This window comes from Flavobacterium sp. FlaQc-47 (genome assembly GCF_044006475.1).
In the GTDB taxonomy this organism is placed as follows: domain Bacteria; phylum Bacteroidota; class Bacteroidia; order Flavobacteriales; family Flavobacteriaceae; genus Flavobacterium.
Window position 1 is genome coordinate 634,387 of the sequence record NZ_JBIPCQ010000004.1, and the last position, 57,671, is coordinate 692,057.

Sequence of the window (57,671 nt, forward strand, 5' to 3'; positions counted from 1 at the left end):
TTTTTGCCAGACACGGACTTACTTTTAAAACCAAAACAGTTCGTCAGTTTTTTGATAATATTCAATGGTATATTCCCGTTTCTGATAATGTTACTAGTGAATTGACCACAGTCGAAAAAGAAAACATCGTTTTATTGAAACGCTTTGAAAAATATGCTGAGGATAATTATGATTCTTTTGGAAGATAGATTTAATTTTTTGCCACACATTTCACGAATTTTTACGAATTAATTATTTACGTTTTTGAATTTGTAAAATTCGTGGCAAACTTTTTTATCGCGGATTTTCTTCGTAATATCTTGCTTCAATTCGTTTAATGTCTTTAATCGAATTTTTAGCCCAGTCTAAACGTTTTTCAAGAATTTCTTCATTAGATAAATGCCAGTCGATATCAGAATTTTGTAATCTGTTTGTTAAGTTTTGGATGATGATTGCAGCAGAAACTGAGATATTTAAACTTTCTGTAAAACCAACCATTGGAATTTTAAGAAAACCATCGGCTTTTTCCAGAATTTCTTCTGACAATCCGTCTCTTTCGGTTCCAAAGAATAACGCGCTTGGTTTTGTAATATCAAAATCTTCCAGCAAACAATCATTTTCGTGTGGCGTTGTGGCAATAATTTGATAACCCTGCTCTTTTAAGGTCGAAATACAATTAGTAACAGAATCAAACTGATTGATATCTACCCATTTTTGGGCCCCCATTGCAATTTCCTTATCGATTTTTTTTCCGTAACGCTGTTCGATGACATTTAGTTCCTGAATGCCAAAAACCTCACAACTACGCATTACAGCACTAGTATTATGCATTTGAAAAACATCTTCTACAACAATCGTAAAATGTTTAGTTCGGTTTCCCAATACTTTTAAAAATTTTTCTTTACGGTTATCCGTCAATATATTTTCAAGGAAAGCGAGGTAATCTAAATCAATCATTTTGTTTGTATTTGTCGCAAAAATACATTTTAAATAAAATAGAAAGAAATAATCATAAGCATTTTCAATATTCTAAATTTCGACAAGCGCATTGTTTAATTTTTCATGTAACAAACTGACTTTTTTAAAATCTATTTGTAGAGATTCTTCTTTAAAAGAATCACCTTTAAAAACTGCATTTTTATTTTTAGAATGTTTATTTAAACGCTCGTACATTTTCTCCAGTTCATCATTATGATAATCAACATTAATAAAGGATATGAATTTTTCAATTACATTTTTCATTCCTTCATTGTAATTGAGTTTTGTCACATTTTGATCCCTTTCGTAAAAGTTCAAAAAGCCTTGAAAATATTTCTCTAAAACCAAACCTCCGTATTGCTGAAAACTAATTTCATCAATTTCTTTAGCAGAAATTCCAAAAACATGAGATGGTAATGCATTAGGAACCATATGCATTCCTGTCCTTTTTTGATGTGATTTTAAAACCTCAATTGGATTTCTGTAAAGCAAAGCAAAAGGAATTTCAGGAAAAACTGATCTCAAAAAATCCGCATTAAAAATATGCCAGGCATCGAGCTTTATAATTAGATTGTTTTGCTCTGGAAATCTTTTTTGTCCTAATAATGCAATGACAGCTTTTAAAAGAGCTGCTTTTTTTTCTAAATTAAACGTATCACTTCTTAGAATTTCGTCAATAATTGGCGCTTCAGATATCATAATATTTTCAGAAGAAGTGGCTAACGACTGACTTAACATCGTAGAACCACATCGCGAAACATGAAACACTAACGATTTTAATTCTGTCGGGACTATTTCTTTAGACCAATCTATCAAATTTTCAATAGTACTAACTATTTTAAAAGATTGCGAATTATAAGCATGACTTTTACATTTTGAAATTGTTTCCTCAAAAAAAGGTTCAGCATATTTTATATCTGCCAGGTAAATCCATTCAAAATAAACGTCGTTATCTTTTTCGATTAATTTATAAGGAATCAAATTTGAAAGCGGATGATTTATGTTTTCCATTTTTGTATAATTATTTTTCTAATAAATCTGCAATCAGTTTGGTATTAACAGCCGATGGATTTCTTGAAAGTTCGTCAATAATTTGCTGCTTCACCTCATCTGAATACTGGTTTTTCTTTGACGAATAATGAATATCAAAACCCATTTCTGTAAATAACGTATCAGACCAATCATTTCTAATGCAATCAAGTGTAAGATGAATTCGCGGTTCTGAACTTTTATTTTCTACACTATGCAAAAGCTGAAAATTAGCATACCAGCATTCTCCCATTTTCATAGGAACACGTTTTTTATCGACATAAAAAAACACTTCATCGTTTGTGATAATAGGAATATGAATCCTGAAAAAACCATCTTCATACGAAGTATCATTATCAACATGTTCTTTTATTTCGCTTTCCGGTCCTAATCGAAGTAATCGAACTGCTTCTTTTTCACATTGAAACCAGTCCATAATTTCTTTGAAATAATGACAGCGATCCAGCAATTCTGTATTTTTATATTCTACATCCGGAAAAGATGTAATGTCATTTACCAATCCAGATTGCGATCTTAAGGAAACGCTTGTCCAATTTCCTTCATAGCGACCTGTATTAAAATGTGGCGTCCATAAATCGTTTTCGCATAGTGCGAGTTCTTTTTGTAATTTATCGATTGAAAACAAAATTGGAAGTTTACAGGAAGATGGATTCATGTTTTAAAAAAATTAAATTATTTAAAATTAGATAAATTAGTAATGATAAAATCATAGAGTTTATTAGTCGAAAAAATCTCCGTTTCTAAATCGGTTTTCAGTACTAAATCTGCTTTTACGGGAACCTCGAAAACATCACTTATTCCAGTAAAGCTATTTATTTTATTACTGTCATTATCCGGAAGTAACGCTTTTTTATACAAACCTTTTGGATCTCTTTGTATTAGGTTATTTATTGAACAATCCAAAAATACGGTTCTGACAAATTCATGTTTTCGCAATTCATTCCGTAAACTTTCGTATGGATTGATTACTGACATTAAAACAATCTTGGTATCGCTTTCAATAAAATTTCGTCCTACGTTAAAAAGTCGTCTGACATTTTCGCATCTGTCTTCTTTTGAAAATCCTAAATCTTTACAAATCGTTTTACGGTAAACATCACCGTCAACTATTTCTGCCGTGTGTCCGTTTTCAACTAACAAGTGCCGAACATTTTGAGCCAATGTCGTTTTCCCTGAACCGGATAAACCCGTAAATTGTATTAAAATCATTGAAAAATTTCTTTTGTTTTAAATCTCCTTAAAAATAAATAATTTGTAAGGATGAAACAACAAGTATAAATACCTTTTATTGTTTGATTAAAAACCGAAAAGAAGTAAGTAAATCAGTATTTTTATCTTTTAATTAAAAATCATGAAAAAGAAATTAGTTGTTTTAACCGGAGCCGGAATTAGTGCTGAAAGTGGTATTAAAACTTTTCGCGACAGCGATGGTTTATGGGAAGGTCATGATGTTATGGAAGTTGCAACCCCTGAAGGCTGGCGAAAAAATCAGGAATTGGTTTTGGATTTTTACAACAAAAGACGCCAACAGCTTAAAGAGGTAAAACCCAATTTAGGTCATTATATTTTAGCGGAACTAGAACAGGATTTTGATGTTCATATTATTACTCAAAATGTTGATGACCTGCACGAACGCGCAGGAAGTACAAAAGTTTTGCATTTGCACGGCGAATTATTAAAAGTAAGAAGTACCCGAAATCGCGATTTAATTCTGGATTGGCAAGGTGATTTATTTACGGGCGATCTTGATGAAAACGGGCATCAGCTACGACCACATATTGTATGGTTTGGCGAAGATGTTCCGGCACTTGAGGAAGCGATTGCCATTACAGAAACTGCTGATTATTTTGCGGTAATTGGTACTTCATTGCAAGTGTATCCCGCGGCAGGATTAATCTCGTACACCTATAGTATTACTCCCGTTTTTTATATTGATCCAAAACCAATTGCAATCCCAAATATTCAGAATAAAGTTGAAGTTATTGCTAAAGTTGCCTCTGAAGGTGTAGCGGAATTGAGAGAACGATTAAAATCAATTTAACAGATTAAAAATTAAACATGAATTTCACGAATTAGCACTAATTATATTGATTTAAAAATGAATTGAATTTCGTTTTTAGATTTTTTCTTAAAACAAAAAATTTATTTATAGTTTACTTAGATCTATAAATCCATATTCGTGAAAATTGGTAAAATTAGTGTTCCTTTTATATGTTTTTTTAGTCCTTTTCATCTGACTATTGACTACTTGATAACTTTTAATCCGCAAATTCTGTTTATATTTGTGCCTTTCGAAAAAACAACATAACAATGACTACTTTAAACGAATTGAATGCTATATCACCAATCGACGGACGATATAGAAGTAAAACCCTTTCACTAGCTCCATTTTTCTCTGAAGAAGCTTTAATCAAATACCGTGTATTAGTTGAAATTGAATACTTTATTGCCTTGTGCGAAGTACCTTTGCCACAACTTGCAGGCGTAAACTCAAGCTTATTTGACAGTTTACGTGATATTTATAAAAATTTCTCTACTGAAGATGCTCTTTGGATAAAAGAAACAGAGAAAGTAACCAATCACGATGTAAAAGCGGTTGAATACTTTATCAAAGATGCTTTTGAAAAACTAGGTTTATCTCAATACAAAGAGTTCATTCACTTTGGTTTAACTTCTCAGGATATCAATAATACGGCGATTCCGCTTTCTACAAAAGACGCGTTTGAGCAAGTTTATTTACCTTTGTTAATTGGTTTAATCTCTAAATTAAAAGAATTAAGCACAGAATGGAAGGATATCCCAATGTTAGCTCGTACGCACGGACAACCTGCTTCTCCAACCCGTTTGGGTAAAGAGATTCTGGTATTTGTAGAACGTCTTGAAGAGCAAATGCGTTTGTTGTTTAATATTCCGTTTGCTGCAAAGTTTGGTGGTGCAACAGGAAATTATAATGCACATCACGTTGCGTATCCGCAAATTGACTGGAAAAAATTTGGTAATAAATTTGTTGAAACTGATCTGGGTTTACACCATTCTTTTCCAACAACTCAAATTGAACATTATGATCATTTTGCCGCATTTTTTGATGCTTTAAAAAGAATCAACACTATCATTATCGATCTAGATCGTGATATCTGGACGTATGTTTCAATGGATTATTTTAAACAAAGAATCAAAGAGGGAGAAATTGGATCATCGGCAATGCCGCATAAAGTGAATCCTATTGATTTTGAAAACTCAGAAGGAAACTTAGGAATCGCCAATGCTATTTTTGAACATTTGGCTGCTAAATTGCCTGTTTCAAGATTACAGCGTGATTTAACTGATAGTACTGTTTTACGTAATATTGGTGTGCCAATTGGTCATACCATTATTGCTTTTGAAGCGTCATTAAAAGGTTTGAACAAATTGCTTTTGAACGAAGCTAAATTTGCTGAAGATTTAGAGAAAAACTGGGCTGTTGTGGCCGAGGCGATTCAGACTATTTTACGTCGTGAGGCATATCCAAATCCTTATGAAGCCTTGAAAGGTTTAACGAGAACAAATGAAGCTATCGACAAAAAAGCAATTCACAATTTTATTGCGACTTTAGAAGTTTCTGACTCCGTTAGGGCAGAATTAATGGCAATAACACCTAGTAATTACGTAGGAATCTAAAGAAAACTCAAAATATTTTCTCAAAAAAAGCTATCTTTATCGAGATAGCTTTTTTTATTTACAAATCTTGTCACGACATAGCCCAGAGTAAAATGGAAAGACTTTTGCGAAAAAAACTATATTTTTTTGCCGGGACAGAGCGACCAACGGAAGCTCCTGAAACGGCTTTAAAAATATGTTTTTTGAGTAAAAGCTTGAAATGGAAAGCTGGATTAGCTCCTGAACAAAAAATACCACTTTATGATTGCCTTAAGCGCCGCTGCCGAAACTACACACCATTTACAACCTCTTATTAGCGACTTGGGATTAATCCTGATGACCGCCGGTATCGCTGTATTGATATTTAAAAAAATGAAGCAGCCTCTGGTTTTAGGGTATTTAATTGCAGGATTTTTAGCCGGAAATCACTTTGACTTTTTTCCATCGATTACAGATATGAAAAGTGTTGAAGTCTGGGCAGAAATTGGGGTTATCTTTTTATTATTTAGTCTGGGACTCGAATTTAGCTTTAAGAAACTAATGAAAGTGGGCGGAACATCCTCGATAACTGCCATCACGCAAATTTTATTCATGACGCTCATTGGCTATTGTGTCGGGCAATGGATGGGCTGGGGCAAAATGGACAGTATTTTTCTTGGCGCAACACTGTCGATTTCCTCTACAACTATTATTATTCGGGCGTTTGATGAACTGGGAGTTAAGGGAAAAAAGTTTGCCGGAATTGTATTTGGTGCCTTAATTGTTGAAGATATTGTCGCCATTTTAATGTTGGTATTATTATCGACAATTGCCGTTAGCGATCAGGTTTCGGGTGGAGAATTATTACAATCGGTTTTAAAATTAATATTCTTTTTAATTATATGGTTTTTGGGCGGAATATTTATTATTCCGACGATCCTAAAGAAAGCAAAACACCTTTTAACAGATGAAATGCTGCTTATTATTTCATTAGCGCTTTGTTTAATGATGGTGATGTTTGCCGCAAATGTGGGCTTCTCCCCTGCTCTTGGAGCTTTTATTATGGGTTCTATTATTGCAGAAACTACTCAGGCAGAAAAAATCGAACATTTGATTCAGCCAGTAAAAGATTTATTTGGCGCTGTTTTCTTTGTATCGGTAGGAATGTTAATTAATCCGGAAACTTTGGTAACCTATATGTTGCCGGTTGCGCTTATCACGCTGTTAACTATTTTTGGGAAAGCATTTAGTTCGTCTATTGGGGCTTTATTGTCCGGACAACCGCTTAAACAATCCGTTCAGACTGGTATGAGTCTGGCACAAATTGGGGAATTTTCGTTTATTATTGCCACTCTGGGTATGACCCTTAAAGTGACAAGTGATTTTTTATATCCTATAATTGTTGCCGTTTCTGCCATTACGACTTTTACAACTCCTTTTTTAATTAAATATTCTGATCCTTTTTCCGGATATTTAGAACGAAAATTACCTAAAAAATGGATTAAAAATATTAACCGTTACAGCGTCAACGCACAAGCTATAAAGTCTGTTAGTACATGGCAAATTGTACTTCGCGCTTCTGTAACTCAAATCATATTACATACTATAATCATTACGGCGATTATCTTATTGTCGTCAAAATTTGTTGCTCCCTTAGTCGCTGATACACGTTTTGGCAATACACTTGCAGCATTAATTACCCTGATTGCCATCGCTCCATTTTTATGGGCACTTTCGCTGCGACGCTTAAAAGTTAATGAAGTTGAAACTTTATGGGAAGAACGAAAATATCGTGGCGCACTTTTAATGATTATTTTGATCAGAATGAGTCTTGGTCTATTTTTCGTTGGATTTTTACTTAATATTTTCTTTTCGCCTTTAGTGGCATTTGTTGCATTAATAATTGCTATTGGTGCTTATCAATTATTTCCTAAAAAACTAAACGATCAATATCATAAAATTGAAAATCACTTTTTGAAGAATCTTAATGATCGTGAAAATAAAAAAATTGACCGACGTTATGCCAATTTAATGCCCTGGGACGGTCACATGTCTATTTTTGATATTGGAAAAGAATCTAATCTTGCAGGTAAAACTTTAGAAGAATTGCGTATTAGGGAAAATATGGGAATTAATATTGCTTTTATCAGACGTGGTGAAATCACAATCCCAATTCCCACTAAAAACGAGCGTTTATTTCCCGGTGATGAAATTTGCGTAATTGGTACTGATGAACAAATTACTCAGTTTACGACTTATTTGCAAAATGAAGTTGAAGCGGCTAAAAATGTTCAGGAATCTGATGTTGTACTTCGCCAAATGGAAATTGTCAATGAGGATTTTATCCAAAAAAGCATTGGACAATTTAGAGGAAAAACTGGCGGACTTGTTGTGGGAATTGAAAGAAACGGTAACCGAATTTTAAATCCGGAATCGAATTTGACCTTAGAAAAAAATGATATTATCTGGGTCGTTGGAGATAAAAAACGAATGAACGAACTCATGAAGAAAAGCGTTCACGTCGAGTTATAGATAAAGTTACTAAGATGCTAAGGCACTAAGTCTCTAAGATTCCACAGAGAAAAACTCTTAGTCACTTAGAAACTTAGCATCTTAGAAGCTTAAAAAAAACTTATTTATTAGGTTGCGGTGTCATGCGCAAATAAGGTTTTATTGGAGTGTGTCCTTTTGGGAATTTTGCCGGAATATCACTATCCAAAACAGCTGGCGTAATTACTACATCTTCGCCATCTTTCCAGTTTGCAGGAGTGGCCACGCTATAATTTGCTGTTAATTGCAAACTATCAATAACACGAAGTAATTCTTCAAAATTTCTTCCTGTCGAAGCTGGATAGGTCAACGTTAATTTGATCTTTTTATCCGGTCCAATTACAAAAACGGAACGTACGGTGAATTTTTCACTCGCATTGGGATGTAACATATCGTACAAATTTGCTATTGTTTTATCTTCATCAGCAATTATAGGAAAGTTGACTGTTGTATTTTGAGTTTCGTTAATGTCCTTAATCCACAATTTATGCGATTCCAGACCATCAACACTTAACGCTATAACCTTTGTATTTCTCTTCGTAAATTCAGGAACATAATTAGCAACTGTTCCTAATTCAGTAGTACAAACCGGTGTAAAATCTGCGGGATGCGAGAATAAAACTCCCCAGGAATCTCCTAACCATTCATGAAAATTGATTGGTCCTTCGGTTGTTTCTGCATGAAAATCTGGAGCGATATCTCCTAATCTTAATGTTGACATAATTTATATTTTTTTAGTTCATCTAAAATTAGTCAAAAAAAGCACAAGGAAAACAACGAATTTTTAAAAATAAGTTAAAGTTCTATATTTTCTATCTAGTTAGTATTTTAAACTAAATAAAACTGACTACAAAATACCAAATGGCAAGAGTTATAAAGGAAATCGGGATTCCGAAACCAATCATCATACTGCTTAATTTTGGCTTTAAGCCATAAGTCGACGCTAAAATTGCCCCTGTAATCATAGGTGCCATAGCCATTTCCATAATGGTAATTTTTATGGCTTCAGCATGCTGGTTGAAAACAAAAACATACAAAATAAAAATTATAAATGGAGTAACAATAAGTCTGAAGAAAAGTCCAAGTCCAAGAAATCGCCAATGCTGACTTTTACGATCAAACGTAAGCTGCAATCCTACTGAAAGCAACGCTAATGGTGTAACTAAACTGCCAATTTTCAACAAAACAGCCTGAAGGTTCCCATCTAAATCGTATTGAAAAATATTCATTGAACACGCTACAACAAAAGTAATGAAGGGCGGAAAAAAGATTATTTTTTTGAAAATACTAAAACCATCGGCATTTCCTTTTGAATAAAAAGCAGCAACAAAAACGCCTAAAGTTGAAACTACAACAAATGTTCCGGGCTGATCGACAAGAATTGCGGTTTCTAAACCTTTTTTACCAAACAAAGCTTCAATTATAGGATATCCCAGAAAGGACGAATTACTTAATCCCGCTGTCAATATTAAACAGCCAATAAGTTTATTGGACCAACCGAATCTTTTTCCTAAAAAATGAAAAAAGATAAATGCCAGTAAAAAACTTATCCATCCTGATAATATCGGGAACAACAATTCATTACTCCATTTTATCTTAGGAATGTGGTATAAAGTGATTGCAGGTAAACATACATAAATAACAATTTTATTTAAAACCTTATAGATATGGGTTGGAAATTGCCTTATATGCTGCAAAATCAAACCTAAAGCAAGAAAGGAAAATATAAGAATAAAATTGTTCATGGCGTTAAAAGCTTCAAAAATACAGTTTTAATAAATACGAGATTTTAATTTTAGCTTCCGTAATCTTTTTTTAATTTTCGCATTAACATTCTCACACCATTGACAGTAGCCTCATTAAAGGAATTAGTAAAGATGATATAACCAATAAACTTTTTTCTGTCTATCGCTGCAATGGTATAATAGGTTCCTGCAGTTCCTGAATGCGTTGAGAAATCCTGATTGTTCTCGTAACTGTTAAACCATCCTAAAGAATAAGATTCAATTCCTTTATGAACAAAATGATACGTGCTCGCTTTTAAATAATTGTCCTGCCCCTGAAGCCCTTTAATATTAAGCTGAATAAATTTAATATAATCTGTAAGTTTGATATTAATATCGCCGGCAGGTTCTGTATAATCTAAATGATAATCTGTGTTTGAAGGAACAGGAACCAATTTATTATTTTCAAATGAATGCCCCCAGGTATCTTTGGCAATTTGATTTTCTGGCCAGGATAATTTAACATCCAGTTTTAAATCTTTATTAAAGACATGATCTATTAACTGCTCCCAACTTTTTCCGGTAGCTTTTTCGAGCATCATAGTCGCTAAAGTATAACCCGCATTAGAATATACATATGTATGTGCTGAATTGATTTCGACTGGATCTAATGTCAATATAAATCTCCCAAACTGATTTCTTTTCTCTCGGGGATTTCCTTTAAAATCAGGAACTGCAGGATCATTTTCTCCCTGAAACGGCTGAATTCGGGCTTGATGAGATAATAGTTTTTCAAGCGTAATATCATAATATTCTGGTTTTGCTGTTTTCTTAAAATCCGGAAACAGATCAAAGAATTGAGTATTCCACTTCAGCTTTCCTTTTTCCACATATTTCGCAATGATAAAAGCGGTCATTGCTTTGGTATTTGAACCAATATGAAATCGATCGTTTAAAGTAGCCACATCTTTCAAATCAATGGAATGCAATCCCAATGTATTTATTTCTAAAATTTTATCTCCGGAAATTACAGCATAACTCAGTTCCGGAATGGCACTGGATACACGAATTGAATCTGCATATTGAATATGATTTTGTCCGTAAACAAAAGTTGACATGCAACAGAAAAAGATAAATCCTATTTTAAATCTCATATTAATAAATTTGAATGTGATTATAAACCAATACAAATCTAATATTTATAAAAAATGAGTCCTATTTGAAATCATTTTATTTTTAATGTTCTCCTTATGATTGACACAAAAATTAATTTTTAGTTAAAAACTTTTTTTATTTGGGGAAACCTAACTACATTTGTAACATATTTTATTACAGTATGATTTCAGGTAAATTTGCCATAACGATTCACATTCTTACTTTGCTCACTAAGTATCCTAATGATTATTTATCATCAGAATATATAGCGGGAAGTATTAATTTAAATGCTGTTTTGGTGCGAAAAGAAATTGCGAATTTAAAAGCACATCATATTGTAGAAAGTAAGGAAGGCAAAAATGGCGGAACGAAACTATCTGTTGATCCTACGAAAATTTCATTGAAGGAAATATTTGAGATGACTTTTGAATCGATTAATTTAGGTTACGCTAAAAATCAGCCTAACCCGGATTGTCCGGTTGGAAAAAAAATCAATCAGAATTTAAGCGCATTATATACTGACATGAATCAAAAAGTTAGTTTACAATTAGAAGGAATTTCGTTAGAAGATTTTTCAAATCAATTTTAAACTATTTTTTTACACAAAACTGTAACATTTTTTATTACTAATTAAATTTATATATTATGAAAATCGCAATTATTGGAGCAACAGGATTTGTTGGCTCAGCAATTCTAAACGAATTAGCAAACAGAAATCACGATATTACTGCTATTGCAAGAAATCCTAAAGACACGACAAATGTTACCTGGAAAAGTACTGACATTTTTAATGTCGATGCTTTAGCCGAAGCATTAAAAGGAAACGATGCTGTTATCAATGCTTACAATCCGGGATGGGCAAACCCAAATATTTATGATGATTTTATTGCGGGATCAAAAGCAATTCAGGAAGCAGTAAAAAAATCAGGTGTTCAACGTTTTATCACGATTGGTGGTGGCGGAAGTTTATTTGTAGCTCCGGATTTACAAGCGGTTGATACTCCGGATTTCCCAAAAGAATATTATGCAGGTGCAACTGCCGCAAGAGATTATCTGAATATTATTAAGGAAGAAAAAGATTTAGACTGGGCTTTTTTTAGTCCTGCTTTTGAAATGCACGCTGGAATTACAACCGGAAGAACTGGAAAATACCGTTTAGGATTAGATAATCCGGTTTTTAATGATGAACAAAGAAGTATTCTATCTGTTGAAGATTTAGCCGTTGTTATTGCTGATGAAACTGAAACACCAAAACATCATAAAGTTCGTTTTACAGCTGGGTACTAATATTTTTTTTTAGCCACGAATTGCACTAATTTTCACTAATTTTTTGGATTATAGTAAGTTTCTGCCTGTCATCCTGACGCAGGAAGGATGATAAAAATGCGTTAAATAATTCGTGAAGATTAGTGTAATTCGTGGCAAACTTACTTTTTGAAACTGTTTTTGTTTTCTTTACTTTTACAGTATCAAAAAATATACTTTGTCAAGTCCAAAAAAACAATCAGGCAGCTTACAGGAAAAAGCAGGAATTTCACCTCCGGAAATTACCAATGTTGCTGCAATTCATCAAATTAAGAAAAACAGGAAACAACAACCTTCTTCTAATGAATTGATTGATGGAATTTTAAATGGAAACATAACGGCGCTTAGTCGTGCCATTACTTTAGTCGAGAGTACAAATCCTGAACATACCGCTAAGGCAAATGAAGTTATTAATGGATGTTTACCTCACGCCAATAAATCAATCAGAATAGGAATTACGGGTGTTCCCGGAGTTGGTAAAAGTACTTTTATTGAAGCTTTTGGAAGTTTCCTTACTCAGTTAGGCAAAAAAGTAGCTGTTTTGGCTGTTGATCCAAGCAGTTCACTTTCACATGGAAGTATTTTGGGTGATAAAACCCGAATGGAAGAATTGGTAAAGGATGAAAATGCTTTTATACGACCGAGTGCTTCGGGAGATACTTTGGGCGGTGTTGCCAGAAAAACCCGTGAATCAATTATTTTATGTGAAGCAGCCGGTTTTGATACTATAATTATAGAAACTGTAGGCGTTGGACAAAGCGAAACTGCCGTTCACAGTATGGTTGACTTTTTTTTATTACTGAAAATTTCCGGTGCGGGAGATGAGCTTCAAGGCATCAAACGCGGAATTATGGAAATGGCCGATGCTATTGTCATCAATAAAGCTGATGGCGATAATATTAAAAAAGCCAATCAGGCAAAACTGGAATTTAACCGGGCTTTGCATTTATTCCCTCCAAAAAAATCAAACTGGCAACCAAAAGTTACGACTTGCAGCGCGATAACAGGAGAAGGAATTTTAGAAATCTGGACTACTATTTTAAGTTATTTCGAGCAGACAAATGAATCTGGTTTCTTTCCTGAAAAACGAAAAGAACAGAATCAGTTTTGGATGATGGAAACGATCAATGATCAATTAAAGCTTAACTTTTATAATCAGCCGGAAATTATTTCGCAATTAGAACAAAACAAAAAAGCAGTGCAAAACGATGAAATTTCACCTTTTGCAGCTGCTCAGCATTTATTAAAATTGTATTTTAATAAAGGCTCAAAGTAGCAAAGGTTCAAAGCGACAAAGGTTTTACCCTCTGTTTCTTTGAACCTTTGTCCCTTTGCTACTTTGTTCCTCTAAACTATTTCTTTCTCAATTTGTATTTGTTTTCTTTGTATAAATTCCCTGCTGTAATTACATGTGCCAAAGCATCTTTTGCTAATTCTTCATTTAATTTTACCGGAATTAAGGTTGTATCATTTTTGATTTCGAATTGCAACGGTTTCAAATTCGGCTGCATAATCACCACCTGATTTTCGACTCTGAATGCATTAATATCATTAAACTGCATAATTGATCTTCCTTGTGTTTTTGGATCTAACTTATTTAAATTTCTTCCCACCATTGGTGTTTCAAACGAAAGTCCCAAATAACTCAATAACGTTGGCGGAATATCAATTTGACTTGCCAATTTACTGTAAACTGATCCTTTTTGAACTCCTGGCCCCATGATTAAAGCCGGAATGTGAAATTTATTAATGGGTACTAAATTCTTTCCGTATGTTCTGGTGTTATGATCGGCGATTACGATGAAAATGGTGTTTTTGAAGTAAGGTTCTTTTTTAGCCATTTCGAAGAATTTCCCAATAGAGAAATCAGCGTATTTCATTGCATTATTTACCGTTGCAGGTTTTGCATCATAAGGTTTGATTCTTCCCGCAGGATATTCAAAAGGTTCATGATTTGAAGTCGAGAACATTAAAGAAAAGAACGGTTTATCTCCTTTTGCTTTAAAATAATTGTTGGCTTTGGTCACTAAATCTTCATCAGAATAACCCCAGGTTCCTTTAAAAGCATATTTGTTTCCATCAGAATCAAAATCTTCCTGATCTACAATATCTTCAAAACCATTTCCGTTGAAAAACGAAGCCATATTGTCAAAATTCGCCATTCCGCCATAAATGAAACTGGTATCATATCCTTTTTGTTTTAAGGCTTCTGCTAAAGTAAAAAATCCTTGTTGAGAGTTTCCTAACTTCACTACACTTTCTGATGGCGAAGGCAAAAATCCAGTTACAACCGCTTCGATTCCGCGAACGCTTCTTGTTCCCGTGCAATACAAATTGGTAAACAATAAACCTTCTTTCGATAATTTATCAAATTCTGGCGTTAACGGTTTTCCACCTAAAATTCCAACATATTCTGCTCCCAAACTTTCCTGTAAAAAGATCACCAAATTGTATGGTTTCTTCAAGATTGTATCTGGTTTTTGAACATGTAAAAACGGAATTTCGGCATCTGTAAAATCATTTGGTCCGGCAATCATGTATTTTTTTACACGTGCAATTGCTTCGGCTTCATCCATTTTACCGTACATCTTGGTGTTTCCTTCATTTTTTATCGAATAAGCTGCAAAAGCTACGGTATAAAATGAATTTAATCCCAGAGTATTTGTCAATTGATCTGTTGAAAAAACTGCGTTACTGGCATTGATAGGACGTTTTGAAGTAAGACTTGAACGTGCTCCAAAGAACAATAAAAAAGCCACTAATGGAAAAACCATTAGTTTGAATTTGTATTCTGTACTTGTAGTGTAGAAATATTTTTTTCCTTTTTTAAACGCCAAATAAATTACAACTCCCAGAATTATAAAAGTTATAATAATAGAGGTGAGATAACTTTTAAGAAGCATTCCAACGACTTCTTTAGGATAAATCAGGTAATCTAAGAAAATTTTATTGGGGCGTGTGTCGTATTGCTTTACGAAATCAGGTGAAGCTAATTCTACAAAAAGAATGAGAAACAGAAATAAAAAGCTGTAAATTACTAAAAAATTATTGGTGAATTTCAGTGCTTTATTTGGTAGAAACGTAATTAAAACGGCTGGAAGAAATGATAAATAACATAATAATATTAAATCCATTCGAAGTCCGATTGGAAAAATATACCAAAAATTTGGTGTTTCTACTACCCTGTCTTTAAATATAAAAAATAAAAAGATTCGGCTTAACGTAGTAATTAGCAATCCAATTGCTATGAAATTAAAAATAGGTTTTAAAAAACTTAATTTTTTCATCAGAAAGATTTAAATATTTTTTTGTTGACAAATACCGTCCAGAAACACTATTGTGCAATCTATAAAGACACACAGCTTTGTGTTTACTCTTCGTAACGTTTTATTTCTCTGTCATAAAACTCATTCGCCTGAACAATTAAGCCTTCCATTTCAACATTTAATTCTGCTTCGTCAAGATCTTCCGCCTCTTCCATAAACTCTACCTCATCATCTTTTAAGTTGATTATAAATCTAGGATAATCAAGGTGAATGATGAAAATATCATCTGCAAAATCAGTATTATCTCCAAGTAAAAATTTAGGTAATTCCATTTTTTATTTTTTGTATTTGTTATTATTTTTTTACCACTTCCAAGAACTATCAGAGTAGTATATCTTTTATTTTATCAGGTTTCAAATTTAAGTATTTGAAAATGAATTTTTGATTAATTGTTTGATTAAGTAATGAAAGTAAATGTAGCGGAATATTGCATTGTGGTTAATCCTACTTAAAGCCCGTTCCGTACTTATTGGTCTTATTGAAACTCTTTTGTTTATTGCTTTAACTTCACTGCTGTTTCTTTTTAGACGGCAAAGATAATCAGAAGCTTTGGATTCTTTCATATTATTAAAAACATAAGCAAACATTAAGTGTATTTTGCGCTAACCCTAATATTATATAACAATTTTTAAAAATTATATAACGACCTCCTTCGACCTTGAAACTATTTTTACACTATTAAAAATCATAAAAAAATTGTCATGAGAAAATTACAAATGTTATGCCTATCTGCCGTTGCCTTATTATTCGCCAATACTACTTTCGCTCAAGACAGTGAAGTTAAAAATTATGATCAGGGCTTTAGATTAGGATTTGGTTTAAATGGAGGAATTCCAACTGATAATGACTACAGCTGGTCACTTGGTGGAGATGTTCGTTTACAATATGATTTAACTAAAAGAACATCGTTGACGTTAACTACAGGTTTTACAAACTTGTTTATGAAAGATAAAGATGGAGTTGAAGCAAAAGATCTTGGATTTATTCCGGCAAAAGCAGGTTTTAAAGCCTTTATCTGGGAAGATCAATTTTATGTTTTAGGTGAAGTTGGTGCTGGATTTGCCGTTACAAACGGTTACGACCAAACCACTTTTTTATGGGCGCCAGGAATTGGATACGCCAACAAATACATTGATATTAGTGTCCGTTATGAGGACTATAACAAATTCAAAACTAATCAGGTGGCATTACGTCTAGCCTATGGTTTTGACTTATAAAAGTACAGGTTTATTTTATTTTTTTGTTTTTGGTATAAACCCGAGAGATCGCATAGTCTCTCGGGTTTAGTTGTTTTATAACGTTATGTATGTTTCAGTTTGCTCTTTGATAACCTTCATACTGCTTTTCATGAATTCCATTAATACTATCCATCTCTTTTTGTCCCTTAAACCAAGACGGATCATTTGTTTTTAATGTATGATTATAAATCATCTCCAGGTCATTCATATATTTATATTTGATATAAATCACCCCATTTTTCACAGTGTATTCTTGTCTTTCTCGTCCCAAAACATATTTTATATTCTTATAAAAATTTGGTGGAGTTTCATTTCGTTCTGCAATTTTATAAAAGTCATTTTGAGAAATTATTATTTGGCGAGTATATTCTTTTTAAGTACAGGACGAAGTTCTACATATCTATTTTGCCAATAATAGTACAACGCGAATAAAACAATCAGAGTTGCTAATATTAGATATATCTTTTTTTTTTCATTTTCCTTATTTATATCAATTCTGAAATTCCCTAGGTTTGAAGTTCATTACAAAAAAAGTCATTTAGTGGAACTTGCTTTTAATGTATCCAAATAGGCATCTATTATTTTTTTCTGCGAATCTACATACTCCTTTTCATAAATAAGATTAATACTGTCCGTCTCTTTTTCTTGTTTAAAAAACTTTACGGAAGTAGTTCTAGTGGTATAATTCCACATAAGATTCATGTCGTTCAAGTAATGATAACGAACATAAATAATTCCGTTTTTTTCAATATAAGACTGACCTGAACGTGTTAAAACCCACCTTATATTCTTAAAATAATTTGGAGAAACCTCATTTGGTTTGGCAAATTTGTACAGATCATTGTCAAAAAATGTTATTCGACGGGTATAGTTTTCTTCTGCCAAAATTACAGGACGAAGTTCAACATACCTATTTTGTCAATAAAAATAAGTGGCAAACAAAAGAATTAAAGTTATTATTCCCATAAATATTTTCTTTTTCATTATTCCATTTTAGCGCTTTAATAGTATCATTTAATTCTTTTTCAATTTTTTATTTTTGTTAAATATTTCTTCTTTTGTTTGATCCAAGTTAGATCATTAGTTTTAAGTGTATGATTATAAATCATTTCCAAATCATTCATATATTTATATCTAATGTAAATCACTCCACCTTTTACAATATAATCTTCTACCTGATGGTCTATGACAAATCTAATATTTTTATAAAAATTCGGGGGAGTCTCATCTCTTTCAGCGATTTTATAGAAGTCATTTTGAAAAATTACTATTTTGCGATTAAACACTTTAACTCTTTGCACATCATCATTCAAGATTACAGGTCGAAGTTCAACATACCTATTTTGCCAATAGTAATAAACAGAAAATAGAACTAATAAAATTGCTAATAGTAAGTATAACTTTTTTATCATTTTTGAGTATATTAAGTTTTTATATAGGTTTATAAACAAAGCAAATTATCGAATAACTTTATTTTTTATTTTCTTAATAGTGCTTAGGAGTACTATCCCTTTTTCTCTCTTACTCAAAATAAATTAAACCAGTAACTATTTAGAATTCCTAATGTAGAATGTACCTGTTTTTCATTTTTTTTCCTGTCGATTTTTCAATCATGTCTAGATTATGCCTATCTTCTTTTATTTTTTGCATCAGCCAAATTGAATCACTTGTTCTATTTGTAAAATTCCAAATGAGGTCTAAGTCGTTCATGGTCTTATATCGAATAAAAACAATACCATCTTCCATATTATAATCACGCTCCATATGATCTAAAACAAAACGAATGTTCTCGTAGAAATTTTCAGGAGCTTCATCTCGTTCTAAAATTTTATAATTTTCACTCTCAAAAATTGTAGGTCTCTGAACAATATAATTTGTAACTACAGCCTGAAGCTCTACATATCTATTTTCGCAATAATAGACAGTAAATAAAACAACTGTAGTTACTAATATTAAGTATATCTTTTTTTTCATTTATTTCTTTGATAACCTTCGTACTGTTTTTCATGAATTCCATTAATACTATCCATCTCTCTTTGTCCCTTAAACCAAGAAGTATCATTAGTTTTAAGCGTATGATTATAAATCATCTCCAGGTCATTCATATATTTATATTTGATATAAATCACCCCATTTTTCACAGTGTATTCTTGTCTTTCTCGTCCCAAAACATATTTTATATTCTTATAAAAATTTGGTGGAGTTTCATTTCGTTCTGCAATTCTATAAAAGTCATTCTGAAAAATTATTATTTGACGAGTATATTCTTTTTTAAGTACAGGACGAAGTTCTACATACCTATTTTCCCAATAATAGTAAAACGCGAATAAAGCAATTAGCGTTGCTAATGTTATATATATCTTTTTTTTCATTTCTCTATTTCAATTTAAAATTTAATCCTCCCAAAAATCGTAATTGACAGGTTTTATTAAAACTTTGTTTCCATTGGCTTCTCATCTCAAAAGGTCTTGCCCCACAGTATTTCTCTACTAATAATGCATCTGAATCACCAACATTTCCGAAACCTTTAATATAAGCTGAAGCTCCTTTATGCCAATCGTATCTATCCCACCAATTATGAATTATTGTACCTGACAGTACAAAACTATCTTTAACCTTGGTAATTGTGAAATCACACTTTGATGTTATAGTACTTGTACCGCACATATAATACAATTCACCAAAAATACCTCCAGAGAATGAATGTTGTAATTCGTTGGTATATTTACTAAAATCTCCTTCCTTATTTAATTTTTTATCGAAATTTTCAAGTTCAAGTCTATTTTCAAAACGCTCAATATTCAAATCTTCCGCGGCAATAACTTCTCTTTGCTTTCTCAACCAGTTAAAATCGATATTTTTTGTAAAACCCGTTCCGTCTAACCACCATTGCAAATTATCGGCTGCCATATTATAATTTCTTTCTCTTGATTTTGCAATCATTTTAATATAATTTGCTTTTAGCATCAAAGCTTTCTCCCTTTCATTTAATTGCAAATATATGTTTCTTGCCTCTATACCTCCGGCTTCTCCCCAAAAAGGATCACCAAATAGTTTAGTATATGCCGAAGATCTTGAAACCTTATTTTCTCCAAATCCAAAAGTACCTGTATTCATATTATTTAAATATTGTAGCGTTTTTACTATTTTTTACCAAACATAAGAAAAATAATATATAATACTATAACTTTAAATGTTTTATTTTTAAGAAATTTCTTAAATATAAATTTCCATTAGAAACAAAAAACCCGACAGATTAAAATCTGCCGGGTTTAAATTCAATTTTATAGGAGTGTATTCAAATTAAGAAATATCTTATTTACTTCTTTTCCAAAGCTTTTTTATAAACCTCAAAATTGTCTCTGATTTTTTCATCCAGTTCAGGTTCTTTAATATCAGTATGTTTTTGCATTTCTTCCCAAATAATTTTGGCTACAATATAGCGTGCCATTTCTTTATCATCTGCAGGAACAACATACCACGGCGCATGTTCTGTCGAAGTTCTGTTTATGGCTTCTTCATAATATTGCTGGTATTCATCCCAATGTTCGCGTTCTTTTAAATCTCCGGGCGAAAATTTCCAATTGTGTTTTCCTTCTTCCAAACGGCGAAGTAATCTTTGTCTTTGCTCTTCTTTACTTAAATGCAGATAAAATTTCATGACAATCGTTCCGTTTTCGGCAATATGACTTTCAAAATTATTGATTTGCTCAATTCTTTTTTTCCAGAATTTAGGTGTAATATCATCAACCGAATTTATTCCCGGTAAATTTTCTCCCAGAATATATTCAGGATGCACGCGCGTAACCAAAACATTCTCATAATGTGTACGGTTAAAAATCGCAAACTTCCCTTTTTCAGGCAAAGCAATATAATGACGCCATAAATAATCGTGTTCTAACTCTGTCGAGTTTGGCGTTTTAAAACTATGCACCACTACTCCACGCGGATTAAATTCCTTGAAAACTTCCCGAATCAAACTATCTTTTCCCGAAGTATCCATTCCCTGCAAGCAAATTAAAACGCTGTATTTATTATACGAATACATTACATCCTGCAAATCGCTCAATTTGGCTTTTACTTTTTCTAATTTTTCCTCTTTTTCTTCTTCATCAGCTTCTATTTTTAACAAAGTCGGAATCTTTGCTAATTTTATTTTTTCTGTAACTTTAAAATCATTCGGATCTATAGATTTCATATATCTTTAATTTTTATAATTATAAATATACTAATTTTACGAATTCCGATAGCTATCGGAACTGCTCATTGCAATACTTTTTCGATAAATTGTTTTTTCCAAAGCCACAACAGGAGCTTCCGCTGGTCGCTTTGTTTCGTCAGAAAAAAATCAATTTCTTCTCAAAGTATTTTCATTATTATCAGGGTCAGGCATTTATTTTCAAACATACATTCATGGAAAAATTCACATTAGAAATTTTATTTCAAATCATCGGAATCGGTTCTGCATCAGGATTATTTTTAAACAACGATTCACTTTATATCATTGGCGATAACAGCGGATTTTTATACGAATATAATATTCAGAATAAGCAATTAGATCATCATCCATTAATTGACAATCCGTCGCAAAATATCCCAAAAAATATCAAACCGGATTTTGAATCGGTAACACATCATAATGATACGCTTTACGTTTTTGGTTCCGGTTCAACCGAAAACCGAAATAAAATGATTGCTTTTGATCTTAAAAACAAAACCATACTTCAAAAAAACAATCTGGTCGATTTATATGCCGTAATGCAAAGTTTCGGATCAATAAAACCCGAAGATTTTAATCTTGAAGGCGCCATTTTCGATGGCGAAAACTGGTATTTATTCAATCGCGGAAACGGAATCTCCAACAAAAACACCATTTTTACCATTCATGCTAAAAACCTGGGAGAAGAATTTGCTTTGGTTGCCACCAATTATAAACTGCCAAAAATAAAAGGCGTTCGTTCCAGTTTTACCGATGCTATTCTGGTCGAAGATAAAATCTATTTTCTTTCCACCGCCGAAGACACCAAATCAACTTACGACGACGGAGAAATCCTGGGAAGTTTTATTGGCCGAATCGATCTTAAAACCATGAAGATTGATTTCACTCAAAAAATTACCTCAACCAATAAATTCGAAGGTTTAACTTTCTATAAAAAATCAAATGACAAAATTGAGTTTTTGCTTTGCGAGGATAATGATACAGAATTGCTGGAAACTAAGATTTTTAAGTTGACATTGCCGGTTAAGTAAACAAAATTTATAACCACAACAATAATCGTAGAGGCGCACAACAGTGCGTCTCCCGCAACGAATGTCCACATTCATATATGTAAAATGATATATACATTGTCGATTTACTTGCGAATGATGGATTAAAATCCATCCCAACAATATGATCCGTTCCTCCGGAACTTTTTATAAAATTCCGTGAGAATTATTTATTTTGTAGCCAGGCATTTTAATACCTGGAAATGCAAAGTAGATTGGCGAATATGCTTGCGGCTTTACAAATATATTTAAAGATAAAACCTCTGTAACTTTGAACCTTTGCCACTATGAACCTTTAAAAAAAAACTTTTTTTAACCTCCATCCCAACCTTTTTATCTTTTCTGCCCTCTTTAGTATAAAGACAACAATTGTGATAAACGAAACTCTAATTTCTAACTGCAAAAAAATGAACCGCGATGCTCAGCGTCAGGTTTATGAGCATATGGCTCCAAAATTGTATCGCCTTTGCAAACGATACCTCAAAAAGGAAGAAGAAATTGAAGAAGCTATGGCTGACGCTTTCTACACCATTTTCACAAAACTGGAACAACTTAAGGAAGTTCTGGCTTTTGAAGCCTGGGCGCGAAAAATAACCGTCAATCATTGTTTGGCAACCATCAAGAAAAACATCAATTTCAATATGTATCTTGATGATGTCAAATTGCTTTCGCAACCTTTTACAGATGAGATTAATTCATTAGAAGAAGAGGATTTACTCAATTTACTAAATCATATTCCAGACGGCTGCAAAACTGTTTTTAACCTTTTTGTTATTGAAGGTTTTGCACACAAGGAAATAGCTACAATGCTTAACATTTCTGAAGGCACATCAAAATCACAATTGAACGCCGCAAAAACCAAGCTAAAGGAATTAGTAAATAAATTGTATTACCAAAAAGCAAAATAGTCATGGACAATCAAGATAAAATATTTAATAAATTTAAGGAAGCCGCAGAAAACTCGGAATCAAGGAATTTTCCGGGAATGGACAAAGTGTGGGCACGCGTTGAAGATAAACTGGACAAGAAAGAAGATAAAAAAGCCATATCGTTATGGAAGAAAATTGCCATTGCAGCTTCTTTTTTATTATTGATTTCGATAGCATCTCAATTCTTCAAATCAGATAAAAAAACATTTCAGAATCAAAAAGTCGTTATAAAAGAAAACACAGATAAACCTGTTTTACAAAAAAAAGACGGTCTTGTTTTTTCAGATTCTCTTTTAATTCCTAAACCTGAAGCTATTAAAACCCTGAAAAAACCCATTATTTATCAAAATGAAATTGCAGCAAATGAATCAGCAGTTTCTGTTGTTGGAGCTAATGAAACTAGTACTGCAGATGCAATGATTATTGAAGAACCTACAGCTTCTGTAGCATCTGTTTATCCTGAGGAAAATGAAAGTAGTTATTCTAAAGATAAAGCAATCGAAAACACAGATTATTCTAAAACAATAGAAAGAGAATCAGCCAAGGTTGCTTTTGCTGACAGACCATCGAAGGCACCTAAAAAAAGCGCCCCGCTCGTTATTATTAACGGAAGTCCCATATCTCATAAAAACGACGAAAAAAGAGATAAGATGATGCAGAATGAACTTCAAAATTTACAACCTGAAAATTTAGATTCACTGGTTATTTTAGATCAGCCGTTATATATTATCGACGGAATATATTATTCTGAAAATGATTTGTTTGGCAAGAATCCAACAAGTCCGTACGCGCCTTTGAACAAACAGGAAATTAAAACTATTACCGTTCTTCAGGACTTAGAAGCCACATCAAAATACGGCGAAAAAGGTAAAAAAGGAGTCGTAATAATTACTACCAAAAACGGAAAACCAGCTGACAAAAACTAGCTAAAACACACTTTTTAATTTAAAAATTACTATCATGAAAAACGTAAAACTTATTTCATTAACTCTTTCTATGCTTATATGTTTCCTGGCAGCAGCACAGGAAAAAACAATTTCAGGAACTGTTACAGATAAATCTAAAGCGCCTTTACCCGGTCTTACTATAATGGTTCAAAAATCAAAAAAAGCAACACAAACAGATTTTGACGGAAATTATGCAATTCAGGCACAACCCGGAGATGTTTTGATTTTTAGTTATATAGGATTCAAGACTCAAAACATTATTGTCAAACAATCCAATATCATCAATGTAATCATGCAGGAAAATAGCAACCAATTGCAAGAAGTTGTCGTTGTAGGCTACGGAACATCAGAGTATGAAGACAATAGTTATTCACGTCCTGAGAGAAAAAGCAGACCTGTCAAGGCATCTAAAGTAAAAGCCGTAAGTGTTCAGACCTCAGCAAACTATGTTCCCTCTTCGCCCAGTCAAAATGTTGTTATTCGTGGAGTTCAATCTGTTTCGGCTAAAGATGAACCTTTGTATATTATTGATGGAATTCCGGTAAAATCAAATCAATTTGCTAAAATTAATCCGAATGACATTCAGGAAATGAAGATTTTAAAAGACGCAGCAGCAACGTCGATTTATGGAACCAAAGCCTCAAATGGTGTTGTAGTTGTGGATACAAAAAACGGAATATATAAAAATCTTTCAGAGAAAGAACTTAATGCTAAATTAAATATCCAGCCTGTTGAACCAAATCAGGAAGATTATAACACTTTTATAGAAAATGCTTTTGAAAGCCCAAAAATGGCACCGCTTTCTACATTTTCTATAGATGTCGATAATGCATCTTACACAAATGTGAGACGTTTTATTAATAACGGACAAGCAGTTCCTAAAGATGCTGTTCGTGTGGAGGAAATGGTAAATTTCTTTAAATACAGTTATCCACAGCCAAAAGATCAAAATCCATTCTCGATTACCACTGAATTAAGTGATTCACCCTGGAATGCTAAAAACAAAGTATTAAAAATTGGTCTGCAGGGAAAAAATATTCCAACAGAAAGTTTGCCCGCTTCAAATATGGTTTTTTTAATTGATGTTTCGGGTTCAATGAGCGATGTCAATAAATTACCATTATTGAAACAGTCTTTGAAAATATTGGTAAATGAATTAAGAGAAAAAGATAAAGTTGCGATTGTGGTTTATGCCGGAGCAGCAGGATTAGTTTTGGCTCCCACTTCCGGAAATGAAAAGCAAACAATCAATGATGCGCTTGAAAAACTGAATGCCGGAGGAAGTACAGCCGGAGGTGCAGGAATTGAACTGGCCTATAAAATTGCTACGGAGAATTTTATCAAAAACGGAAATAACAGAGTTATTCTGGCAACAGATGGTGATTTTAATGTAGGCAGCACTTCTAATACTGACATGGAAAAACTAATTGAGGAAAAAAGAAAAACCGGAGTTTTCCTGACTTGTCTGGGTTACGGAATGGGAAATTATAAAGACAGCAAAATGGAAACATTAGCGGATAAAGGAAACGGAAATTATGCCTATATCGATAATATTCAGGAAGCCAATCGTTTTTTAGGAAAAGAATTCAAAGGTTCTATGTTTGCAATTGCAAAAGATGTGAAAATTCAAATCGAATTTAATCCAAAACAAATTCAGGCGTATCGATTAATAGGATATGAAAATAGAAAATTACGCCCTGAAGATTTTAAAAATGACGCGATTGATGCCGGCGAATTAGGAAGTAATCATACCGTTACGGCTTTGTATGAAATTATTCCTGTCGGAGTTACAAGCGATTATTTAAACACACAACCTGATGATTTGAAGTATACAAAAGTAAAAGAAACTGATCTTAATTATAAGGATGAACTTGCGACCATAAAATTCCGTTATAAAAAACCGGATGGAGATAAAAGTATCGAAATTGTACAAGTCATCGAAAACAAAGCTGTTGCTTTAGAAAAAGCTTCTGATGATTTTAAATTCAGTACCGCTGTTGCATGGTTTGGATTGAAATTAAGAGATTCAAAACTAATTTCGAATACATCTTCTGATAACATTTTGAAATTAGCCAAACAAGGAATTTCAAATGATACGGAAGGTTACAAAGCCGAATTTATTCGTTTGACTGAATCGGCAAAATTCAATTAAATTTCAAAAACCAGTCTTGAAAATCTTTGTCAAAGTGTAAAACTTTGACAAAGATAATTTCAATTTCTTATTTAAATTATAGTCATCTCATTACAATTTAATATTGACTTATTAACAGAATTATTTTTACATTTGATCTTCTAAGAAAAACACAAACTACAATCTTGGAAAAATCATTTACAAATCAATTCAAATAAAATTTAATGAACCCTATCTTAAATCAGAATCTATTTCTTGTAAAAGAACATGTTGGAATGTTTAAAGCCGCTAACAACTACGATATCTATAATCCGGAAAGCAATGAAATTGTCATGAATTGCAGAGAAAACAATTTGGGATTTTTTACTAAAATGCTGCGCTTTACAGATTATAAAACAATGACACCTTTTAATATTGAAATTACTACCGTTTCAGGAGAAAAAATAATTTCGGTAAAACGCGGAATCGCCTGGTTTCGTTCGACTGTTGCAGTTTTTGACGAAAAAGATCGTTTATTGGGAACATTCAAGCAAAAGATATTTTCGATTGGAGGAAAATTCGAAATTCTGGATAAAAACGAAAAATCTGTCGCAACGCTTCAGGGAAAATGGACAGGATGGGAGTTTAAATTCAGCCACGAAAACAAACAATTAGCTCAGGTAACTAAAAAATGGGCAGGAATGGGTAAAGAACTTTTTACCAGTGCTGATAATTATGTGTTACAAATTGAAGAAACTGTTGCGCCGGATAGTCCGTTAAGACAATTAATTCTTGCCGCTGTAATGTGTATTGACATGGTATTGAAAGAATAAAAAAGTTGTTAAACTTAGATTAAGAAATGATCTAAAAGCATCATTTTAGGGCACAAAAACTGTATTTTTGTGTAACTAAAATGATGCTTTTGCATTTCTAAAAAATAAATCATGACAGACTTAAAAAATAAAAATGCGCTGATTACAGGCGCAGGAAAAGGAATTGGAAAAGCAATTGCAATTGCACTTGCAAAAGAAGGTGTAAATGTAATTTTAGTTTCAAGAACTCAGGCTGATGTTGATCAATTAGCGACTGAAACTGCTGCTTTAGGTGTAAAATCTTTGGCTTTATCTGCTGATGTTTCAGACATTAATTCGATAAATAGTGCTGTAGAAAAGGCTTTCGCCGAATTTAAAACGATAGACATTTTAATCAATAATGCCGGAATTGCCGCTTTTGGAAATTTTATGGCGCTTGAACCGGATGCCTGGGAAAAAATTATTCAGGTAAACTTAATGGGAACCTATTATACTACCCGCGCCATTTTACCTAATATGATCGAAAGACAAACGGGCGACATTATTAATATTTCATCAACAGCGGGATTAAACGGAAATGCGTTGACAAGTGCATACAGTGCATCAAAATTTGCAGTTTTAGGATTAACAGATTCTTTAATGCAGGAAGTTCGTAAACATAATATTCGTGTTACGGCTTTAACGCCAAGTACAGTTGCAACTGATTTAGCTTTAGATCTAAAATTAACGGATGGAAATCCGGATAAAGTTATGCAATCTGAAGATGTTGCCGAATTAATTATTGCGCAATTGAAATTAAGCCGTAGAGTTTTTATCAAAAACAGCAGTATTTGGTCAACGAATCCTTAAACTAACAACAATAAATTCCAATATTTGTAAATTTCAAATTTCAATTCATTCAACAGTTGGAATTTAGAATTTATAAATATTGGAATTTCAAAAAAAACCACATGGAACAATATTTAAGACAATTAATTGCAATAGAATTTACAGATAAAAAAGAAATTTTTACCGGATTTCTTATTGATTATTCTGATGACTGGATTTTACTGAGAAACAATCCTGAGGATTTTATTTTGGATGGATTTGTAATTCTGAAAAACAAAAATATCGAAGCAGTTCACAGAGATCAGGATTTAGAATTTACTGAAAAAGTAATTCGTTTAAAAGGTTTAAAAACAAATGCCGAAGATATTATCCCGATTAGGGATTTAAGCTCGATTCTTAATTATGTAAATAACAAATACGGAATTTTTCAGATTTCGAAAAAATCGGCTAAATCTGCTTATTTAGGAAAACTAATAGAATTGAATGAGGAAGAACTAACAATTGATTTTTTAGATATAAAAGGTCAGTTTGGTGGTGATTTGAGTTTTAATCCACAAAAAATCAGAGTTATTGAATTTGATACAGATTATATTAATTCTTTGAAATTGGTGATTCCTGAAAGTCAGAAATAGGATTTATTCTAAAAAACAAGAAAGCCCTTTTGATAAAGGGCTTTCTTGTTTTTTAAATATGTTTCGTTGCTTCTGAAATTTTAAGCTTCCGCTAATTTATTTATAAACTCTAAACGAACACTTCCGTCTTCGTCGATTTTAGTCAAATTGATTTCTTGTAATGTATTGACTAATTCAGGATTCCATGGAGTTTTTACTTTTACGTAATTTTCGGTAAAACCGTGAATATATCCTTCCTTATTTTCACTTTCAAACAAAACTGTTCTGTTAGATCCTATTTGAGTTTCGTAAAAAGCACGACGTTTTTTAACTGATAATCCGCGTAACATTTTACTGCGTTTCGCTCTTACGTTCGCCGGAACAATTCCCGGCATATTTGCAGCTTCGGTATTGTCTCTTTCAGAATAGGTAAAAACGTGTAAGTACGAAATATTCATTTCATTCAGGAAATGATAGGTTTCTAAAAAGTGCTCATCTGTTTCTCCGGGAAAACCAACAATAACGTCAACACCAATACAAGCGTGTGGCATTACTTCACGAATTTTATTTACGCGTTCCGTATACACTTCGCGCAGATAACGACGTTTCATTAATTTTAAAATATCATTACTTCCGGATTGTAACGGAATATGAAAATGAGGAACAAAAGTTCTGCTTTTAGAAACAAATTCTATTGTTTCATTTTTCAATAAATTAGGTTCGATTGATGAAATTCTCAAACGTTCAATTCCTTCCACCTGATCTAACGCTTTCACTAAATCAAGAAAAGTATGTTCATGCTTTTTATTTCCGAATTCTCCTTTTCCGTAATCTCCAATATTTACTCCGGTTAAAACAATCTCTTTAATATTTTGAGCTGAAATTTCTTTGGCATTTTGCAGGACATTTTCCAATGCATCACTTCTTGAAATTCCTCTTGCAAGCGGAATCGTACAATAGGTGCATTTATAATCGCAACCGTCCTGAACTTTCAGGAAAGCACGGGTTCTGTCTCCAATAGAATAACTACCAACATAAAAATCAGCTTCAGAAATTTCACATGAGTGTACTTCACCCATGTCATTTTTACTTAAGTCGTTAATATAATCGGTGATTTTAAACTTTTCTGTAGCTCCAAGAACCAAATCAACACCATCAACGGCTGCTAATTCTTCGGGTTTTAATTGTGCATAACAACCTACAGCAGCTACAAATGCCTTATCATTAAGCTTCATTGCCTTTTTCACCACTTGCTTAAATTGTTTATCAGCATTCTCTGTTACTGAACAGGTATTGATGACATAAATGTCGGCTATTTCCTCAAAATCAACACGATCAAAACCTTCATCATTAAAGTTTCTGGCGATTGTAGAAGTTTCTGAAAAATTCAGTTTGCAACCAAGCGTATAAAAAGCAACTTTTTTTCTATTTTCCATGAGAATAAACTACGTTTTAAGTAGTAAGATATTATATTTACATCTCTTTTGAAGAGTTTGCAAATTTACGTACAATATTCTTTAAAATAAAATCAATAATACACTATATATCAATATTTTGCGACAAACATATATTTTAAAGCATCATAAAAAACTATAAATTAAACTAAATTGCCCATGAATAAATTCATCCATTAATAAGGAGTTAAATATTTCAATAAGAATAAAATGACAAAATAATCGATTAAGTGCAAATAATATCGATTAAATACATTTTTATACTGTTTAGTTTCAAATTTTCTTACATTTAGCTTTGATTAAATTGTTTTTTAGAAGTAATTTCACTTCGTTAAAAAGCTGATAAAAAAAATTATATTATTTAAATAATAATTCACCCATAACAATTTTGTTTTTCCCTCGTTATGTTGTTGTTTTGTTATAATAAAAATGGGAACGCCGAAAACCAGAAAGAGTAGGCAACAATTATAAATTAAAATTCCATATGAAAGCATTTTTACCCACAATCTGCTTGATGTTCTTAACCATTTTTAGCTCGCATGCACAAACTGCTGCTCCGGCTGCTAATCCATTTCCATCTATTAGTACATTGACAACTTGGGCGAGCTTAAACTCTCAATCTCAATTTGATATTGCAATTCGTGCGGTTGGATTTAAATTTGAAGTAAAAGAACCTAGTGAAGGCTCAACAGCTTATACTTATATTCGTAAAGTAACAGTAAATGAAGTAAATTATACTGATAGAATTGTTTACAGAATTACTAATAATAATTCGGCAAGTATTATTTCCTTAGTGACAGCGTCTACAGACTTAGTAAGTTTATACACGCCGCAATTGTCTACTTTTAAAAACAACAATTGTAAAACAGAAATGTCTAAAGATAAAAACACTACTTGTACTTGTTACGAAAGCGCTAATTTTGCTATCGATCTTTGCGACGAACGTGTAAAACTGACAATGGGTGATGGAAATAAATATTTTGTTTCTGTAGCTAAAAAATAATATCTGATAGTTTACTATTAGAAAAACTACGAGTTGTTTTCCAAATCTTTGCAGACCTTAAACAATTAAGATTACAAAGATTTGGAACACATTTCTTAGGATTTTTATAAGTTTGGATTTTTTAATTCGTACCAGACTTCCAATTCTCCTTCATATTGAAAAGAATTTACATAATGTAAACCGAGCTTTTCTAAAATTTTTCTTGAATTCTCATTACCTGCATCGGCGTAAGCATAAAGCGCCTCCACTTTCATTACATTAAATGCATAATCTACAAAAGCTTTTCCGGCTTCAGTAGCATATCCTTTTCCCCAGTGTTTTTCGATGAAACGATATCCTAATTCGTAAAAATCTTTATGTTTATTGATTTCATTTTTGATAAGCTTAATTCCGGACCAGCCTAAAAACTCATTAGTTTCTTTTAAAATTACAGCCCAGCGGCCAATACCAACATTCTTATATTGTTGCTGGATATTTTTAATCTGATCCAGACTTTCCTCAATATCCTTTACGGGTTTATTCCCCAGAAATAGATGCACTTTTGGATTCGAATCCAATTCGAACATTCCGTCAACATCTGAAATAAGTAATTCTCTCAAAAGCAATCGTTCCGTTTCTATTGGCTCCTTCATCTCAAATAAGTTTTAGTTTAAAATATAACGCTGTACTACCTCAGCAACTCCGTCATTATTGTTTGACGCCACAATTATATTCGCACGATCTCGTAATTCCGGCGTAACATTATCAACCCAAACTCCAAGCCCTGCATATTCAATCATTGTTAAATCATTTCCTGCGTTTCCTACAGCAATAATTTCGCTTTGATGAATATTTAATTTGGCTGCCAAAAGTTTTATACTTGCCGCTTTATCAATTCCGTTTTGAGCAGCTTCCAGGAAAAAAGGCTTAGACATTGCAACACTCAAATGAGGCATTGCCAGTTTTAAATCTTTTTCTACTTCTTTTAAATAAGAAGGTTCTGCCAATAAAATACATTTAACCGCCGGTTTCGTAACAGCCGCTTTAAAATCAGGTACTTTATGATGTGGCAATCCTGTTATATCTTTTTCGATATCAATATATTCCGAATCAGTTTCGCTAACAATTTCACCATCAATATAAGTGATAATATGCGTTTTCATTTTCACACTATAATCGTATAAATCATGAATTTGTTCCGGCGTTAAACATTGTTCAAATAATATAAGATCATCCTTTACAGTGCTGATCACAGCGCCATTAAATGAAATAATATAGGAATCATTCAAATCAAGTTCTAAGTCTTTAGCATAAGCGGTCATGGCCGATGTTGGTCTGCCCGAAGCCAAAACCACATACACACCTTTTGCCTGCGCTTCGAGAAGTACTTTTTTATTTAATTCCGAAATTTTATGATCGTCTGTCAACAAAGTATCATCCATGTCGAGCACTAACATTTTATATTGCATTCTTTTTTAGTTTTCAGTATTCAGTCGCAGTTCCCAGTCGCAGTTTACAGTCTCACTTTGCACTGTAAACTGAGACTATTTTTTTCCCTTTCTCTAAATACTCATTCTGAATTCTTCAATAACCGGATTTGCTTTTGCAAAATCTGTTTCCTGAATAAATACTTCAACAGCTAAATCTGAACCTCCGTATCCGCCTAAACGAGCGGACTGGATATTATCTTTTTTTACTGTTTCTACTCCAGCTTCTTCTAATCTTTCTAACAATGCAATTGCTAAAATTTCACTTCCTGAATACACCTTCATTAATCCCATAACATCTTGTTTTTTTTCTAATTATTTGATTCTTTCTATTCTCTATTCTCTACTGTAATATTACTTCTAACTGATTTTGAAAATCGCTATTTTCATTCATACCAGTATGTTCCTGATTTTTTAATGGGTAAAAATGTCCATTATTTTTTAATAATTTACTTAACCGAACTGAATTTTCATATGGAATTAACTGATCGTGCATTCCATGAAAAATATAAACTGGTACTTTTATTTTTGGCAGATATTCATACGTTTCTAAAGTAAACTTTTTTAGAAAATCTGGAAAAAATGGCACTTTGCTACTTGATAATTCAGTAAAACTATAATAAGGCGATTGCAAAATCAAAGCTTTCGGATTATTCTCCGAGGTTAAAATTGTCGCCAATCCCGACCCGATGGAATAACCGGTAATAATAATTTTATTTTCAGAATATCGCTGCTTTAATGTTTTATAAACTACAGAAACATCTTTATTTAATTGTTCTTCATTTTCAATTTCACCCTCACTTTTACCAAAACTTCTGTAATCTAAAATAAAAATGTCATATCCCAGATTCGTATAAATTTTAGCAATACTTCCCCAGGTTTCTAATGTTCCCGCATTTCCATGAAGATAAAAAACAAGTCCTTTAGAATGTTCAGCCTTAAACAATAAACCATTTAATTCTACTCCGTCAAAAGATTTAATATTGAGTTCTTCAAATTTATGCTGGTAATTAAATTGGTGGTCTTTTGAAAGTCTCGCACTCTGAAAAACCATTCCAACCTGATTGAAATAAACATAGAAAACAATAATTACATAAATAACAACAAAAAATGCCAAAAGCACAATTGTCAAAAACTTAATCGTTTTCAACATCTCCATAAATCAAAATATTATTAGTTTCTAGTCGCCGTTTTCAGTTTTCGGTCTTAGTTGCAGTTTTCAGTCGCAGTATCAGTGAACACTGAAAACTGAGGCTGCGACTGAAAACTGAGACTTACTTATTCTTCAATATCACCTTCTTCTTCATCAAGCTCCTCTTTACCTTCTTCATCCATATCAAATAAATAAGGTTCCAGCATCATTTTATCTGCTAAAATTTCAATACGTTCTGTCAGGTTTTCAGCAAAAATAATACGTTGTGTTTTGGTGATACTGTTTGAAATACGCATGATTTTAGTTTCATGTCGTAATTTCAACATTGGATCTGCATCATCGATAATAAACATTTTCAAGCGGTTTACATTATAACCCGCCGTTGTAAACATATCGCTTAATTTATTTGGTGTACCAATTAAAACATCTACTCCTGTCGAAATATAGTTTTTATCATAATCTGTATCGCCCTTGTCGTGTACGCCGTAAACTTCAAGATTAGAATATTTTCCGTATTTCTCAAAAAGCGCTTCCATTTCTAAAACTTTTGCTTTGTCTTCAACAAAAATCAAAGCACGCGGAGATTCTTCCGTGTGACCTGACAATTGCTGAATCACATTCAATACAATTGTGGTTGTTTTCCCGCTTCCTGCCGGAGATAGAATGATACAATCTGCACCGCTTTTTATTGTCGAAAAAGTTTCCTGCTGCAAAACATTTGCCTCAGTTAAACCATTTTCAATTAGTGCTTCTTGTAATTTTTCGTTTATTTTTTTTAGTTTCATCTGTTTCATGCTTTAAGCTTTAAGCAATATGCTATAAGCAAAAATTATTTATATTTTAAATGCTATAAGCCTTAGGCAATAACCTATAGGCAAAAATTGTATGTAGTTTTAATGGCTTAAAGCTTTTTGCCTAAAGCATGCAGCCAAAATTATTTGCTTGCAAACATTTTTACATCGGTTTCAGAAATTTCGGTTCCTCCCAAAATGATTAATCTTTCGACAACATTTCGAAGTTCACGAATGTTTCCTGTCCAATCGTATTCTTGTAATAATTGTACCGCTTGCGCCGAAAATACTTTTACGACGTTCCCTTGTTCTGAGGCAATTTTCTCTGCAAAATATCGTACCAAGGCAGGAATATCATCGCGTCGTTCGTTCAACGGCGGAACTTTTATCAAAATCACAGCCAAACGATGGTATAAATCCTCACGGAAACGACCTTCGGCAATTTCGATTTTTAAATCTTTATTGGTTGCAGCCACAACACGTACATCGACTTTAATATCTTTTTCAGCACCAACTCTGGTAATCATACTTTCCTGTAAAGCGCGTAAAACTTTGGCTTGCGCCGAAAGACTCATATCACCAATTTCATCCAGGAAAATAGTTCCTTTATCTGCCGCTTCAAATTTCCCTGCACGGTCTTTAACCGCAGATGTAAAAGCGCCTTTTACGTGACCAAACAATTCGCTTTCAATCAATTCACTTGGAATTGCAGCACAGTTTACTTCAATCATTGGAAAATTTGCACGTTCACTTTTTTCATGTAATTGATGTGCCACTAATTCTTTTCCGGTTCCGTTTGGACCTGTAATCAAAACTCTGGCTTCGGTTTGTGCCACCTTATCAATCATCACTTTTATATGATTGATGGCTTCACTCTCGCCAACCATTTCGTAATTTTTACTTACTTTTTTCTTTAGGATTTTATTCTCAACAACAAGTTGTTTTTTATCTAAAGCGTTACGAACAGTATTCAGTAAACGGTTTAAATCCGGTGGTTTTGAGATATAATCAAAAGCTCCTAAACGCATGGTGTGAATTGCGGTTTCCATATCGCCGTGACCGGAGATCATTACCATAGGAATTTCAGGTTTGATTTTTTTTGCTTCTTCCAAAACCTCAACACCATCCATCTTTGGCATTTTGATATCACACAAAACTAAATCGTAATCGTTGTTTTTTATCTTTTCAAGACCGGCAACTCCATCTTCTGCTTCATCTACCTGATACGTATCATTTTCTTCTGATAAAATTTTTACCAAAACTCTCCTGATCGATGCTTCGTCTTCTATAATTAGTATTTTACTCATTCTTTTTAAAGTTGCTAAGGTTCTGAGTTGCTAAGATTCTAAGCTTTCAAAAATATGCTAAAAAAACTTAGCAACTCAGTATCTTAGAATCTTATCAACTTTTAAAAGTTAATATTTAAGCCATCTATACAATTCCTTCCAGGTTGGTTTTTTGCCGTACATTAAAATACCAATGCGGTAAATTTTTGCTGCGAACCACACAACAAGAAAAAAGGTTGCAAACAATAATGATACCGAAATTGCGATTTGCCACCACGGCACTCCAAACGGAAGCCTCATTAACATTACTATTGGCGAGGTTAACGGAATCATCGAAAACACAACTGCAATGGTTCCGTTTGGATCATTTACGACTGTGAAAAATCCGATGTAAACACTTAAAATAAGCGGCATAATAATAGGCAAAAGAAATTGTTGAGAATCGGTTTGATTGTCAACTGCAGCTCCAATTGCGGCATAAAACGAACTATATAAAAAGTAACCTCCAATAAAATAAACTACAAAACCAAATAAGATACTTGCGATGGGCAAATTCCATAATTCGCTAATATACATTTGTGCCGTTCCTGACATTTCATGTTGTGCAGATTGCATTAATTCCGGTGAAATTCTAGCTGTTGGCCCAACATTTACGCCAAAAAATGTTGAAGCGGCAAACATTAATCCTAGTCCAATTATTGCCCAGATCATAAATTGTAATAATCCTGCCAGCGAAGTTCCTACGATTTTGCCAATCATTAACTGAAATGGTTTTACCGATGAAATAATGATTTCAATAATTCTGTTCGTTTTTTCTTCAATAACACTTCGCATTACCATATTTCCGTAAATGATAATAAACATCATGATTAAATATCCGAAAGCGCCGCCAATTCCGATTTTAATTTCATTTAATCCTTTTAAACTTTCTTCTCCTGACGCTTTTACCAAATGAATATTAACTGAAGATTGTGCTTTTTGAATTGCCAAAGTATCTAGTTTTGCCGATTCCAGATTTATTTTTGTAATCTTTTCAGATATAACGTATTGTGTTTTTTCGATAAATGAAATGCTGGGACTATTGTTTGAAATAAATTCAATTTTGCTTTCTAAATCCCTTAAATTGTTTGTTTTTGGAATAATAATTAAACCCTCAAAATTTTCATTTGTAATACTGTCTTTTAATGCCTTGGTATCAATTTCAGATAAATTGAGATATTTGAATGCTGCGTCTTTTTTATTCTGCTTAACAAAATCGTTCGCAAACAAACCGGTTTCATCATGAATAGCAATTTTTTTGGTTTCTGCTTTCATAGAACTCAGATAACCAATAAATCCCGCGATTGCAACAAATAACAACGGACTTAAAAAAGTCATGACAACAAAAGATTTATTGCGGACTTTTGCAATGAATTCTCTCTTTATAATCAACGAAATGATGCTCATTTTTTATTTTAGATTTTAGATTGTTGACTTTAGATTTTAGATTCCAGGTTTTTCACTCTGAAATCTGAAATCTGAAATCTAAACTTTTTCTGTTACTGTTTGAATAAAAATATCGTTTACACTTGGAATTTTTTCTACAAAGTGTGTTACTTGTCCACGCTGTGTCAGGATATTCAATAACTCATTTGGCGTTGAATTTCCTATCTGAATATCGAGTTTCAAATCATCGTTTAATGATTTGAAATTTGCCGGAGCAACAGTAAATTTCTGAGTAATATCATACATCAAACCTTCGACATTACTCGTCAAAATTCCAACTTCAAAACTATTCGTTCTAAACTGACGTTTGACATCGCTTAGTTTTCCTTCTATTAATTTATTCGATTTATGAATTAAGGCAATATGATCGCAAAGTTCTTCCACACTTTCCATTCTGTGTGTCGAAAATATAATGGTTGCACCTTGTTCTTTTAATGCCAGAATTTCATCTTTGATCACATTTGCATTTACGGGATCAAATCCGGAAAACGGCTCATCAAAAATCAGCAGTTTTGGTTTATGCAATACACAAACCACAAACTGAATTTTTTGCGCCATTCCTTTTGAAAGTTCCTGAATTTTCTTGTTCCACCAACCCTGAATACCCAAACGGTCAAACCAATATTCTAATTGCACTTTTGCTTCGGCTTTAGAAAGCCCTTTCATTTGTGCCAGATACAAACATTGCTCGCCTACTTTCATTGATGTATACAAACCTCTTTCTTCAGGAAGATAACCAATAGTCTGCACATGTTTTTGCTGCAATTTTTCTCCGTCTAAAATTATTTCGCCACTATCCGGCAAAGTAATTTGATTTATGATTCGGATAAGGGAAGTTTTTCCAGCTCCATTAGGACCTAATAGTCCGTAAATACTGCCTTTTGGCACATTTAATGAAACTTCGTTAAGCGCTACATAGTCACCGTATTTTTTTACGACTTTATGTACTTCGAGTAAGTTGCTCATGCTATATTTAAGATTTTCTGCGTCAGTTTGATCATTATGACCAACAGGCTGTAAAAGTAAATAATTAAGAGCGAATCTTTGTATAATTACGCAAAAAACCCATTCTAAATTTACATTAAAATGGGTTTTTATATTTATTAAACACTTTAGAAAAAGTTTAGCTTATGAAAACATATCTTTTACTTTCTCAAAAAATGATTTTTCTGATTTTTCAGGGCTTGGAACAAAATGTTCGTCGGCTAAAGCATTTTCAAAAAATTGTTTTTGCTCTTTATTCAATGTTTTTGGTGTCCAGACATTTACATGAACAAGTAAATCTCCGCTTCCGTAACCGTTTATACTTGGAATACCTTTTCCTTTTAATCTTAGGATTTTTCCGGATTGAATACCTTCTTCTAATTTAATACGAACTTTTCCGTTGATGGCTTCAATATCTTTAGAAACTCCTAAAACTGCTTCCGGAAAACTAATGTATAAATCAAAGTGAATATTTTCACCTTCACGTTTCAGGAATTCGTGCTCTAGTTCTTCAATTGCAACAATTAAATCTCCCGGAACACTATTTCCCGGAGCATCATTTCCTTTATTAGAAACTTTTAATTGCATCCCATCAGTTACTCCTGCAGGAATTTTGATTGAAACAGTTTCATCTTCTACAACCATTCCTTGTGCATCTGCCTCAGAAGGTCTTTTATCTAAAATCTGACCTGAACCACCACATGTAGGGCAAGTTGATGCAGATTGCATTCTTCCTAAAATAGTATTTGTTACACGCATCACTTGTCCCTGACCGTTACAAGTCGAACATGTTTTGTATGTTACTCCTTTAGCCTGAACTTTACGTTTTACTTTTACTTTTTTCTCAACACCATTTGCAACTTCTTCTAAAGTCAACTTTACTTTAATTCGAAGATTACTTCCTTTAGCACGACGAGGACCTCCGCCAACGCCTCCACCGAAGCCGCCAAATCCACCTCCAAAAATATCACCAAACTGGCTAAAAATGTCATCCATATTCATACCACCGTGGCCACCACCGCCAAAACCTCCGGAACCATCAAAAGCCTGGTGCCCGTATTGATCGTATTTAGCTTTTTTGTTAGGATCGCTTAAAACTTCATAAGCTTCTGCCGCTAATTTAAAATTTTCTTCTGCCTCTTTGTCTCCCGGGTTTTTATCCGGGTGATACTTTAAAGCGCTTTTTCTATACGCTTTTTTAATTTCGGCAGCATCAGCACCTTTTGAAATGCCTAATATTTCGTAAAAATCTTTTTTCATAATGAAGGTTAAATTCCAAAGTAAATTTCAAAATCCAATTCTTAAATTATGGAATTTGAAATTCTGGTTTGTATTTTTTTAGTTTCCGATAACAACTTTAGGAAAACGAATAATTTTGTCTCCCAATTTGTATCCTTTTTCGATAACATCAACAATTTTCCCTTTTAATTTATCAGACGGAGCTGGAATTTGGGTGATTGCCTCAGCAAAATCCGCATTAAAAGCATCACCTGCTCTTACTTCAACTTGCTCTAAACCTTTAGAAACCAAAGTACTTTTTAGTTTTTCGTGAATTAACTCCACTCCTTTTTTCAAATTTTCATCCTCAGATTTATTGATTTCTACAGTTGCTCTGTCAAAATCGTCTAAAACCGGAAGCATTGCTAACAAAACTTCTTGATTTGCTGTTTTAAACAAATCCATACGTTCTTTTGAAGTTCTTTTTTTATAATTTTCAAATTCAGCAAATAATCTCAAGAATTTATCTTTTTCTTTTGCCAAGTCTTGAGCTAATTGCTCTTCAACACTTAATTCTTCAACAATTAATTGCTCGCCATTGGCATTATTTTCTAACGTTGCATCATCTAATTCTTGATCGAACTCTGTATTTTCCGTAGTCATATTACTTTTATTTTTAAAAATATTTTTAAACTTCATTTTGTATTCTTTCTGTTGGATTGCAAAAGTACTGCCAAATCTTTTAAAATGTCAAATTGTCACTTTATTAAAACTGAGCGATTTAAAAAGTAACATTACGGCTAAGAAATTTAGTATAATTTTAAGACTATTACGTTTTAGTTTATACTATATTTGGAATTCCAAATTGGAAATTAAAGATTACCTATCAAAATTGAATTTAAGGGTTGGCCTCGGCTTCATAAATAATTATTAATTCAAGTTTACCTTATATTAAAAAAAGCTTCGCCTATTACAGACGAAGCTTTTTTTTATGCTTTTAGGGGAAAATTTTACCGCAAAGAACCCTAAGTTTTTTACTCTTAAGTTTTATAAAAAAAGAAAGTTCGCAAAGCTTTATGTTGATTTCAGCTTTGCAAACTTTATATCTTTAGTATTCTTAAATAAAACCTTTGTGTTATTTTCGTTAAAAAATTTGCACGGGCGGAGGGATTCGAACCCCCATCAACGGTTTTGGAGACCGCTATTCTACCCTTGAACTACGCCCGTAATAAGGCCGCAAATTAAAAGTTTTTTTTCTTCTCTGGCAACTATTTCACCCGGAGATTTAAAAAGAAAATCCTCTAAATCTGTGCGATCCGAAGCAAAAACCTTTACTTCAAACAGTTAACATCTAAATTTTTATTTCACGCAGATTTTAAAAAAGATTTAGGCAGATTAAAGCAGATTTACTTTATATAAAAATCAAATTTAATCTGCTTTAATTTGCAAAAATCAGTGTGAAACAAAAATCTAAATAATCTTTTATCCCGATAGCTATTGTGAGTAGCAAAATACTTTACCATTCAATTATGCTAACAAAGCATTTTTCAATCCTTCAAAATCAACAGAAACCTGCTCTCCTGAAACTAAATTTTTAAGAGAATATGAATTATTTGCAATTTCCTGATCACCTGCAATTACAGCAAACGGAATCATGCGTTTATCAGCATATTGAAACTGTTTCCCCACTTTTACATTATCAGGATACAATTCTACTTTTATATTTTCTTGTCGCAATTTCTGGATCGCTTGCGACGCATATAAAGCTTCGGCATCGCCGTAATTGATAAACAACGCTTTTGAAGTTGCTGCAACAGTATCAGGAAACAATTGCAATTCTTCCAAAACCAGATAAATTCGGTCTAAACCAAAAGAAATTCCAACGCCACTCATATTTTTTAAACCAAAAATACCCGTTAAATCATCATATCTTCCGCCGCCGCCAATAGACCCCATTGAAACGGTTTTTGGAGCTGCTACTTCAAAAATAGCTCCTGTGTAATAATTTAGTCCGCGTGCCAATGTCACATCAAGATCTAAAGTGGCTGTTGCTAAACCTAAAGTTGCCACATTGTCACAAATAAATTTCAATTCCTCAACACCTTTCATTCCTTCTTCCGAAGAAGACAACAATTCTGAAAGCTGTTTTATTTTATCTGAAAAAGTCCCTGTAAAATTAAAAAGAGGCTGTACTTTAACCAACGCTTCTTCGGCAATACCTTTTTCAATCATTTCTTTTTTTACCCCATCTTCACCAATTTTATCCAGTTTATCAAGAGCTACGGTAAAATCAATCAATTTATCCGAAGCACCGATAACTTCGGCAATTCCTGATAATATTTTTCTATTGTTGATTTTAATCGTAACACCTTCCAAACCTAAAGAAGTAAAAACCGTATCATATAACTGAACCAATTCAACTTCCTGCCAAAGCGATTTTGAACCTACAACATCAGCATCACATTGATAAAATTCTCTATAACGTCCTCTTTGAGGTCTGTCTGCTCTCCAAACGGGTTGAATTTGATATCTTTTAAAAGGAAATTCAATTTCGTTTTGGTGTTGTACCACATATCTCGCAAACGGAACGGTTAAGTCGTAACGCAAGGCTTTTTCAGAAATTTTTCCAGTAAATTTATTCAGTTCAATTCTTTGATCCAGATTGATTGTTTCTGCCGAATTAACCTGAAGAGATTCTATTGATTCCGGCAATTCAATTTTATTTTTATTGAAGAAAAAGTTACCTGAATTTAATATTTTAAAAATCAGTCGATCACCTTCTTCTCCATATTTCCCCATTAAGGTATCTGAATTTTCAAACGAAGGAGTTTCTATCGGCTGAAAGCCAAATTTCTCAAAATTATTTTTTATGGTCTGAATAATATATTGACGTTTTGACACCTCTGCAGGCGAAAAATCTCTTGTTCCTTGTGGTATGCTTGGTTTTGAAGCCATTTTTCTTTTATTTTAGATTTTAGATTTCTGATTTTAGATTATTTCCCAATCTTTATCTCAAAAAATCCTGAAATTAATTTCTTATTGATTTTTGATTTTGGTTAAAACCGCAAATCGTCTGCAAATATCTTATTTTTTAAAATAAATAATGCCTGTTCGAAAACAAACTTGTAACAAAAAACGTATTTTCGTGACAAATTGGTCATGATGCTAAAATTATTTAAAGAAAATATTCGAATTGCTTTTGGTTCTATCAAAACACAATTGTTGCGTACCATTCTTACCGTATTAATTATTGCGATTGGGATTACCGCTTTAGTGGGGATTTTGACTGTTGTAACAGCACTTAATAACACCATTTCAACCAATTTTGCTTCTATGGGAGCAAATACTTTCAACATCAACCAGTACGAAAATAACCTTAAAAACCGCGGAAGCAACGAACGTGAAATTGTAAATCCTATTATTTCATATCCGGAAGCAGTCGCTTTCAAGAACAAATATAGATACCCTTTTACAGAAACTTCTTTATCCTTTACAGCCACAAAAACGGCAGAGGTTAAGTATTTAGATAAAAAAACAGATCCGGAAATTCAGATTCTTGGTGTTGATGAACATTTTATAGGCAACTCTGGTCTGGAAATTAGTTTAGGACGTAGTTTTAATCAATTCGACATTGATAACAATACTTATTCCTGCGTTGTTGGGTCTGATTTTGAGAAAGGATTATTAAAAGATTTGAACCCTATTGATAAAACAATTTCAATTCGCGGTGCCCGATTTAAAGTTATTGGCGTTTTAAAAGAAAAAGGTTCAACATTTGGCAACAGTCAGGATTTACGTGTTTTAATTCCCATTCAGGTTGCCCGTTCCTTATTTACTGCGCCTAATATCAATTATACAATGAGCGTAATGGTTTCTAAAAAAGAACTTTTAGACCAGGCAATTGACAATGCAACAAGTACAATGCGAAGAGTTCGAAAATTGAGTCCAACGCGTGACAATAATTTCGGAATTGGGCGCAGCGATGATTTGATCAATCGTATTCTTGGAATCACAAAATATTTGGGCTGGGCATCCTGGATTATCAGCGTTATAACTATTTTAGGATCTTCAATTGCTTTAATGAACATCATGATTGTTTCGGTTACAGAACGTACACGCGAAATAGGTGTTAGAAAAGCTTTGGGCGCAAAAAAAATAACGATTGCCGTTCAGTTTTTTATCGAAACTTTATTAATTGGGCAAATTGGAGGTTTGATTGGCATTGTAATCGGTATACTTTTAGGTTTTGCCATAGCAACCGCAATGAGTTTTGTATTCGTTGTGCCTTGGGTTGCTATTTTTGCCGCCTTTGGCACCAGTTTTACCGTCGCCATTGTTTCCGGTCTATATCCGGCAATCAAGGCATCAAAACTCGATCCTATTGAGGCTTTGCGTTACGAATAGTTTTCAGTCGCAGTGTCAGTTTACAGTGAACTGAGACTGGAAACTGACACTGAAAACTACTCAACTTTAGAAATCTTGCAGGAAATCATTCTGTCATTATCATAAATATCTCTTCGTAATTCGATATTTTTAAAATCCATTTTTTCCAGCAATTCTCTTGTTTCGTCGCCCAAATACTGATTGATTTCAAAATACAATTGTCCATTTTCCAAAAGATTATTTTGTGCAAGATCTGCAATTTTTCTGTAGAAAATCAATGCATCATTATCATCTACAAAAAGTGCCAGATGTGGTTCATAATCCAGAACATTTTTTTTGATTTCCTCTTTCTCTAAATTACGAACATAAGGCGGATTTGAAACAATAATATCAAAATCAAATTTCAACGCTTCTGTTTCTAAAATATTCTGAAGCATAAAAGTTACTCCGGTTTTATTATTTATCGCGTTTCTTTTTGCGGTTTCTATCGCTTTTTTCGAAACATCGATTCCGTAAACTTCCGCATTTGGGATATTTTTTGCCAGGGAAATTGCGATACATCCGCTTCCTGTACCAATATCAAGGATTTTTATTTTTTTAGAAGTATCAATCTTTGAGTTTTCATTGATAATCCATTCGACCAATTCTTCCGTTTCAGGTCTCGGAATCAAAACATTTTCATTGACTTCAAAATCCAATCCATAAAAATGAGTTTTTCCCAACAAATACTGAATCGGAACTTCTTTTTTTAATTGAGCTAAAAAGGAATCCCAAACTACAAAATCGCTTTCTGAAAACGTCAATTCATGATTTAGAGCTAAATCAATTTGTCGTAATTTATGTTTGTCTTCTAATATTAAATAGAAAAAACTCTCCGCTTCGTACGCATCGTAAAATGGGGATAATTCTTTTATAAATTGAGTACGATATTGTTTGATTCTCATTTTGAGTTTATTTTAAACGCCGCAGCTTTTTGTCAATTAGTACCATCTTATTTAAACTTTTAACCTTGACTATATTTTTAGCAATCGAATTGAACTGCTATTTCGGCAACTTTTTTCATCGCTTCATCATTTGTAGCTTTTGATGAAAGAAATAAAATTACCCGCTCTTCTTCATAATCTCTATTTGCACTAAAAACCAAATCCAGTTTTCCATCTCCATCAATATCTCCTGCAAAAAGTAATACTACAAATGTATCATTGAAAGATTCCTGAGCTAAAATCAATTTTTCAACGCCATTATTTGCAGTCAGGTAGAGTTTATAATTCGCTACATTCTTAAAAACTTTGTCTTCATCACTGTCTGAATCTGTTTTATCCTCAGACAAAACTTTTCCTTCAGCTCTAAGAACGTAATTAATACCGTTAAATGTATAAGTTACTTTTTCTTTTGGCCAAACTTTATGTTTGACAATTTTCAAAGACTTAATCTTTCCTAATTTCAAGCCCGGATAATCCATAAAAACAATCGTTTTATTTTTCGGAATAATGGATTGTAAAGAATCTCCGGAACATTCGTCAAATCCTTTTTCTATTTTAAAATCGGCTTTTGCCAAATAATATTCACCGTTATTTTCGTATAAATCGACCCACTTATCTGTTAATGACGCCGCCGGATTTACCTCATAAGTTCGATAACTTCGCGGCAGCAAAATATCAAAATCACTTTTGTTTTTTTCATCAGCCGCAACCTCATTCTCTTGAACAGAATCTTTTGCAACAGCTTTATCAGTGACTTTGACGTTTTTATCTGCGTTTTTTTCTTTAGAATTATTACAAGAAAAGAAAACCGAGACTAAAACAATTCCAAAAACAATTTTTTTCATACGATTATAAAACTTTTAACATCCACACTGGACAAGAACTATGCCCAGTATTTCCTAATGGTGCATCTAAATATTCAAAACCTGATTTTTTATATAATTTTTGGGCGGCATGCATAAATGGCATTGTCTCGATATAACATTTTTCAAAACCAAAAATTTTTCCCTGCTCTAAGCATTTTCCGATCATTTGTGCTCCAATTCCTAAACCGCGGGTTTCCGGTAAAAAATACATTTTTTGCAATTCACAAATCTTAGGATCTCCATTTTCTAAAGGCGCAACGCCTGAACAACCCACAATTTTGCCTTCGTTTTCAACTACAAAATAAGCTGATTTCGGTTTGTTATATTCTTCAAACATTAAATCTAAATACGGATCCGCATATGCTGTCCCTACTTTTGGTATTTCCATTTCGTCAAAAACCGATCGTATTAATTGAGCAACTGCCTGATTGTCTTCTTTTTTAATTGTTCTGATAATCCAATTTTCCATATTTCTTTATTCGTCTAACTTCTTACAAAAGTAAAAAATACTTTTCGATAGTTTCTTAACTTATTCCTAAACTCAAAAATAACTACTTTTGCAATGTGAATATACATGAAAAATACATAAAACGCTGCATTGAACTGGCACAAAATGGCTTTGGAACAACATATCCTAACCCAATGGTGGGAAGCGTAATTGTTTACCAAAACCAAATTATTGGTGAAGGCTGGCATAAAAAAGCCGGACAACCACACGCAGAGGTGAACGCAATTCGATCTGTCAAAGATAAATCGCTATTAAAAAACGCTACTATATATGTGAGTTTAGAGCCTTGCAGCCATTTTGGAAAAACACCTCCTTGTTGTGATTTAATAATTGAGCATAAAATCCCAAACGTAGTTGTAGGAACTGTAGATCCTAATGAAAAGGTGGCAGGAAATGGCATAAAAAAATTAATTGCAGCAGGCGCAAATGTGCTAGTTGGTGTTTTAGAACAAGAATGCAACGAACTCAATAAACGCTTTTTTACTTTTCATCAGCAAAGGAGACCTTATATTATATTAAAATGGGCAGAAAGTCAGGACGGATTTTTAGCACCTGAAAAAGAGATTAATCAGGATCGAAAACCTGTTTGGATTACAAATCAATATTCAAGACAATTAGTACACAAATGGCGCAGTGAGGAACAGGCAATTTTAGTAGGAACGCAAACCGTCATTGATGATAATCCGAAATTAAATACCAGAGACTGGTTAGGAAATAATCCCGTAAGAGTTGTTTTAGACCAAAATAATCGCATATCAAAAGAAAGTTTTATTTTTGATGATAGTGTTAAAACAATCCTTTTTACAAAATCTGAAATAAGCCTTCAGACAGAAAACACTAACTTTGAAGTAATTGATTTTAATCAGAATATCATTCCGCAGATTTTAGCTGTTTTATATCAAAATCAAATTCAGTCTATTATTATTGAAGGCGGACTGAAAACGCTGCAATCATTTATAGATGAAAACATTTGGGATGAAGCCAGGATTTTTATCGGAAAAGCTACTTTCGGAAAAGGAACTAAAGCTCCAGATATTCAAAAGAAAAATTTGACCAAAACCTACATTCAAAGCGATGAATTAATAAACATTAGAAATCATGATTGATACTATAATTTTTGACTTTGGAGATATTTTTATCAATTTAGACAAACAAGCTACTATTTCCGGATTGCAGAATTTAGGCATGACGGAATGGAGTACTGAATTGGGCCGCCTGAATCTTTTGTTTGAAACGGGAGATATTTCGTATGATGATTTTTTGGCAGGTTTTCAAAAAGAACTTCCTAATGCTTCGATTGAAGAAATCCTAAAAGCGTGGAATGCTGTTTTAGCTGATTTCCCTTTATATCGATTAGAGTTTTTACAATTACTTTCTCAAAAATACCGATTGTTTTTATTAAGCAATACCGATTCTATTCACATTGCAACTTTCGAGAACGCAAGCGGAATTTCCTTTTACAGCGATTTTTACCAATGTTTTGAAAAGGTTTATTTTTCTTTTGAGATCGGAATGCGAAAACCAAATCCCGAGGTTTTTCAATATTTAATCAATAAACACGAATTATCACCAAAACGTACTTTGTTTGTAGATGATAAAAAAGAAAATACAGATTCTGCCGCCGCTTTAGGATTTCACGTCTGGAATTTACAAGTGGGTCAGGAAGATGTTGTGGATTTATTTGATAAAAAAATAATTTAGCTACAGAAGTACTTTTGACACAGATTGCACAGATTAAAATGATTTTTTCACGCAGATTCTGCAGATTTGAGCAGATTTAATTTTGATTATAATCTGCGTAGATCGGCTAAAATCTTTTTAAATCTGCGTGAAAACTCGTCACAGTTAAGAAAGAAAATTATTTTGATCCTTTAATCTGTGGCAAAAAACAATTAAACATAATTTAGAAATTTACTTTTGGAATATAACGATACGTACCAAACCCTTGCTTTTGAATCTGAAGAAGTGCTTTTTAAGGAAAAAGGAAGCAAATTCTTTGGATACGCTTTTCCTATAGAACACGAGGATGAAGTAAAACCCATCATCGAAAATTTAAAAAAGCAACATCCTCATGCCGTACATTATTGTTATGCATATCAATTAGGTACAGCTCCAAAAATTTCTTATCGCGCAAATGATGACGGTGAACCAAGCAATACTGCCGGAGCGCCTATTTATGGTCAAATACAATCTTTTGGCTTAACAAACGTTTTGGTTGTTGTAGTAAGGATTTTTGGCGGAGTAAAATTGGGAGTTGGCGGATTAATTGCAGCTTATAAAACTACTGCACAAATGACGCTTGAAGTTTCTGAGATTATCGAAAAAACAATCGATGTTCATTTTTTAATCTCTTTTGATTACAAAAACATGAATAAGGTTATGCGGGTGATCAAGGAAAAAAAGCTCGAAATTACATCTCAGGAAATGGAAATTAATGAAGATTCAGGTTTGCCAATTGGAAAAATCACAATAAAAACACGCAAAAAAAATGCCGAATCAGTATTCGACATTTTTGATTTAATGTTTGAAATCGATATTAAAATTATCTAAATTGATATAAAAACCAATCTCATTTTAACAATTATACAAGTGTTTTAAACAATTCTAAAATATAATCCGGAGGAGCAGTTGGGCGACCTGTTTTTAACGAAATAAATACTAAAATAAATGCCGCAGTTGTTAATAACTCATTCGCTTCATTATAGATTGCACAATCAAATTCAATCTTGACAGATGACTGACTTTTGAAAGTAGTATGAATGGTAAGAAGCTCATCATAGCGTGCAGATTTTTTATAATTTATTTGCATGGAAACAATTGGTAATCCAATTCCGCTTTCTTCCATACTTTTATAGGAAATCCCTTTATCTCTAAGCCATTCCACGCGTCCTATCTCAAAATAAGGCACATAATTTCCGTGATAAACAACTCCCATTTGATCGGTTTCCGAGTAACGAACACGCACTTGCGTTTGATGATTTTTCATTCTTTATATTTTAAAAATAGTTAACTTCAAAAAGTCTGCTTACAACATTTTTTTATAAAATTAGACCCCAAATTATTTTTTTTTACAGAAATTTGTTCACATATTTGTTATCCCGAAATACGGAATAAAATTGCTCCTTTTTTATTAGGAGAATCTTTATCAATAATAAAAAAATTTATCTGAATTTATGACTAAAACTGCTCAATCGGTATGGGAAAACTGTTTGTCCTTTATAAAAGACAATATTCAAGATCAAGCCTATAAAACTTGGTTCGAACCAATCAAATCAGTTGAGCTAACCGACAACGCGTTATATATTCAAGTACCAAGTAAATTTTTTTACGAGTGGCTGGAAGAACACTATGTTAAATTATTGAAAGTTGCACTTACCAAAGAACTGGGAAAAAACGCAAAGTTACTCTATAAAATTAAAATGGAGAACACTTATGGCAATAAACAACCGTTTACCGAACAGTTGCCAAGTGCCAACAGAGTGCCTATGAAACCGCAAGAGGTTGATGCTCCGTTTAAAAACTTAAATCCTGAACTAAAAAATCCTTTTGTAATTCCCGGAATTAGAAATCTTAAAATTGAATCGCAATTAAATGCGAATTACAGTTTTGATAATTTCCTTGAAGGTGATTCAAACCGTCTTGCCCGATCTGCAGGTATGGCTGTTGCCAATAAGCCCGGAGGAACATCATTTAATCCGTTATTGATTTTTGGCGGAGTTGGTTTAGGAAAAACGCACTTAGCGCATGCTATTGGTGTTGAAGTAAAAGACAAATATCCTGAAAAAACGGTTTTATATATTTCTGCCGAAATTTTCACACAACAATATATTGATTCGGTTAAAAAGAATAATCGTAATGATTTCATTCACTTTTACCAGTTAATCGACGTTTTGATTATTGATGATGTTCAGTTTTTATCTGGAAAATCAGGGACTCAGGACGTATTTTTCCATATTTTTAACTATTTACATCAAAATGGAAAACAGGTAATTTTGACCTCGGACAAAGCTCCTGTTGACATGCAGGATATTGAGCAACGTTTATTATCCCGTTTCAAATGGGGATTATCTGCTGAGTTACATCAGCCGGATTACGAAACCCGTATTTCGATCCTCAAGAACATTCTTTATCGTGATGGCGTTGAAATGCCGGATGATATTATTGAATATGTTGCCCGCAATATCAAAAGCAATGTTAGAGAACTAGAAGGCGCTATCATTTCATTAATTGCACAATCTTCTTTCAATAAAAAAGAAGTTACAATTGAGCTTGCTAAAAGTGTTGTAGAAAAATTTGTTAAAAACGTAAAGAGAGAAATCTCTATCGATTATATTCAAAAAATTGTGTCAGATTATTTCCAGTTGGATATTGAAACACTTCAATCAAAAACGAGAAAAAGACACGTGGTTCAGGCGAGACAATTGGCTATGTTTTTCGCAAAGAAATTTACAAAAGCTTCTTTAGCAAACATTGGCTCGCAAATTGGAGATCGCGATCACGCTACCGTTTTACATGCTTGTAAAACAGTTGACAATTTAGTTTCTACAGACAAACAATTCAAAAAATTTGTCGAAGATATCAACAAAAAACTAACGCTATAAACGCGAATCATGCCAGTAAAAATTTTAATGGTTTGCCTTGGTAATATTTGCAGATCACCTTTAGCAGAAGGAATTTTGGCATCAAAATTACCTGATAACTTTATAGTGGATTCTGCCGGAACAGGATCATGGCATGTTGGACGCGCACCAGACAAACGTTCTATTGCCGTTGCGCAAAAAAATGGTTTATGTATTGACGGTCAAAAAGGGAGACAATTTAAAACTTCTGATTTTGATGAATTTGATTATATATATGTAATGGACAGTTCTAATTACAGTGATGTGATTGATCTCGCAAAAACTCCTGAACATAAAAATAAAGTTCAGCTTATCCTGAACGAACTTTTTCCTGATGAAAATGTAGATGTTCCAGATCCTTACTATGGTGTTGCTAATGGTTTTGATAATGTATATCAAATGCTGAATGAAGCAACAGACATTATCGCAAAAAAACTCCTCGAAAAACATTCTTAGCTTTTTTTCTTCAAACAAAATATAAAACCACGCACATGAAACTTCCAGGAAAATTATATTTAATTCCAACTACAATGGGCGAAAGTGATCCTATGGATGTTTTGCCGCAAACAGTAAAAAGAAGTATTGATTTTATAGATTATTATATTGTAGAAAACGAAAAAACTGCCAGAAAATCAATAAAAGCAGTTTCTCCGGAAAAAAAACAATCAGACCTTATTTTGTTTACGCTTAATAAGCGCACGGAACCAAGCGAGCATTTAGATTTTATCAAACCTTTATTAGAAGGAAAAAATGTAGGTTTAATGAGCGAAGCCGGTTGCCCCGGAGTTGCTGACCCCGGTGCCGTTATTGTAAAATTGGCTCATGAAAAAGGAATTCAGGTGGTACCTTTGGTTGGCCCTTCATCTATATTATTAGCAATGATGGCTTCCGGAATGAACGGACAAAGTTTTACTTTCAACGGATATTTACCTATTGATAAGGATGAGAAAAAATCAGCGTTAAAATATTTTGAGAAATTATCTCAGGATAAAAACCAATCACAACTTTTTATAGAAACTCCTTATAGAAACAACAAATTAGTAGAGGATATACTGCAAATTTTAAACCCCTCGACTCATCTATGTATTGCGACTGATATTACTTTACCAACAGAATTTATTAAAACAATGCGAGTTGCAGACTGGAAAAAATTAAAAGTTGATTTGCATAATCGCCCTACGATTTTTATTATTCATAAAATGTAATCGTAAAAATTATCTTATATTGTACTCACAAGTTTCCCTAATTAAACTTTATAATGAGTAAACTTCCTAATGTAACCACAAGTATTTTTACGGTAATGTCAAAAATGGCAGCCGAATATAATGCGATTAATCTTTCGCAGGGATTTCCAAATTTTCCAGTTGATGAAAGATTGACTGATATCCTGGCGAAATTATCTAAAGAAAATGTGCATCAATATACACCAATGGCAGGTTTTCCGCCATTGATGAACCAGATTGCAAAATTAGTTTTGGACTCCTATAACAGAACCATTATTCCCGAAACAGAAGTATTAGTTACTACTGGAGCAACTCAGGGAATTTTTACTTCTATTTTAGCTTTGGTAAAAACAGGTGACGAAGTAATTATTCTGGATCCGAGTTATGATTCTTACGAATCTCCGGTTTTATTGTGCAATGCAAAACCTGTTCGGGTAGCTTTAAACGACGATTATACACCTAATTGGGAAACTATCGAAAAAGCATGTTCGGCAAAGACAAAGATGATTATAATCAATAATCCGCATAATCCAACAGGGAAAATCCTCACACAAGATGATTTTCTTCAACTGAAAAAATTACTTTCAAAATTTCCTGATGTTATTGTTTTATCTGATGAAGTTTATGAATATATCACTTTTGAAGAAAAACACATTTCGGCACATACCAAAGATTTTCTTTTAGATCGTTGTATAATGGTTTCTTCTTTCGGGAAATCATTTCATATTACAGGCTGGAAAATTGGTTATACCGTTGCTCCGGAACATTTGATGAAAGAAATTAAAAAAGTACATCAATTTTTGGTTTTCAGCGTCAACAGTATTTCTCAAGCCGCAATTAGTCAATATTTAAATGTTGTTGATGTTAGTTTACTTGGAAAATTTTATCAGGAAAAACGAGATTACTTTCAAAAGCTACTCCAAAACAGTAGATTCGAACTAAAACCTTGTGAAGGAACTTATTTTCAGGTTGCTTCATATGCCAATATTTCTAATGAAGATGATGTGACTTTCTGTAAAAAATTAATCACAGATTATGGCGTTGCCGCGATTCCAATTTCGACTTTTTATTCTGATCATAAAGACCAAAAATTAATACGTTTTTGCTTTGCTAAAGATAATTTCACTTTAGAATCTGCAGCAAAAAAATTGTGTGATATATAAATTTTATCAAAAAATTATAACATTATTATGCGTGCATCCTATTTATTTAATTAATATTGTAAGAAAAAGAAAAAAATATGAGCTATACAGATAAAATGTTAAGAGATGACGCTTTAAAAGATAAAGTCATTGTAGTTACTGGCGGAGGAAGCGGTTTAGGAAAGGCGATGACTAAATATTTCTTAGAATTAGGAGCTCAGGTAGCCATTACTTCAAGAGATTTAGACAAACTAAAAGCTACTGCAACTGAACTTGAAACTGAAACAGGAGGAAAATGTTTGCCGCTTCAATGTGATGTTCGTCATTATGAAGAAGTAGAAAATATGCTTCAGGAAGTTTTAAAAACTTTTGGAAAGGTAGATGTTCTTTTGAACAATGCTGCCGGAAATTTCATTTCTCCAACAGAACGTTTATCTGCGAATGCATTTGATACTGTTATCGACATTGTGCTTAAAGGTTCTAAAAACTGTACGCTGGCTTTTGGAAAACATTGGATTGATACGAAACAAAAATCTTCTACGATTTTAAATATTGTTACGACTTATGCCTGGACAGGATCTGCTTATGTTGTGCCAAGTGCGACTGCAAAAGCCGGAGTTTTGGCCATGACACGCAGTTTAGCGGTAGAATGGGCAAAATACGGCATTCGTTCTAATGCAATTGCTCCGGGACCATTCCCAACAAAAGGTGCCTGGGACAGATTATTACCGGGAGATTTAGCTGAGAAATTTGATATGGCAAAAAAAGTACCATTAAAACGTGTAGGTGATCATCAGGAATTAGCCAATTTAGCGGCCTATCTAGTTTCTGATTTTTCAGCTTATATAAATGGTGATGTAATTACAATTGATGGTGGCGAATGGCTAAAAGGTGCAGGACAATTCAATTTATTAGAAGCTATTCCGGAAGAACTTTGGGACCAGCTTGAAATGATGATAAAAGCAAAAAAGAATAAATAATTTTACGTGCTTACTAAATTCAGAATAATTTTTTTAAAACTATACTGATTGCACTAAATCCCGATGGCATTGCTAGCGGGATTTTTTTATTTTTTTTCACCATATACGTCACAATCTTTTAACCATATAAGCAATATAACTTCAGTTAAGTACTGTTTTACTTAAATATTTTGCCGCTTAAATTTACTTATATGCTTTAGTTAAATAATCAATGTTTGGATAATATAAATCATAATCTTTTTAACATTTAAGCAATATAAGTTCAATGAAGTAATAAATTATTTAAATATCTGTTTACTTAAATTTACTTATATCACTTATATGGTTTAAATAAATAATAAGTCCGGACAATTCACTTAAATTATTATTTTTGCCAAACAAATATCAAACAAAAAAAATATGCTCATTATTGGAATTGCAGGAGGAACTGGAAGCGGAAAAACAACAGTAGTACATCAAATCATGAACGAGTTACCAGACACTGAAGTTGGTGTAATCTCACAGGATTCCTACTATAAAGAAACCCATAATTTGTCATTTGACGAAAGAGCATTAATCAATTTTGATCATCCACGCGCGATAGATTTTGAGTTGTTGGTAAAACATTTAAAAGCTTTAAAAGAAGGCAAAACAATCGATCAGCCTGTATATTCTTTCATACAACATAACAGAACTGACGATACCGTGTCAACGCATCCCAGAAAAGTTATGATTGTTGAAGGCATCCTAATTCTGACAAATCCGGAATTACGTGATCTTTTTGATGTTAAAGTTTATGTCCACGCAGATTCTGATGAAAGATTAATTCGTCGTTTAAAAAGAGATATTTCAGAACGCGGGCGTGATATCGACGAGGTTTTAACACGTTACCAAAACACGTTAAAGCCTATGCACGAACAATTTATAGAACCATCAAAAGCTTTTGCAGACATTATTATTCCTAATGATAAATACAATACTGTTGCAATTGATGTAGTGCGGGCTGTAATTAATCAACGAATTTCATAATTTTTATCGTAAATTTATTCCATAGAAATTAGGAGCTATCCCGATAGCTATCGGGACCAGCTCCCTGCTTTATCTTTTTATGTTCGTTGTGCGTGGCACAAAAGGATTTCGATTGTATTGGAGCCTGAACTAATGAAATTAGAAGACGTAATCGTTTAAATAAAAATGAAAATGAAAAACCCATATAAAGACAAACGCTGGTTCAAATTAATGAGCAATAAATATGTTTGGGTTTTGCTCTTTTTTGTAGTCTGGATGTTCTTTTTAGATAATTACTCTTATTTTGATCATCGATTTTTAGACAACCAGATAAATGAATTACAAGACAATAAAAAATATTATCAGGTTGAAATAAAAAAAGATCAGGAACAAATCAAACAGCTTAAAAATCCTGAACAAATAGAAAAATATGCTCGTGAAAAGTACTTTATGAAAAAAGACAGCGAAGATATTTACATCATTCAATTTGAAGGAGACACTATTCAGGATACTAAAGAATAATCAGAAAAACATTCAATGGCAACTACCCTATTCGACGATTTTAATCCTATTTCATCCAAACAATGGAAACAAAAAATTCAGTTTGAATTAGACGGAGCTGAATATAATGAAACCGTAATCTGGAATTCTCCTGAAGATATTCAGGTAAAACCTTTTTATCATATCGATGAATTCTCTAAAGTACTTCCAGTAAAAACTGAAGCATCAAATTTTAAAATTTGTCAAAATATCTTTGTATATGATATCGAAAAATCGATTCAAAGAGCGATAAACACTATCGAAAGAGGTGCGGAAAGTTTACGTTTTACTATCGAAAACGAAAAAATTGATATTCAGAAATTATTAGAACCCCTTCCGTTAGAAAACAGAATCGTTTACTTTAATTTGTCGTTTATTTCAATCGATTTCGTAAAATTATTAGATACTATTTCGATTCAGAAAAAAGCTTTGTTTTATTGTAATATCGACCCAATTGGTCATTTTGCGAAAGAAGGTAACTGGTTTACAACATCTGACAAAAACAACTTTGAAACGATTGAAAAAATTGCAAAAGCCACAACAAATCTTTCCTTAATAAGTATTGATTTAGGTTTATATCAAAATGCCGGAGCCAATATTACCCAACAAATCGCGTATAGTCTTGCGCATGCAAACGAATATTTGAATCGTTTACAAACTATTACAAAACCAATTGTTTTTCAAATATCAGTAGGAACAAATTATTTTTTTGAAATTGCAAAACTTCGTGCGTTACGAGTACTCTTCAAATTAATTGCTGATGAATATAATCCTGATTTAAACTGTCATTTTTTGGTAACACCAACCAAGAGAAATAAAACTATTTACGATTATAATGTTAACATGCTTCGAACAACGACAGAATGCATGTCGGCAATTTTAGGAGGAGCCGATGCTGTTGCCAATTTGCCATACGATTCTTTATATCATAAAGACAATGAATTTGGTGACCGAATTGCCAGAAATCAATTATTGGTTTTAAAACACGAAAGTTATTTTGACAAAGTCAATAATCCGGCTGATGGAAGTTATTATATAGAAAGTCTTACCACACAATTAGCAGAAAAAAGTTTGACTTTATTTAAAGATATCGAAGCCAGTGGTGGTTTTCTGAAACTTTTAAACGACGGAACTATCAAAAGAAAGATTCAGGAAAGTGCTGCAAAAGAGCAGGAATTATTCGATTCTAAAAAAGAAGTCTTACTGGGAACAAATAAATATCCAAACAAAGACGACAAGATGAAACATGACTTAGAATTGTTTCCCTTCGTTAAAATAAAACCAAGAAAAACACTGATTACTCCAATTATAGAAAAAAGACTAGCAGAGAAACTAGAGCAAGAAAGGCTGGAGCTTGAATAAAATTCATTTCAAAGAGTTGAATTTAAACCGAAGTTATTATGGAAACACTTAGAAAAACAATGTCAATTAAAAATAGCACTCAAACTATTTTACATGTTCAAAATGGCGAATCTAAAATTCCAAAATGGCAAATCGACGAAGTTAGAAAAAGAACACAAACTATTTAAAAAATCCAAATAAGGCTGATAACATTGATGATTTTTTAAAAGAAATTCAAAATGATTTAAACCTATTTAAATAACATTTTTTACAATTGAGAAAAGACCTTAAACATATTAAGTTAAATGTTAAAAGTAAGAAGTTAGACGAACTGACCGGTAATCACGAAACTATAACTGAAAACTTTTACACAGCCGAAGGAATTGAATTAAAGAAAAACTATTCTGAAAAAGATATTGAAGATTTAGAATTTCTTGAGTTCGGAGCTGGCTTTGCGCCTAATCTGCGCGGACCATACGCAACTATGTATGTGCGAAGACCGTGGACAATTAGACAATATGCCGGGTTTTCTACCGCAGAAGAAAGTAATGCTTTTTATAGAAGAAATTTAGCTGCCGGACAAAAAGGTTTGTCTATTGCATTTGATTTACCAACACATCGCGGTTACGATTCTGATCATGAAAGAGTGGTGGGCGATGTTGGCAAAGCAGGAGTTGCTATAGATTCTGTTGAAGACATGAAAGTTTTGTTTGATCAGATTCCGCTTGATGAAATGTCGGTTTCAATGACCATGAACGGCGCCGTTTTACCTATTATGGCGTTTTACATTGTTGCAGCCGAAGAACAAGGTGTTGCAATTGAAAAACTATCCGG

Annotated in this window: 62 protein-coding genes and 1 tRNA gene (2 of these 63 only partly in view); 30 read left to right on the forward strand and 33 right to left on the reverse strand. The window is 32.9% G+C overall.

Annotated elements, in window-relative coordinates; all coding sequences use genetic code 11:
• Positions 1-188, forward strand: partial view of a YARHG domain-containing protein gene (locus tag ACHRVX_RS16000; protein WP_395333952.1) — the end only. Its footprint begins 703 nt before the window's first position; the window shows 188 of its 891 coding nt (coding positions 704-891); its start codon lies beyond the left edge, outside the window; it ends in the stop codon at positions 186-188.
• A gap of 85 nt (positions 189-273) precedes the next feature.
• Here ACHRVX_RS16000 and ACHRVX_RS16005 read toward each other — a convergent pair whose 3' ends face one another.
• The 4 genes from ACHRVX_RS16005 to cysC form a co-directional block, all read right to left on the reverse strand.
• Positions 274-936, reverse strand: a complete 663-nt coding sequence (locus ACHRVX_RS16005) for a TrmH family RNA methyltransferase (RefSeq protein ID WP_395333953.1) — start codon at positions 934-936, stop codon at positions 274-276.
• A 72-nt stretch (positions 937-1,008) separates the two neighbouring features.
• Positions 1,009-1,968 (reverse strand): sulfotransferase family protein, encoded by a 960-nt coding sequence (locus ACHRVX_RS16010; RefSeq protein ID WP_395333955.1) that lies wholly within the window; start codon positions 1,966-1,968, stop codon positions 1,009-1,011.
• A gap of 10 nt (positions 1,969-1,978) precedes the next feature.
• The gene (locus ACHRVX_RS16015) at positions 1,979-2,662 is read right to left on the reverse strand and encodes an aspartyl/asparaginyl beta-hydroxylase domain-containing protein (protein WP_395333957.1); all 684 of its coding nucleotides are present in this window, start codon (positions 2,660-2,662) and stop codon (positions 1,979-1,981) included.
• Between the two features lie 17 nt (positions 2,663-2,679).
• Positions 2,680-3,216, reverse strand: coding sequence for an adenylyl-sulfate kinase (gene cysC / locus ACHRVX_RS16020; RefSeq protein ID WP_395333959.1), 537 nt, complete (start codon positions 3,214-3,216; stop codon positions 2,680-2,682).
• Positions 3,217-3,358: 142 nt separating this feature from the next.
• Between cysC and ACHRVX_RS16025 the strand changes: the two genes are divergently transcribed.
• The 3 genes from ACHRVX_RS16025 to ACHRVX_RS16035 all read left to right on the forward strand — a co-directional run bounded on the left by ACHRVX_RS16025 (position 3,359) and on the right by ACHRVX_RS16035 (position 8,154).
• On the forward strand, positions 3,359-4,048 hold the full coding sequence (locus ACHRVX_RS16025) for an SIR2 family NAD-dependent protein deacylase (protein WP_395333961.1): 690 nt from the start codon (positions 3,359-3,361) through the stop codon (positions 4,046-4,048).
• Between the two features lie 269 nt (positions 4,049-4,317).
• A complete protein-coding gene (purB, locus tag ACHRVX_RS16030) occupies positions 4,318-5,664 on the forward strand; it encodes an adenylosuccinate lyase (RefSeq protein ID WP_395333963.1) in 1,347 nt (448 codons plus the stop codon).
• 240 nt (positions 5,665-5,904) lie between these two features.
• The gene (locus ACHRVX_RS16035) at positions 5,905-8,154 is read left to right on the forward strand and encodes a cation:proton antiporter (protein ID WP_395333965.1); all 2,250 of its coding nucleotides are present in this window, start codon (positions 5,905-5,907) and stop codon (positions 8,152-8,154) included.
• Between the two features lie 100 nt (positions 8,155-8,254).
• Here the strand turns inward: ACHRVX_RS16035 and ACHRVX_RS16040 are convergent, their stop codons facing one another.
• The 3 genes from ACHRVX_RS16040 to ACHRVX_RS16050 form a co-directional block, all read right to left on the reverse strand.
• Positions 8,255-8,893 (reverse strand): peroxiredoxin, encoded by a 639-nt coding sequence (locus ACHRVX_RS16040; protein ID WP_395333967.1) that lies wholly within the window; start codon positions 8,891-8,893, stop codon positions 8,255-8,257.
• A 112-nt stretch (positions 8,894-9,005) separates the two neighbouring features.
• Entirely contained in the window at positions 9,006-9,917 is a 912-nt protein-coding gene (locus ACHRVX_RS16045; protein WP_395333969.1) for an AEC family transporter, read from the reverse strand.
• 50 nt (positions 9,918-9,967) lie between these two features.
• The gene (locus tag ACHRVX_RS16050) at positions 9,968-11,050 is read right to left on the reverse strand and encodes a serine hydrolase domain-containing protein (protein ID WP_395333971.1); all 1,083 of its coding nucleotides are present in this window, start codon (positions 11,048-11,050) and stop codon (positions 9,968-9,970) included.
• A 182-nt stretch (positions 11,051-11,232) separates the two neighbouring features.
• Between ACHRVX_RS16050 and ACHRVX_RS16055 the strand changes: the two genes are divergently transcribed.
• The 3 genes from ACHRVX_RS16055 to meaB all read left to right on the forward strand — a co-directional run bounded on the left by ACHRVX_RS16055 (position 11,233) and on the right by meaB (position 13,632).
• Positions 11,233-11,640 carry an Rrf2 family transcriptional regulator gene (locus tag ACHRVX_RS16055; RefSeq protein WP_395333973.1) on the forward strand — a complete coding sequence of 136 codons (408 nt, stop codon included), beginning with the start codon at positions 11,233-11,235 and terminating at the stop codon, positions 11,638-11,640.
• Positions 11,641-11,696: 56 nt separating this feature from the next.
• On the forward strand, positions 11,697-12,338 hold the full coding sequence (locus ACHRVX_RS16060) for an NAD(P)-dependent oxidoreductase (RefSeq protein WP_395333975.1): 642 nt from the start codon (positions 11,697-11,699) through the stop codon (positions 12,336-12,338).
• A gap of 196 nt (positions 12,339-12,534) precedes the next feature.
• A complete protein-coding gene (meaB, locus tag ACHRVX_RS16065; RefSeq protein ID WP_395333977.1) occupies positions 12,535-13,632 on the forward strand; it encodes a methylmalonyl Co-A mutase-associated GTPase MeaB in 1,098 nt (365 codons plus the stop codon).
• A gap of 76 nt (positions 13,633-13,708) precedes the next feature.
• Here the strand turns inward: meaB and ACHRVX_RS16070 are convergent, their stop codons facing one another.
• Positions 13,709-15,643, reverse strand: a complete 1,935-nt coding sequence (locus tag ACHRVX_RS16070) for an LTA synthase family protein (RefSeq protein WP_395333979.1) — start codon at positions 15,641-15,643, stop codon at positions 13,709-13,711.
• A gap of 83 nt (positions 15,644-15,726) precedes the next feature.
• Positions 15,727-15,954 (reverse strand): hypothetical protein, encoded by a 228-nt coding sequence (locus ACHRVX_RS16075; protein WP_395333981.1) that lies wholly within the window; start codon positions 15,952-15,954, stop codon positions 15,727-15,729.
• Between the two features lie 429 nt (positions 15,955-16,383).
• On the opposite strand from ACHRVX_RS16075, the gene ACHRVX_RS16080 reads away from it, so the two are divergent.
• Positions 16,384-16,899, forward strand: a complete 516-nt coding sequence (locus tag ACHRVX_RS16080; RefSeq protein WP_395333983.1) for a hypothetical protein — start codon at positions 16,384-16,386, stop codon at positions 16,897-16,899.
• A 94-nt stretch (positions 16,900-16,993) separates the two neighbouring features.
• Here ACHRVX_RS16080 and ACHRVX_RS16085 read toward each other — a convergent pair whose 3' ends face one another.
• The 7 genes from ACHRVX_RS16085 to ACHRVX_RS16115 form a co-directional block, all read right to left on the reverse strand.
• Positions 16,994-17,128 carry a hypothetical protein gene (locus tag ACHRVX_RS16085; RefSeq protein WP_395333985.1) on the reverse strand — a complete coding sequence of 45 codons (135 nt, stop codon included), beginning with the start codon at positions 17,126-17,128 and terminating at the stop codon, positions 16,994-16,996.
• 326 nt (positions 17,129-17,454) lie between these two features.
• The gene (locus ACHRVX_RS16090; protein ID WP_395333987.1) at positions 17,455-17,805 is read right to left on the reverse strand and encodes a hypothetical protein; all 351 of its coding nucleotides are present in this window, start codon (positions 17,803-17,805) and stop codon (positions 17,455-17,457) included.
• 140 nt (positions 17,806-17,945) lie between these two features.
• Positions 17,946-18,332, reverse strand: coding sequence for a hypothetical protein (locus ACHRVX_RS16095; protein WP_395333989.1), 387 nt, complete (start codon positions 18,330-18,332; stop codon positions 17,946-17,948).
• 148 nt (positions 18,333-18,480) lie between these two features.
• On the reverse strand, positions 18,481-18,894 hold the full coding sequence (locus tag ACHRVX_RS16100) for a hypothetical protein (RefSeq protein ID WP_395333991.1): 414 nt from the start codon (positions 18,892-18,894) through the stop codon (positions 18,481-18,483).
• Entirely contained in the window at positions 18,891-19,292 is a 402-nt protein-coding gene (locus ACHRVX_RS16105) for a hypothetical protein (protein ID WP_395333993.1), read from the reverse strand. The genes ACHRVX_RS16100 and ACHRVX_RS16105 overlap by 4 nt, the downstream gene beginning before the upstream one ends.
• A gap of 4 nt (positions 19,293-19,296) precedes the next feature.
• A complete protein-coding gene (locus ACHRVX_RS16110; RefSeq protein WP_395333995.1) occupies positions 19,297-20,037 on the reverse strand; it encodes a hypothetical protein in 741 nt (246 codons plus the stop codon).
• Between the two features lie 202 nt (positions 20,038-20,239).
• Complete coding sequence (locus tag ACHRVX_RS16115; protein ID WP_395333997.1) at positions 20,240-21,118, reverse strand: PPK2 family polyphosphate kinase; 879 nt, start codon at positions 21,116-21,118, stop codon at positions 20,240-20,242.
• 215 nt (positions 21,119-21,333) lie between these two features.
• On the opposite strand from ACHRVX_RS16115, the gene ACHRVX_RS16120 reads away from it, so the two are divergent.
• The 7 genes from ACHRVX_RS16120 (at position 21,334) to ACHRVX_RS16150 (ending at position 28,446) form a co-directional block, all read left to right on the forward strand.
• Entirely contained in the window at positions 21,334-22,170 is an 837-nt protein-coding gene (locus tag ACHRVX_RS16120; protein WP_395333999.1) for a DUF6929 family protein, read from the forward strand.
• 425 nt (positions 22,171-22,595) lie between these two features.
• Positions 22,596-23,096, forward strand: a complete 501-nt coding sequence (locus ACHRVX_RS16125; RefSeq protein ID WP_395334001.1) for an RNA polymerase sigma factor — start codon at positions 22,596-22,598, stop codon at positions 23,094-23,096.
• A 2-nt stretch (positions 23,097-23,098) separates the two neighbouring features.
• Positions 23,099-24,043 carry a hypothetical protein gene (locus tag ACHRVX_RS16130; RefSeq protein ID WP_395334003.1) on the forward strand — a complete coding sequence of 315 codons (945 nt, stop codon included), beginning with the start codon at positions 23,099-23,101 and terminating at the stop codon, positions 24,041-24,043.
• A gap of 34 nt (positions 24,044-24,077) precedes the next feature.
• Positions 24,078-26,216 carry a von Willebrand factor type A domain-containing protein gene (locus tag ACHRVX_RS16135; RefSeq protein ID WP_395334005.1) on the forward strand — a complete coding sequence of 713 codons (2,139 nt, stop codon included), beginning with the start codon at positions 24,078-24,080 and terminating at the stop codon, positions 26,214-26,216.
• A 203-nt stretch (positions 26,217-26,419) separates the two neighbouring features.
• The gene (locus ACHRVX_RS16140) at positions 26,420-27,007 is read left to right on the forward strand and encodes a phospholipid scramblase-related protein (protein ID WP_395334007.1); all 588 of its coding nucleotides are present in this window, start codon (positions 26,420-26,422) and stop codon (positions 27,005-27,007) included.
• Positions 27,008-27,118: 111 nt separating this feature from the next.
• Entirely contained in the window at positions 27,119-27,835 is a 717-nt protein-coding gene (locus tag ACHRVX_RS16145) for a 3-ketoacyl-ACP reductase (protein WP_213305485.1), read from the forward strand.
• A gap of 101 nt (positions 27,836-27,936) precedes the next feature.
• On the forward strand, positions 27,937-28,446 hold the full coding sequence (locus ACHRVX_RS16150) for a hypothetical protein (protein WP_395334009.1): 510 nt from the start codon (positions 27,937-27,939) through the stop codon (positions 28,444-28,446).
• Positions 28,447-28,526: 80 nt separating this feature from the next.
• Here the strand turns inward: ACHRVX_RS16150 and mtaB are convergent, their stop codons facing one another.
• Complete coding sequence (gene mtaB / locus ACHRVX_RS16155) at positions 28,527-29,861, reverse strand: tRNA (N(6)-L-threonylcarbamoyladenosine(37)-C(2))-methylthiotransferase MtaB (protein ID WP_395334011.1); 1,335 nt, start codon at positions 29,859-29,861, stop codon at positions 28,527-28,529.
• 502 nt (positions 29,862-30,363) lie between these two features.
• Here mtaB and ACHRVX_RS16160 point away from each other — a divergent pair.
• Complete coding sequence (locus tag ACHRVX_RS16160) at positions 30,364-30,882, forward strand: hypothetical protein (RefSeq protein ID WP_213305506.1); 519 nt, start codon at positions 30,364-30,366, stop codon at positions 30,880-30,882.
• A 104-nt stretch (positions 30,883-30,986) separates the two neighbouring features.
• Here the strand turns inward: ACHRVX_RS16160 and ACHRVX_RS16165 are convergent, their stop codons facing one another.
• From ACHRVX_RS16165 to hisS, 12 genes are all read right to left on the reverse strand, one after another.
• On the reverse strand, positions 30,987-31,514 hold the full coding sequence (locus ACHRVX_RS16165) for a GNAT family N-acetyltransferase (RefSeq protein WP_395334013.1): 528 nt from the start codon (positions 31,512-31,514) through the stop codon (positions 30,987-30,989).
• A 12-nt stretch (positions 31,515-31,526) separates the two neighbouring features.
• Complete coding sequence (locus ACHRVX_RS16170) at positions 31,527-32,330, reverse strand: Cof-type HAD-IIB family hydrolase (RefSeq protein WP_395334015.1); 804 nt, start codon at positions 32,328-32,330, stop codon at positions 31,527-31,529.
• A 93-nt stretch (positions 32,331-32,423) separates the two neighbouring features.
• Positions 32,424-32,642: a putative signal transducing protein gene (locus ACHRVX_RS16175; RefSeq protein WP_213305515.1), complete on the reverse strand. Its 219-nt coding sequence runs from the start codon at positions 32,640-32,642 to the stop codon at positions 32,424-32,426.
• 49 nt (positions 32,643-32,691) lie between these two features.
• On the reverse strand, positions 32,692-33,507 hold the full coding sequence (locus ACHRVX_RS16180) for an alpha/beta hydrolase (protein WP_395334017.1): 816 nt from the start codon (positions 33,505-33,507) through the stop codon (positions 32,692-32,694).
• Positions 33,508-33,626: 119 nt separating this feature from the next.
• Positions 33,627-34,286 (reverse strand): DEAD/DEAH box helicase, encoded by a 660-nt coding sequence (locus tag ACHRVX_RS16185; RefSeq protein WP_395334019.1) that lies wholly within the window; start codon positions 34,284-34,286, stop codon positions 33,627-33,629.
• Between the two features lie 149 nt (positions 34,287-34,435).
• Entirely contained in the window at positions 34,436-35,599 is a 1,164-nt protein-coding gene (locus ACHRVX_RS16190; RefSeq protein WP_213305524.1) for a sigma-54 dependent transcriptional regulator, read from the reverse strand.
• A 108-nt stretch (positions 35,600-35,707) separates the two neighbouring features.
• Positions 35,708-37,024, reverse strand: a complete 1,317-nt coding sequence (locus ACHRVX_RS16195) for an ABC transporter permease (RefSeq protein ID WP_395334022.1) — start codon at positions 37,022-37,024, stop codon at positions 35,708-35,710.
• Between the two features lie 78 nt (positions 37,025-37,102).
• A complete protein-coding gene (locus ACHRVX_RS16200) occupies positions 37,103-38,029 on the reverse strand; it encodes an ABC transporter ATP-binding protein (RefSeq protein WP_395334024.1) in 927 nt (308 codons plus the stop codon).
• Positions 38,030-38,191: 162 nt separating this feature from the next.
• On the reverse strand, positions 38,192-39,307 hold the full coding sequence (dnaJ, locus tag ACHRVX_RS16205) for a molecular chaperone DnaJ (protein ID WP_395334026.1): 1,116 nt from the start codon (positions 39,305-39,307) through the stop codon (positions 38,192-38,194).
• 78 nt (positions 39,308-39,385) lie between these two features.
• Entirely contained in the window at positions 39,386-39,964 is a 579-nt protein-coding gene (locus tag ACHRVX_RS16210; RefSeq protein WP_395334028.1) for a nucleotide exchange factor GrpE, read from the reverse strand.
• Between the two features lie 457 nt (positions 39,965-40,421).
• Positions 40,422-40,492, reverse strand: a tRNA-Trp gene (locus ACHRVX_RS16215).
• A 300-nt stretch (positions 40,493-40,792) separates the two neighbouring features.
• Entirely contained in the window at positions 40,793-42,220 is a 1,428-nt protein-coding gene (hisS, locus tag ACHRVX_RS16220; protein WP_395334030.1) for a histidine--tRNA ligase, read from the reverse strand.
• Positions 42,221-42,424: 204 nt separating this feature from the next.
• Here hisS and ACHRVX_RS16225 point away from each other — a divergent pair, with 204 nt between their 5' ends.
• Positions 42,425-43,669, forward strand: coding sequence for an ABC transporter permease (locus tag ACHRVX_RS16225; protein ID WP_395334032.1), 1,245 nt, complete (start codon positions 42,425-42,427; stop codon positions 43,667-43,669).
• A gap of 56 nt (positions 43,670-43,725) precedes the next feature.
• Here ACHRVX_RS16225 and prmC read toward each other — a convergent pair whose 3' ends face one another.
• The 3 genes from prmC to ACHRVX_RS16240 all read right to left on the reverse strand — a co-directional run bounded on the left by prmC (position 43,726) and on the right by ACHRVX_RS16240 (position 45,966).
• Positions 43,726-44,592, reverse strand: coding sequence for a peptide chain release factor N(5)-glutamine methyltransferase (prmC, locus tag ACHRVX_RS16230; RefSeq protein WP_395334034.1), 867 nt, complete (start codon positions 44,590-44,592; stop codon positions 43,726-43,728).
• 77 nt (positions 44,593-44,669) lie between these two features.
• Positions 44,670-45,476 carry a hypothetical protein gene (locus ACHRVX_RS16235; protein ID WP_395334036.1) on the reverse strand — a complete coding sequence of 269 codons (807 nt, stop codon included), beginning with the start codon at positions 45,474-45,476 and terminating at the stop codon, positions 44,670-44,672.
• A 4-nt stretch (positions 45,477-45,480) separates the two neighbouring features.
• A complete protein-coding gene (locus ACHRVX_RS16240) occupies positions 45,481-45,966 on the reverse strand; it encodes a GNAT family N-acetyltransferase (RefSeq protein ID WP_395334038.1) in 486 nt (161 codons plus the stop codon).
• A 95-nt stretch (positions 45,967-46,061) separates the two neighbouring features.
• On the opposite strand from ACHRVX_RS16240, the gene ribD reads away from it, so the two are divergent.
• From ribD to ACHRVX_RS16255, 3 genes are all read left to right on the forward strand, one after another.
• Entirely contained in the window at positions 46,062-47,111 is a 1,050-nt protein-coding gene (gene ribD, locus ACHRVX_RS16245) for a bifunctional diaminohydroxyphosphoribosylaminopyrimidine deaminase/5-amino-6-(5-phosphoribosylamino)uracil reductase RibD (protein WP_395334040.1), read from the forward strand.
• A complete protein-coding gene (locus tag ACHRVX_RS16250; RefSeq protein ID WP_395334042.1) occupies positions 47,104-47,706 on the forward strand; it encodes an HAD family hydrolase in 603 nt (200 codons plus the stop codon). The genes ribD and ACHRVX_RS16250 overlap by 8 nt, the downstream gene beginning before the upstream one ends.
• Positions 47,707-47,922: 216 nt before the next feature.
• A complete protein-coding gene (locus tag ACHRVX_RS16255; protein ID WP_395334044.1) occupies positions 47,923-48,555 on the forward strand; it encodes an IMPACT family protein in 633 nt (210 codons plus the stop codon).
• Between the two features lie 31 nt (positions 48,556-48,586).
• Here the strand turns inward: ACHRVX_RS16255 and ACHRVX_RS16260 are convergent, their stop codons facing one another.
• Positions 48,587-48,991 carry an acyl-CoA thioesterase gene (locus tag ACHRVX_RS16260; RefSeq protein ID WP_395334046.1) on the reverse strand — a complete coding sequence of 135 codons (405 nt, stop codon included), beginning with the start codon at positions 48,989-48,991 and terminating at the stop codon, positions 48,587-48,589.
• Between the two features lie 187 nt (positions 48,992-49,178).
• On the opposite strand from ACHRVX_RS16260, the gene dnaA reads away from it, so the two are divergent.
• The 10 genes from dnaA to scpA all read left to right on the forward strand — a co-directional run.
• Complete coding sequence (gene dnaA, locus ACHRVX_RS16265) at positions 49,179-50,606, forward strand: chromosomal replication initiator protein DnaA (protein WP_026984957.1); 1,428 nt, start codon at positions 49,179-49,181, stop codon at positions 50,604-50,606.
• Between the two features lie 9 nt (positions 50,607-50,615).
• Positions 50,616-51,080 (forward strand): low molecular weight protein-tyrosine-phosphatase, encoded by a 465-nt coding sequence (locus ACHRVX_RS16270; RefSeq protein WP_395334049.1) that lies wholly within the window; start codon positions 50,616-50,618, stop codon positions 51,078-51,080.
• Positions 51,081-51,115: 35 nt separating this feature from the next.
• Positions 51,116-51,829 (forward strand): SAM-dependent methyltransferase, encoded by a 714-nt coding sequence (locus ACHRVX_RS16275; RefSeq protein WP_395334051.1) that lies wholly within the window; start codon positions 51,116-51,118, stop codon positions 51,827-51,829.
• Positions 51,830-51,882: 53 nt separating this feature from the next.
• The gene (locus ACHRVX_RS16280; protein WP_395334053.1) at positions 51,883-53,010 is read left to right on the forward strand and encodes a methionine aminotransferase; all 1,128 of its coding nucleotides are present in this window, start codon (positions 51,883-51,885) and stop codon (positions 53,008-53,010) included.
• A 77-nt stretch (positions 53,011-53,087) separates the two neighbouring features.
• Positions 53,088-53,969, forward strand: coding sequence for an SDR family oxidoreductase (locus tag ACHRVX_RS16285; protein ID WP_395334054.1), 882 nt, complete (start codon positions 53,088-53,090; stop codon positions 53,967-53,969).
• A gap of 399 nt (positions 53,970-54,368) precedes the next feature.
• Positions 54,369-54,977: a uridine kinase gene (gene udk / locus ACHRVX_RS16290; RefSeq protein ID WP_395334056.1), complete on the forward strand. Its 609-nt coding sequence runs from the start codon at positions 54,369-54,371 to the stop codon at positions 54,975-54,977.
• Positions 54,978-55,142: 165 nt separating this feature from the next.
• The gene (locus ACHRVX_RS16295; protein ID WP_395334058.1) at positions 55,143-55,478 is read left to right on the forward strand and encodes a septum formation initiator family protein; all 336 of its coding nucleotides are present in this window, start codon (positions 55,143-55,145) and stop codon (positions 55,476-55,478) included.
• A gap of 15 nt (positions 55,479-55,493) precedes the next feature.
• Positions 55,494-56,858: a methylmalonyl-CoA mutase subunit beta gene (locus ACHRVX_RS16300; protein WP_395334060.1), complete on the forward strand. Its 1,365-nt coding sequence runs from the start codon at positions 55,494-55,496 to the stop codon at positions 56,856-56,858.
• Positions 56,859-56,896: 38 nt separating this feature from the next.
• The gene (locus tag ACHRVX_RS16305) at positions 56,897-57,025 is read left to right on the forward strand and encodes a hypothetical protein (RefSeq protein WP_395334062.1); all 129 of its coding nucleotides are present in this window, start codon (positions 56,897-56,899) and stop codon (positions 57,023-57,025) included.
• Positions 57,026-57,111: 86 nt separating this feature from the next.
• On the forward strand, positions 57,112-57,671 hold the start of the coding sequence (scpA, locus tag ACHRVX_RS16310) for a methylmalonyl-CoA mutase (RefSeq protein ID WP_395334064.1). 1,579 nt of this gene lie beyond the right edge of the window; the window shows 560 of its 2,139 coding nt (coding positions 1-560); it begins with the start codon at positions 57,112-57,114; the stop codon falls past the right edge of the window.

Bases quoted from the DNA above. Each gene is read 5' to 3' on its own strand.
- ACHRVX_RS16235 (WP_395334036.1), bottom strand. From the start codon at position 45,476: ATGAAAAAAATTGTTTTTGGAATTGTTTTAGTCTCGGTTTTCTTTTCT.
- ACHRVX_RS16100 (WP_395333991.1), bottom strand. From the start codon at position 18,894: ATGAAAAAAAAGATATACTTAATATTAGTAACTACAGTTGTTTTATTT.
- ACHRVX_RS16295 (WP_395334058.1), top strand. From the start codon at position 55,143: ATGAAAATGAAAAACCCATATAAAGACAAACGCTGGTTCAAATTAATG.
- ACHRVX_RS16070 (WP_395333979.1), bottom strand. From the start codon at position 15,643: ATGAAAAAATTAAGTTTTTTAAAACCTATTTTTAATTTCATAGCAATT.
- ACHRVX_RS16015 (WP_395333957.1), bottom strand. From the start codon at position 2,662: ATGAATCCATCTTCCTGTAAACTTCCAATTTTGTTTTCAATCGATAAA.
- ACHRVX_RS16170 (WP_395334015.1), bottom strand. From the start codon at position 32,330: ATGCAATATAAAATGTTAGTGCTCGACATGGATGATACTTTGTTGACA.
- dnaJ (WP_395334026.1), bottom strand. From the start codon at position 39,307: ATGAAAAAAGATTTTTACGAAATATTAGGCATTTCAAAAGGTGCTGAT.
- ACHRVX_RS16200 (WP_395334024.1), bottom strand. From the start codon at position 38,029: ATGAGCAACTTACTCGAAGTACATAAAGTCGTAAAAAAATACGGTGAC.
- ACHRVX_RS16055 (WP_395333973.1), top strand. From the start codon at position 11,233: ATGATTTCAGGTAAATTTGCCATAACGATTCACATTCTTACTTTGCTC.
- ACHRVX_RS16260 (WP_395334046.1), bottom strand. From the start codon at position 48,991: ATGAAAAATCATCAAACGCAAGTGCGTGTTCGTTACTCGGAAACCGAT.
- ACHRVX_RS16080 (WP_395333983.1), top strand. From the start codon at position 16,384: ATGAGAAAATTACAAATGTTATGCCTATCTGCCGTTGCCTTATTATTC.
- ACHRVX_RS16005 (WP_395333953.1), bottom strand. From the start codon at position 936: ATGATTGATTTAGATTACCTCGCTTTCCTTGAAAATATATTGACGGAT.
- ACHRVX_RS16095 (WP_395333989.1), bottom strand. From the start codon at position 18,332: ATGATAAAAAAGTTATACTTACTATTAGCAATTTTATTAGTTCTATTT.
- ACHRVX_RS16035 (WP_395333965.1), top strand. From the start codon at position 5,905: ATGATTGCCTTAAGCGCCGCTGCCGAAACTACACACCATTTACAACCT.
- ACHRVX_RS16125 (WP_395334001.1), top strand. From the start codon at position 22,596: ATGAACCGCGATGCTCAGCGTCAGGTTTATGAGCATATGGCTCCAAAA.
- ACHRVX_RS16175 (WP_213305515.1), bottom strand. From the start codon at position 32,642: ATGGGATTAATGAAGGTGTATTCAGGAAGTGAAATTTTAGCAATTGCA.
- ACHRVX_RS16010 (WP_395333955.1), bottom strand. From the start codon at position 1,968: ATGGAAAACATAAATCATCCGCTTTCAAATTTGATTCCTTATAAATTA.
- ACHRVX_RS16060 (WP_395333975.1), top strand. From the start codon at position 11,697: ATGAAAATCGCAATTATTGGAGCAACAGGATTTGTTGGCTCAGCAATT.
- ACHRVX_RS16040 (WP_395333967.1), bottom strand. From the start codon at position 8,893: ATGTCAACATTAAGATTAGGAGATATCGCTCCAGATTTTCATGCAGAA.
- dnaA (WP_026984957.1), top strand. From the start codon at position 49,179: ATGACTAAAACTGCTCAATCGGTATGGGAAAACTGTTTGTCCTTTATA.
- ACHRVX_RS16210 (WP_395334028.1), bottom strand. From the start codon at position 39,964: ATGAAGTTTAAAAATATTTTTAAAAATAAAAGTAATATGACTACGGAA.
- ACHRVX_RS16225 (WP_395334032.1), top strand. From the start codon at position 42,425: ATGATGCTAAAATTATTTAAAGAAAATATTCGAATTGCTTTTGGTTCT.
- ACHRVX_RS16075 (WP_395333981.1), bottom strand. From the start codon at position 15,954: ATGGAATTACCTAAATTTTTACTTGGAGATAATACTGATTTTGCAGAT.
- ACHRVX_RS16025 (WP_395333961.1), top strand. From the start codon at position 3,359: ATGAAAAAGAAATTAGTTGTTTTAACCGGAGCCGGAATTAGTGCTGAA.
- ACHRVX_RS16190 (WP_213305524.1), bottom strand. From the start codon at position 35,599: ATGAGTAAAATACTAATTATAGAAGACGAAGCATCGATCAGGAGAGTT.
- ACHRVX_RS16240 (WP_395334038.1), bottom strand. From the start codon at position 45,966: ATGGAAAATTGGATTATCAGAACAATTAAAAAAGAAGACAATCAGGCA.
- ACHRVX_RS16135 (WP_395334005.1), top strand. From the start codon at position 24,078: ATGAAAAACGTAAAACTTATTTCATTAACTCTTTCTATGCTTATATGT.
- ACHRVX_RS16250 (WP_395334042.1), top strand. From the start codon at position 47,104: ATGATTGATACTATAATTTTTGACTTTGGAGATATTTTTATCAATTTA.
- prmC (WP_395334034.1), bottom strand. From the start codon at position 44,592: ATGAGAATCAAACAATATCGTACTCAATTTATAAAAGAATTATCCCCA.
- ACHRVX_RS16270 (WP_395334049.1), top strand. From the start codon at position 50,616: ATGCCAGTAAAAATTTTAATGGTTTGCCTTGGTAATATTTGCAGATCA.
- ACHRVX_RS16145 (WP_213305485.1), top strand. From the start codon at position 27,119: ATGACAGACTTAAAAAATAAAAATGCGCTGATTACAGGCGCAGGAAAA.
- mtaB (WP_395334011.1), bottom strand. From the start codon at position 29,861: ATGGAAAATAGAAAAAAAGTTGCTTTTTATACGCTTGGTTGCAAACTG.
- ACHRVX_RS16140 (WP_395334007.1), top strand. From the start codon at position 26,420: ATGAACCCTATCTTAAATCAGAATCTATTTCTTGTAAAAGAACATGTT.
- hisS (WP_395334030.1), bottom strand. From the start codon at position 42,220: ATGGCTTCAAAACCAAGCATACCACAAGGAACAAGAGATTTTTCGCCT.
- ACHRVX_RS16285 (WP_395334054.1), top strand. From the start codon at position 53,088: ATGAGCTATACAGATAAAATGTTAAGAGATGACGCTTTAAAAGATAAA.
- ACHRVX_RS16280 (WP_395334053.1), top strand. From the start codon at position 51,883: ATGAGTAAACTTCCTAATGTAACCACAAGTATTTTTACGGTAATGTCA.
- ACHRVX_RS16150 (WP_395334009.1), top strand. From the start codon at position 27,937: ATGGAACAATATTTAAGACAATTAATTGCAATAGAATTTACAGATAAA.
- ACHRVX_RS16105 (WP_395333993.1), bottom strand. From the start codon at position 19,292: ATGAAAAAAAAGATATATATAACATTAGCAACGCTAATTGCTTTATTC.
- ACHRVX_RS16275 (WP_395334051.1), top strand. From the start codon at position 51,116: ATGAAACTTCCAGGAAAATTATATTTAATTCCAACTACAATGGGCGAA.
- ACHRVX_RS16185 (WP_395334019.1), bottom strand. From the start codon at position 34,286: ATGAAACTAAAAAAAATAAACGAAAAATTACAAGAAGCACTAATTGAA.
- ACHRVX_RS16130 (WP_395334003.1), top strand. From the start codon at position 23,099: ATGGACAATCAAGATAAAATATTTAATAAATTTAAGGAAGCCGCAGAA.
- ACHRVX_RS16160 (WP_213305506.1), top strand. From the start codon at position 30,364: ATGAAAGCATTTTTACCCACAATCTGCTTGATGTTCTTAACCATTTTT.
- udk (WP_395334056.1), top strand. From the start codon at position 54,369: ATGCTCATTATTGGAATTGCAGGAGGAACTGGAAGCGGAAAAACAACA.
- ACHRVX_RS16045 (WP_395333969.1), bottom strand. From the start codon at position 9,917: ATGAACAATTTTATTCTTATATTTTCCTTTCTTGCTTTAGGTTTGATT.
- ACHRVX_RS16195 (WP_395334022.1), bottom strand. From the start codon at position 37,024: ATGAGCATCATTTCGTTGATTATAAAGAGAGAATTCATTGCAAAAGTC.
- cysC (WP_395333959.1), bottom strand. From the start codon at position 3,216: ATGATTTTAATACAATTTACGGGTTTATCCGGTTCAGGGAAAACGACA.
- ACHRVX_RS16300 (WP_395334060.1), top strand. From the start codon at position 55,494: ATGGCAACTACCCTATTCGACGATTTTAATCCTATTTCATCCAAACAA.
- ACHRVX_RS16115 (WP_395333997.1), bottom strand. From the start codon at position 21,118: ATGAAATCTATAGATCCGAATGATTTTAAAGTTACAGAAAAAATAAAA.
- purB (WP_395333963.1), top strand. From the start codon at position 4,318: ATGACTACTTTAAACGAATTGAATGCTATATCACCAATCGACGGACGA.
- ACHRVX_RS16120 (WP_395333999.1), top strand. From the start codon at position 21,334: ATGGAAAAATTCACATTAGAAATTTTATTTCAAATCATCGGAATCGGT.
- ACHRVX_RS16050 (WP_395333971.1), bottom strand. From the start codon at position 11,050: ATGAGATTTAAAATAGGATTTATCTTTTTCTGTTGCATGTCAACTTTT.
- ACHRVX_RS16180 (WP_395334017.1), bottom strand. From the start codon at position 33,507: ATGGAGATGTTGAAAACGATTAAGTTTTTGACAATTGTGCTTTTGGCA.
- ACHRVX_RS16165 (WP_395334013.1), bottom strand. From the start codon at position 31,514: ATGAAGGAGCCAATAGAAACGGAACGATTGCTTTTGAGAGAATTACTT.
- ACHRVX_RS16305 (WP_395334062.1), top strand. From the start codon at position 56,897: ATGGAAACACTTAGAAAAACAATGTCAATTAAAAATAGCACTCAAACT.
- ACHRVX_RS16085 (WP_395333985.1), bottom strand. From the start codon at position 17,128: ATGAATGACCTGGAGATGATTTATAATCATACATTAAAAACAAATGAT.
- ACHRVX_RS16110 (WP_395333995.1), bottom strand. From the start codon at position 20,037: ATGAATACAGGTACTTTTGGATTTGGAGAAAATAAGGTTTCAAGATCT.